This window comes from Cupriavidus sp. OTU4054 (genome assembly GCF_038440175.1).
Lineage (GTDB): Bacteria > Pseudomonadota > Gammaproteobacteria > Burkholderiales > Burkholderiaceae > Cupriavidus > Cupriavidus pauculus_D.
In genome coordinates, this window is sequence record NZ_JASATF010000014.1 from 112,415 (window position 1) to 167,240 (window position 54,826).

A 54,826-nucleotide genomic window follows, 5' to 3' on the forward strand; every position below is an offset into this window, starting at 1 on the left:
ACTCTTGACCGGCGCGCGCGCCTTGAGGCCGCCGATATTGTCGAAGTCGGCCCGCACGCGGTAGGTCTGCTCGAACGAAAACGAGCTCAGGTTGCCGGCCTTCAGCGCGAGGAACAGCAACGCGGCAAACCCCGCCACCACCAGCAGCCCCACCCAGAAATCGAGGGAATTTTTCTTCATGCGATTGTCTTTTCCATTCTGTTTTTCTGTTCTGTCGGTGCTGCCTCAGCTGAACATCAGCGCAGTCAGCAGGAAGTCCAGCCCGAGCACGGCCAGCGAGGCCAGCACCACGGTCCGCGTGGTGGCGCGTGACACGCCCTCCGGCGTCGGACGTGCCTCGAAGCCCTGGTACAACGCGATAAACGTCACCGCAACGCCAAAAATAAAGCTCTTGATCACGCCATTGAGCACGTCGGCGCGCACATCCACCCCGCCCTGCATCTGCGACCAGAACGCGCCCGAGTCCACGCCGATCAGCTGCACGCCGACGAGGTAGCCGCCGAGAATGCCCACCGCGCTGAAGATCGCCGCGAGAATCGGCATGGCAATCACGCCGGCCCAGAAGCGCGGCGCGATCACGCGCTGCAGCGGGTTCACGGCCATCATCTCCATCGCGGTCAGTTGCTCGCCCGCCTTCATCAGGCCGATCTCGGCGGTCAGCGACGTGCCCGCCCGGCCCGCGAACAGCAGCGCGGACACCACGGGCCCGAGCTCGCGCACGAGCGACAGCGCCACGAGCAGGCCCAGCGCCTGTTCGGAGCCATAGCGATTCAGCGTGTAGTAGCCCTGCAGACCGAGCACGAAGCCGACGAACAGCCCCGATACGGCGATGATCACCAGCGACAGGTTGCCGACGAAGAAGACCTGATCGGTCACGAGCCGCGGACGGCGCAGCAGCGCGGGCGACAGCGCCACCATCGAGGCGAACATCCGCGCGCCATTGCCGATGCCGCTGATGCCGAGCCGCACGAATGCGCCGATGGCGCTGAAGAACGACACGACGGCGTTCATCGTCCACCTCCCCACCGGCCATTGCTCGCCAGGAAATCTTCGGCAAGCGTCGGGCCGCCATAGTGGAACGGCACCGGGCCGTCGGCCTCGGCGTGCACGAACTGATGCACGAACGGATCGGTCGAGGCGCGCAGCGCTTCGGGCTCGCCCTCCGCGGCGATGCGGCCGTTGGCAATGAAATAGACGTAGTCCGCGATCTGGAAGGTCTCCTGCACGTCATGCGACACGATGATCGTGGTCGCGCCGAGCGCATCGTTGAGATTGCGGATCAGGCGTGCCGTCAGGCCCAGCGAGATGGGGTCGAGTCCCGCGAACGGTTCGTCGTACATGAGCAGCGACGGATCGAGCGCGATCGCGCGCGCCAGCGCCACCCGACGGGCCATGCCGCCAGAGATCTGCGCGGGCATGAGGTCGCGCGCGCCGCGCAGGCCCACCGCATTGAGCTTCATCAGCACGAGGTCCCGAATCATCGAGTCGGGCAGATCGGTGTGCTCCCGGAGCGGAAACGCGACGTTGTCGAATACCGACAGATCAGTGAACAGGGCGCCAAACTGGAACAGCATGCCCATCTGCCGTCGCACGGCGTACAGGCCGCGCTGGTCGAGGGCGTCGATGTTCTTGCCCGCGAACGTCACTTGTCCGCGCCGCGGCCGCACCTGTCCGCCGATCAGGCGCAACACGGTGGTCTTGCCGCAGCCGGAACCGCCCATCACGGCAACCACCTTGCCGCGCGGGAAGCGCATGGTCAGGCCCGAAAGAATCGGTTTGTCGCCATCCGCGTACGCGAAGTCGACATCGTCGAGCACGACGATGTCTTCCGCTGCCTGCGCACGGCCAGTCGAAGCCGTGGAGAACGCGGACGGGTCGGAAAGGTCGGGAGTGGTAGCGGTCACATTAACACCGGATTGGACAGGCGGCCATTATAAGGGCTACCACCTAGACGTGCCGGATGCCGTGTGACTGCCGTTACATTTGAAGAAATTGCCAGCTTGGTCAGCGAACTTGCCGCAAATAGCCTGCAACTTTCACGGTTCGCCGCCGTGCGAGGCCTGGCGCAGGATCACCTGCCACTGGATGGACTCCGATCGAATGGCCGTTGCAAACGCCTCGGGGGAGTCGCGCACGGGGGTCAGGCCGGCCGCCATCAGCCGCGCGCGCACCTCGCGCTCGCCCGTGACGCCGTCCAGTTCGTACGCCAGCCGCGCCACGATCGCGCGCGGCGTCTTGGCTGGCGCCATGACCCCGTACCAGGCCGCGGCGGCATAGCCTTCGAGCCCCGCTTCCTGCAGCGTCGGCACCTGCGGCGCCAGCGGCGAGCGCGTCATGCCCGTCACCGCGAGCAGCTTCAGGCCGGCCGGACCGCCGCCAGGCCCGGCATTGCGCAGATGGCTCTGCACCGCCGCAAACGAGCAGAAACAGGCACTGATGCGGCCCGCCAGAATTTCCTGCACGACCGCGTTCTCGCCCTTCGCCGCCACCAGCGGCACGCCGTTGGCCAGGCCACGTACGGCGTATTCGGCATACAGATGCGCGGGACTGCCGGGCTGGCCATAGCCATAGCTGTACGCGGAAGGATTCGACCGCACGGCCGTGTTCCACTGCTGCGGCGTCTGCATCGGCAGGCGGCCGTCGATCACGAGAAACAGCGGCATCGTCGCCACCCGCCCGACCGGCGTGAAGTCGCGCACCACGTCGTAGGGGACGGGCTCGAGTCCGGGCTGGATCAGCATATTGGCCTGATGGAACAGCAGCGTATGGCCGTCGGAACTGGCCTTGGCCACCACATCGCCGGCCGTCGTGCCCGCGGCGCCGGGGCGGTTGTCCACCTCCACGGCCACGCCGAGCCGCGCGGACAGGCGCTCGGCCAGCAGGCGCGCGACCGCGTCCGCCACGCCGCCCGCGGGGAACGGCACGATCAGTCGCATCGCTCGCGCGGGATACGACATGGGCCGGGACGCCATGGCGTCAGACGACTGCGCGCGGGCGGGTGCCGCCAGACTGGCTGTCAGGCTGGCCACCAGCACCATGGCCGCGAGTAATGCCGGGCGCCTTCGAAGGCTAGCCGGCAACTTCGCTCGACCTCGCCAAAGCCGCGACAACGTGCGCACTTCGGGCATCAATTTCCTCCGCGCCGCGGCTGAGCCACGGCATACCGTCGGCTGAAAGGATTGCGAGGTGGTTTCGCGTTGGGTGTTACAGGAATGGAAGCCGTACAGGAAAATTGTACGAACTCGCCCCCGGCGGGCACAGACCACGTAAACCATAGCCGGGTGGACCCCAATGGCTCCTGTGGCGCCCCTGTGGCGCCGCGCGTGGTGGCGCAGGGGACGGCGCGTGCGCGCGGCTCCCTATAATCCACGCATGTCCGAACTCGTACTGCGGCGCATGACTGGCGCCGACCTGGCCGGCGTGATCGCGGTGCAGGCCCAATGCTATGGCGACAGCCTGATCGAATCCGAAGCGGCGCTGGCCAGCCGCATCGCCCTCTCTCCACAAACCTGCTGGATGGCGGCACGCGCCGACGGCGAATGGCTCGGCTACCTGCTCACACATCCGTGGCCGGCGGCCTCGCTTCCGCCATGGGATGGCGTGCTCGCGCGCGGCTGGACCGCGCAGACGCCACTGGTCTGGTTCGTCCACGACATGGCGGTCGCCCCCACGGGGCGCGGCACGGGCGTCGCGATGCGGCTCTACGACGCGGCGCGCGCGGCGGCGGTGGAACAGGGATTGGAGATGTCGCGCCTGATCGCCGTGCAGTCGGCGGCGCCATGGTGGCGCAGGCTTGGGTACGCGCCGGTGGATGCGGAAGCGTCGTACGCGGCCAAACTGGCCGCATATGGCAATACGGCGGTACTCATGGAAAAGCGCCTGTCTCCCGAAGGCGACAGGCGCTTCGATACCACGGCTGCGAATTAACGCGGCAGTTCGGTGTGGCCCATCAGGAAGGCGTCCACCGAGCGCGCGGCCTGGCGGCCTTCGCGGATCGCCCACACCACGAGCGACTGGCCACGGCGCACGTCACCGGCCGCGAACACCTTCGGCACGTTGGTGTAGTACGCGCGATCGCCTTCGGTCGAGGCCTTGGCGTTCTTGCGCGCATCGGTATCGACGCCGAACGCTTCGAGCACCGAACCCACGGGGTTCGTGAAGCCCATCGCCAGCAGCACGAGGTCGGCCGGCAGCACGAACTCGCTGTCGGGCACTTCCTGCATGCGGCCATCCTTCCACTCGACGCGGCAGGCCTTCAGGGCCTTGATCTTGCCGTTCTCGCCGATGAATTCCTTCGTGGCCACGGACCAGTCGCGCGAGCAGCCTTCGTCGTGCGACGACGACGTGCGCAGCTTGATCGGCCAGTACGGCCACACCAGCGGCTTGTTCTCTTCTTCCGGCGGCTGCGGCAGCAGTTCGAACTGCGTCACGGACGCGGCGCCATGGCGGTTCGACGTACCCACGCAGTCGGAGCCCGTATCGCCGCCACCGATCACGATCACGTGCTTGCCTTCGGCGCGGATGTCGTTCAGGCCATCGCCCGCGACTTCCTTGTTCTGCGGAATCAGGAACTCCAGCGCATAGTGCACGCCATCCAGCTCGCGGCCCGGCGCCGGCAGATCGCGCGGCACTTCGGAGCCGCCGGCCAGCACCACGGCGTCGAACTGGTCCATCAGCGCCTGCGCGCTGACCGTCTCGCGGGCGTAGTTCTTGATGCCGGCCGGCAGCGCGCCGTCGGTCACCATCACGCCGGCACGGAAGGTCACGCCTTCGGCCTGCATCTGCTCGATGCGGCGGTCGATCAGCGTCTTCTCCATCTTGAAGTCGGGAATGCCGTAACGCAGCAGGCCGCCGATGCGGTCGTTCTTCTCGAACACGGTCACATCGTGGCCGGCGCGTGCCAGCTGCTGCGCGGCAGCCAGGCCCGCGGGGCCCGAACCCACCACGGCGACGGTCTTGCCGGTCTTGTGCTTCGGCACATGCGGCGCCACCCAGCCTTCTTCCCAGGCCTTGTCGATGATCGCGTGTTCGATCGACTTGATGCCCACCGGCAGTTCGTTGATGCCGAGCGTGCAGGCGGCCTCGCACGGTGCCGGGCAGATGCGGCCCGTGAACTCGGGGAAGTTGTTCGTCTGGTGCAGCACCTCGATCGCCGACTTCCAGTCCTGGCGATACACGAGGTCGTTGAAGTCGGGAATGATGTTGTTGACCGGGCAGCCGTTGTTGCAGAACGGAATGCCGCAGTCCATGCAGCGCGCACCCTGGATCTTCGCTTCGCTGTCCGACAGCGCGAACACGAATTCCTTGTAGTGCTTCACGCGCTTGACTACGGTCTCGTAGCCTTCGTTCTGGCGCGGAAATTCGAGAAAGCCAGTCGCCTTACCCATGTTGCGTCCTTGGTCTTGCTGCGCGAGGCCGGCTAGCGGACCGGCCTCGCTGTGAGGTCATCTTGTATGCGCCGCGGGCCCTGAACGGTGCCGCGGCGCGTTTCTGGTGTGGCCTGTGACGAAGCGTCAGGCTGCCACGGGCTCGCGATCGGCGTCGCGCGCGGCCTGTTCCTTCTCGAACATCTCGCCCAGCGCGCGCTTGTACTCGGTCGGGAAGACCTTGACGAACTTGCGGCGTGCCGTCGCCCAGTCGGAGAGCAGTGCCTTCGCGCGCTCGGAACCGGTGTAGCGGAAATGCTGCTCGATCAGGTTCTTCAGGATCGTCTCGTCCAGCACGCGCTCGCCGTCCACCTTGTGCCATTGCGCCTTCGGCTGGCCCTTCTCCTGATCGGCCCCGGCCAGCACGGCCTCGAGCGCGACCATCGACGTGTTGCAGCGCTTGTCGAACAGGCCGTCCTCGTCGTAGACGTAAGCGACGCCGCCCGACATGCCGGCCGCGAAGTTACGGCCCGTGCCGCCCAGCACGACGATCGTGCCGCCGGTCATGTACTCGCAACCGTGATCGCCGGTACCTTCTACGACGGCCACCGCGCCCGAGTTACGCACGGCGAAACGCTCGCCGGCCACGCCGTTGAAGAACGCCTCGCCCGCAATCGCGCCGTACAGCACCGTGTTGCCCACGATGATGTTGCGCGTGGGGTCGCCGCGGAACTCGTGCGGCGTGCGCACGATCACGCGGCCGCCCGACAGGCCCTTGCCCACGTAGTCGTTGCCGTCGCCGACCAGGTCCAGCGTGATGCCGTGCGCGAGGAACGCGCCGAACGACTGACCCGCCGTGCCCTGCAGCTGGATGTGGATCGTGTCGTCAGGCAGGCCTTCGTGGCCGTACTGCTTGGCCACCACGCCCGACAGCATCGCGCCGACGGTACGGTTCACGTTCTTGACGGGCTGGATGAACGACACGCGTTCGCCCTTGTCGATCGCGGGACGGGCCTTGGCGATCAGCACGTGGTCCAGCGCCTTGCCGGCTTCCACCGACAGGCCGTGGTCCTGCGTGTCCGTATGGAAACGCGGCACGTCGGCGGCGATCGGCGCCTGGTAGAAGATGCGGCCGAAGTCCAGGCCGCGCGCCTTCCAGTGCTCGATGCCGGCACGCGTGTCGAGCAGGTCGGCGCGGCCGATCAGCTCGTCGAACGTGCGAATGCCCAGTTGCGCCATGATCTCGCGCGCTTCTTCCGCAACGAAGAAGAAGAAGTTGACGACATGCTCGGGCTTGCCCTGGAATTTCTTGCGCAGCGCCGGATCCTGCGTGGCCACGCCCACCGGGCAGGTGTTCAGATGGCACTTGCGCATCATGATGCAGCCCTCGGCGACCAGCGGTGCCGTGGCAAAGCCGAACTCGTCCGCGCCAAGCAATGCGCCGATGACGATGTCGCGGCCCGTCTTCATCTGGCCGTCGGCCTGCACGCGGATGCGGTTGCGCAGACCGTTGAGCATCAGCGTCTGCTGCGTCTCGGCCAGGCCCAGTTCCCACGGCGTACCGGCATGCTTGATCGACGACCACGGCGATGCGCCGGTGCCGCCGTCATGGCCGGCGATCACGACGTGATCGGCCTTGGCCTTGGCAACGCCCGCGGCAATCGTACCCACGCCCACTTCGGACACGAGCTTCACCGAGATATCCGACACCGGGTTGACGTTCTTCAGGTCGTGGATCAGCTGTGCCAGATCCTCGATCGAGTAGATGTCATGGTGCGGCGGCGGCGAGATCAGGCCCACGCCCGGCACCGAGCAACGCAGCTTGCCGATGTAGTCGGACACCTTGTGGCCCGGCAGCTGGCCGCCTTCGCCCGGCTTGGCGCCCTGCGCCATCTTGATCTGGATCTGGTCGGCCGATGCCAGGTATTCGGCGGTCACGCCGAAACGGCCCGACGCCACCTGCTTGATCTTCGAGCGCAGCGAATCGCCGGCCTGCAGTTGCAGGTCGCGTTCGATCACGTTGTCGCCGAGCAGGCCCTTGAGCGTCTCGCCCTGCTTGATGGGAATGCCGCGCAGTTCGTTGCGATAGCGCTTCTCGTCCTCGCCGCCCTCGCCCGTGTTCGACTTGCCGCCGATGCGGTTCATCGCCACGGCCAGCGTGGTGTGGGCTTCGGTCGAGATCGAGCCGAGCGACATCGCGCCCGTGGCAAAACGCTTGACGATCTCCTTGGCCGGCTCCACTTCCTCGAGCGGAATCGCGCGCGCCGGGTCCACCTTGAACTCGAACAGGCCGCGCAGCGTCATGTGGCGACGGCTCTGGTCGTTGATGATGTTCGCGTATTCCTTGTACGTCTGGTACGCGCCCTTGCCGTCGTCGGCACGCACCGAGTGCTGGAGCTTGGCCACCGAATCCGGGGTCCACATATGCTCCTCGCCACGGACGCGATAGGCGTATTCGCCGCCAGTGTCGAGCATGCTCTCGAGCACGGGGTTGTTGCCGAACGCGTCGCGATGCAGACGCAGCGCCTCCTCGGCCACCTCGAAGATGCCGATGCCTTCCACGTTCGACGGCGTGCCGTGGAAATACTTCTGCACGAGCTCGCGCGACAGGCCGATGGCTTCGAAGATCTGGGCGCCCGTGTACGACATGTACGTGGAGATGCCCATCTTCGACATGACCTTGTACAGGCCCTTGCCGATCGCCTTGACGAAGTTCTTCACGGCCTTGTCCGAGGACAGGTCGCCCGACAGGCCCGAAGCCATGTCGGCCAGCGTTTCCATCGCGAGGTACGGGTGCACGGCTTCCGCGCCGTAGCCGGCCAGCAGCGCGAAGTGGTGCACTTCGCGGGCCGAACCGGTTTCGACGACCAGGCCCGTCGACGTGCGCAGGCCCTTCTCCACCAGATGGTGGTGGACGGCCGACGTGGCCAGCAGCGCGGGAATCGCCACCTGGCCGTCATCGACGCGGCGGTCGGTCACGATCAGGATGTTGTAGCCCGAGCGCACGGCATCCACGGCCTCGGCGCACAGCGACGCGAGGCGCGCCTCGATGCCTTCCTTGCCCCACTGGACCGGATAGCAGATGTTGAGCTCGTACGAACGGAACTTGCCGCCCGTGTAGTGCTCGATGTTGCGGATCTTCGCGATGTCCTTGAAGTCCAGCACGGGCTGGGACACTTCGAGGCGCATCGGCGGGTTGATGTTGTTCAGCTCGAGCAGGTTCGGCTTCGGGCCGATGAACGACACCAGCGACATGACCATGTTTTCGCGGATCGGATCGATCGGCGGGTTGGTCACCTGCGCGAACAGCTGCTTGAAGTAGTGGTACAGCGTCTTGTTCTTCGACGACAGCACGGCCAGGGGCGAGTCGTTGCCCATCGAGCCCGTGGCTTCCTCGCCCGCGATGGCCATCGGCGCCATCAGGAACTTGACGTCTTCCTGCGTGTAGCCGAACGCCTGCTGGCGGTCGAGCAGACGCGCCACCGGCTTCTTCTCGGCGGCCACGTCCTCGGCCTTCGCGTCGATCTCGTCGAGCTTGATCCGCACGGCGTCGATCCAGCTCTTGTACGGCTTGGCGTTGGCGAGGTTGTCCTTCAGTTCCTTGTCGTCGATGATGCGGCCCTGTTCCATGTCGATCAGGAACATCTTGCCCGGCTGCAGGCGCCACTTCTGCACCACGCGCGACTCGGGGAACGGCAGCACGCCGGCTTCCGACGCGAGCACGACGATATCGTCCTCGGTCACGTAGAAACGCGCGGGACGCAGGCCGTTACGGTCGAGCGTCGCGCCGATCTGGCGGCCGTCGGTGAAGCAGATGGCGGCGGGGCCGTCCCACGGCTCCATCATCGCGGCGTGGTACTCGTAGAACGCGCGGCGGTTGTCGTCCATCAGCGTGTGCTGTTCCCACGCTTCCGGAATCATCATCATCATCGCGTGGACGAGCGGATAGCCGGCCATCGTCAGCAGCTCGAGGCAGTTGTCGAACGATGCGGTATCCGACTGGCCCGGATAGATCAGCGGCCACAGCTTCGGCAGATCGTCGCCGAGCACCGGCGAGGAGATCGCGCCGGTACGCGCGTTGATCCAGTTGACGTTGCCCTTCACCGTGTTGATTTCGCCGTTGTGGGCGACCATGCGGTAAGGGTGGGCCAGCTCCCATGCGGGGAACGTGTTCGTGGAGAAGCGCTGGTGCACGAGCGCCAGCGCCGACACAGTGCGCGAGTCCTGCAGGTCCAGGTAGTACTCGCCGACCTGGTTCGCCAGCAGCAGGCCCTTGTAGACCACCGTGCGCGCCGACATCGACGGCACGAAGTATTCCTTGCCGTGCTTGAGCTTGAGCGCCTGGATCGCGTGGCTCGCGGTCTTGCGGATCACGTACAGCTTACGTTCCAGCGCGTCCGTGGTCATGATGTCGCGGCCGCGACCGATGAAGATCTGGCGGATCACGGGTTCCGTCTTGCGGACCGTCGGCGACATCGGCATGTTGCAGTCGACCGGCACATCGCGCCAGCCCAGCACGACCTGGCCTTCCAGGCGGACCGTGCGCTCGAGCTCCTGCTCGCAGGCCAGGCGGGAGGCGTGTTCCTTCGGCAGGAAGATCATGCCGACGCCGTATTCGCCGTTGGGCGGCAGCGTCACGCCCTGCTTGGCCATCTCTTCGCGATAGAACTGGTCCGGAATCTGGATCAGGATGCCCGCGCCGTCGCCCATCAGCGGGTCCGCGCCGACGGCGCCCCGGTGGTCGAGGTTCTCGAGGATCTTCAGGCCCTGGCTGACGATCTCGTGGGTCTTCTTGCCCTTGATATGCGCGACCATGCCGACGCCGCAGGCGTCCTTTTCGTTGGTCGGGTCATAGAGGCCCTGTGCCTGCGGAAGCCCGCTGGACTCGACTTCGATGGGCAGGTCGGTGGTGTGTTGCGTTTGGTCCACGGGCAGTAATCCGGTGAAGGCCGCGCTATCAGCAGGGGACCGTAGGGCTCGGCTGTCGCATCGCTTGTCAGGGAAGATCGCTCTTCAGGGCAGATGTCGGGACAGCGGTACCGCTGCGGCGTACACAAGCGTGACGCGCCGCACAATGAAATGTGGGTGGAGCAACTATATGAGAATCCCGAATGACTCGCAAAACTTATTAAATGGGGTCAGAACATAATTAAATCTGCACCATTTTTTACGGTCATTTTAATGGGGACATATTACTCGGCATCCACTTCTGCACCGACTTGCGCCACAGCACGCCTGGGCCTTCCCTTCGGCAGCGGGTGCACGCGGCGCGTCCCCTGCCGCCCCAGCTGGGCCAGAAATGCCTCGTCGCCCAACGGCCATCCACTATGGGCATGCTGCTGCAGCGTCGCGAGGGTCTTGCCGGACAGGCCTTCCGCGGTTAGCGTGCGGTAATTCGATTGGCGTTCGAACGGGGTATTGCCTAAGGCCCAGTAAAGAGAGTGATCGCTCACCAGTGGACTGGCCTCGATCCCCGCGTGGTGACGGTAGCTGCTCCACCGGTCGAGTTCGGGCGATGCGCACTCGCCGGCACGGACCGCGTTGCTTTCCGCGTAGAGCATGGCCGGGAGCAGCCAGGCCTCGGGGTCGAGCACCGCGGAGCGAAAGCGCCCTTCCCACAGCGTGCCGGTCCGCGACGCCACGCGGTTGAAGTACCGCGCATAGCGGCGGCCCACGGCCTGCATCACGAGGCTCAGCGCGTCCGGCCCCTTCGGCGTGGCGACCAGATGGACGTGGTTCGGGCGCAGGGCATAGGCGTGCACGGCCAGATCGTGCTCGCGCGCGGCCATGCGCAGGCAGTCGAGGTACTCGGCGTAGTCGTCGGGCCCCTGGAAAATGGGCTGGCGGTTGTTGCCACGCTGCAACACGTGGGCGGGAAGACCGGTCGGGGAGAGTCGGGGTAAGCGGGCCATCGGGCGGCATCAGCGGATTGGATCGCGAATGCCGCCATGATAGCCGTTCCCGCGGCTTATCCGTCCCCATTTTTTTGGGAACGGTGGGCGGCTAGTCGCTCTCGCTGACCGCGAAGATACGGCGGTGCTCGCGAATCGCGTACCGGTCCGTCATGCCGGCGATGTAGTGCGCGATCAGCCGCGGCTGATCGCCGCCGTGGCCGGCCTGGTACTGCGGCGGCAGCAGGCGCGCATCGGCCATGAATGCCGAGAACAGGTCCGACACGATGCGCTGCGCCTTCGCGGACATCCGCATCACGAGGTAATGCCGGTACAGGTGCCGGAACAGGAAGCGCTTGAGCGTGGCCGCTTCCTCGTGGACCTTCGGGCTGAACGCGACCAGCGTGCCGGCCGCGCGCACGGCGTCGATCGACTTCACGTTCGCGGCCGCGATGTTCTGCGTCGTGGTCTCGATCAGATCGACGATCAGCGTATTGATCATGCGCCGGACCGTCTCGTTGATCGCGCGGCGGCCATTGATCCCGGGGAAGGCCTTGGCCACCTCGGCGCGGTGGCGCGCCCACATCGGGACTTCATCGAGCTGGTCGAGCGTCAGCAACCCCGACCGCAGGCCATCGTCGATATCGTGGTTGTTGTACGCGATCTCGTCGGCAAGGTTGGCCAGCTGCGCCTCGAGCGAGGGCTGCGCGCCCTCCAGGAAGCGCCGGCCCAGCTCCCCGAGCGCCGCCGCGTTGACGCGCGAGCAATGCTTGAGAATGCCTTCGCGCGTCTCGAACGTGAGGTTCAGGCCGTTGAAGCCGCCGTAGCGCTCCTCCAGTTCATCGACGACGAGCAGGCTCTGCAGGTTGTGCTCGAACCCGCCATGGTTCTTCATGCAGGTATTGAGCGCGTCCTGCCCCGCATGGCCGAAAGGGGTGTGGCCAAGGTCGTGGGCCAGCGAGATCCCCTCGACGAGGTCCTCGTTGAGCCGCAGGTTACGGGCGATGGAACGCGCGATTTGCGCCACCTCGAGGCTATGCGTGAGCCGCGTGCGGAACAGGTCGCCCTCGTGATTGACGAAGACCTGCGTCTTGTATTCGAGCCGCCGGAACGCCGTGCTGTGGATCACGCGGTCGCGATCGCGCTGGAACTCGCTGCGCGACGACGATGCGGCTTCCGCGTGCACCCGGCCGCGCGACTGCGCGGAGCGGGCGGCGTAGGGGGCGAGGTGGGATTCGAAATCGGTCATGCGGCAATCCGTGAGTCCAACATGGGGTCGGCGTTTGGGTTGCGAGGCATGGCCGTTCGGTCAGGCGACCGGCGCCTCGGTCGGGGGTTTCAACACCGCGTGACGCAGCGTGTCGCGCAGGTCCGGGTCCGGCACGGTGGTGATGAACGCCTCGCCCAGCTTCCGCAGCAGGATGAACTTGATGCTGCCGGCCTCGGCCTTCTTGTCCACCTTCATCAGTTCGATATAGCGATCGACGCCGAGGTCCGGCGCCACCACGGGCAGCATCGCCTTCTGCGTCAGCGTGCGGATGCGCGCCAGCGTTTCCACGTCGATAAAGCCGAGGCGGTGCGACAGATCGGCCGCCATCACCATGCCGCAGCCGACGGCCTCGCCGTGCAGCCACTCGCCGTACCCCATGCCCGCTTCGATCGCATGGCCGAACGTATGGCCGAAGTTCAGAATCGCGCGCAGGCCGCCTTCGCGCTCGTCCTGGGCCACCACGGACGCCTTGATCTCGCAGGAGCGGCGCACGGCCTCGGCCATGCGGTCCGTATCGCACGCGTTCAGCGCGTCGATATGCGTGGCGATCCATTCGAAGTACTCGGCATCGGCGATCGCACCGTGCTTGATGACCTCGGCCATGCCGGCCGCCAGTTCGCGCGGCGGCAGCGTGCGCAGCGCGTCGATATCGGCAATGACCGCGTTCGGCTGGTGGAACGCACCGATCATGTTCTTGCCGAGCGGATGGTTGATGCCCGTCTTGCCGCCCACCGACGAGTCCACCTGCGCCAGCAGCGTGGTCGGCATCTGCACGAACGGCACACCGCGCATATAGGAGGCCGCGGCAAACCCGGTCATGTCGCCCACCACACCGCCGCCCAGCGCGACCAGCGTGGTCTTGCGGTCCGCCCCGGCGCGCAGCAGCGCGTCGAAGATCAGATTCAGCGTATCCCACTGCTTGAAACGCTCGCCATCGGGCAGCGTCACCACGCGCACGGTCTTGCCGAGCGACGTCAGCGCGGCCTCCACGCGCGCGGCGTAGAGCGGGCCCACCGTCTCGTTGGTGACGATGACCGCGTGCTGGCCGCGGATATGCGGCGCCAGCAGGTCGGCACGGCCAAGCAGGCCGCCGCCGATATGGATCGGGTAACTGCGCGCCCCGAGGTCGACTTCAAGCGTAATCATGTGTGGGAACCCTGCACCGGTTCGTTCTCCGCGTCCTCGGATATCGCCGCGCGCGGAAACACGTAGCCGGCCATTTCAAGTTGCATGAGAACCATATTAGCAAGCTGCGCCACGGACGGCTTGCCGGTTTCGATAATGAAGTCCGCCACCTCGCGGTAGAGCGGGTCGCGCTCGGCGAACAGGGCCTCCAGCCGGGCCTTCGGATTCTCGGTCTGGAGCAGCGGACGGTTGCGGTCGTGCCGCGTACGCAGCCACAGGTCGTGCGGGCTCGCGCGCAGGTACACCACCGTGCCGTTGGCCTTCAGCGCGGCCCGGTTGGCCGGGCGCAGCACCGCGCCACCGCCCGTTGCCAGCACGATGCCCTGCCGGCTCGTCAGCTCGGCAATCGCCTGTTCCTCGCGATCGCGGAAGCCCGCCTCTCCCTCGCACTCGAAAATCACCGGAATCTTCACGCCGCAGCGCGCTTCGAGTTCGTGGTCGGAATCGAAGAACGGGTAATCGAGGCGCCGGGCCACGGTGCGGCCGACGGTCGTCTTGCCGGCGCCCATCAGGCCGACAAAATAGAGGTTCGGAGCTGCTGTCACTGTCTTTGAGAAGGCAAGTAAGCTTTGCCTCACATATAAAAAAGGCCGCGTCGATGTGACGCGGCCTGCCAGTCTACTGCATCCCACGGGTGCGGCGCACCCGCGGCGTCATTTCAGCGACACATTGTCGTTCAGGATACGCGGGGTCAGGAACACCAGCAGTTCCGTGCGATCGTCCTGCTTCGAGTTGTCGCGGAACAGGTAGCCCAGCACAGGGATGTCGCCAAGCAGCGGCACCTTGTTCGAGTTGTTCTTCAGCGTCTGCTGATAGATACCCCCGATAACCACCGTGCCGCCGTTCTCGACCAGCACCTGCGTCTGCACGTGCTTGGTGTCGATGGCGAAACCGACCGGCGTCTGGATGCCCGGGCTGTCCTTGTTCACGTCCACTTCCAGCATCACGTTGCCTTCCGGCGTGATCTGGGGCGTCACCTCGAGCTTCAGGTTGGCCTTCTTGAAGCTGACCGCGGTCGCGCCGCTCGACGTCGATTGCTGGTACGGGAACTCGGTACCCTGCTCGATCAGCGCCTTCACGTTGTTGGCCGTGACCACGCGCGGGCTCGAGATGATCTTGCCCTTGCCGTCCGCTTCCAGCGCGGACAGTTCCAGCGCCAGGAACCGGCCCGCACCCGCGTTGAACAGGCTCACCGCCACGGACGCCGGGTTGATCGTGTTGATCGCGGCCGCCGGCAGGCTCACCGCCGGGCCGTTGTCCCACGTCGCGTCCTGCGTCACCGGACTCACCACGTTGGTGTACGAATTGCCGTAGCCCGCGCCGCTGCGCTGCGAGGCAAAGCCGAGCTTCACGCCGAGGTTGCGGCTGAACGTGTCCGACGCCTCGACGATGCGCGCCTCGATGATGACCTGGCGTACCGGAATGTCGATCTTCAGCAGGAACGACTGCACTTCCTCGAGCTTGCTGCCGATGTCCGACACGAACAGCTGGTTCGTACGCGGGTCCGCGGTGAGCGAGCCACGCTTGGACAGGATACGGTTTGCCGCCGCTCCGCCCACGCCACCCACGGCCGGTGCCGCGCCACCACCGGCACCACCCGTCGGGGCGATACCCAGCAGCATGCGGCGCACGTCGTCGGCGCGCTGGTAGTTCAGCTGGAACACCTGGCTGCGAATCGGCTCCAGTTCCACGATCTGCGCGCGCGCCTCGAGCTCGGCCTTTTCCTTCTCGGCCAGTTCGTTCTTCGGGGCGACCCACAGCACGTTGCCACTGCGGCGCGAAGCCAGGCCCTTGGCATCGAGCACGATCTGCAGCGCCTGATCCCACGGCACATCCTTGAGGCGCAGCGTCAGGTTGCCCTGCACCGATTCGCTCGTGATGATGTTGAGGCCCGTGAAGTCCGCGAACACCTGCAGCAGCGAACGGATGTCGATGTTCTGGAAGTTCAGCGACATGCGCTCGCCCCGGAAGCCCTGCCCCGAGATCAGCTTGTTGGGGTCTTCCTTGACCGGACGCACCTCGACCACGAACTGCGTGTCGGTCTGGTACGAACTGTATTCCCAGTTGCCACGCGGCTCGATCGTCAGACGCGCGTTCCCGGTCGTATCGGTCGCGCGCATCGACTGCACGGGCGAGCCGAAGTCGCTCACGTCGAAGCGGCGGCGCAGATCCGCGGGCAGCGTCGTGCCGAGGAAGTCCACCACGAGGTTCTGGCCCTGCTGCGCGATATTGATGCCCGAATCGCGCGACGACAGATCCACCACCACGCGGCCGGCATTGTCGGTACCGCGGCGGAAGTCGATGTTGCGCACGCTCGGCCGCGACGATGCCGCGGCAGCGGCTGCCGTGGCGCTCGGCGCGAACGTCGGTGCCGCCGGCTTGGTGGCCTGCGACGCGTTCTCGATCAGCACCACGAACTGGTTGCCGCGAATCTCGGTGCGGTACGGCGCGGTGCGCACGAGATCCAGCACCACGCGGGTACGGTTCCCGATCTGCATCACGTTGGCGCCCTTGAGCACCTTGCCCGCGTAGTCATACTGCGCGCGGCCCGGCGCAAAGCCGGTGTCCATCAGGTCGATGGCGATACGCGCGGGATTCTGCGTCGTGAAGTCCGCCGGCTTCTCGCGCGGCGGCGTCTGCAGGTCCACCGTGAATACGGTCTGTTCGCCAATCACGTTGGCGTCCACCTGCTTGACCTGGTTTGTCTGAGCCCATGCGGCCGGGGTGGCCAGCACGAGCGCCATCGCTGCGGCGCCCGCGAGCGCACGATACCAACGTGACGTGTTCATGCGGACCCCTCCAGCTTCAGGCTGGTCATTTTCTCTTTCCAATCTGTGACCCCTTCCCGAACCAATTCGCGCAACACGATCTCCTGATCGCTGATGCGGACCACCCGGCCATAGTTCTGGCCGAGATACTGACCCACCTTGACGTGGTGGATCTTGTTATCTACGCGTACGACACCGTAGGTCTCGCCGTTCTTTCTCATCATGCCGAGCATCTTGAAGTTCTCCAGCGGATAGTCTTCAAGCGGCTCGTGTCGCCGGCCGGCCTCCGGCGACTCGGACATCGTCTTGTTCAGCTCACCGATCTTCGTCTGCGCGAAGGGCTCCGGTGCACTGCGGCCGCCGTACTCGCGCGGCACGTAGGGCGTTACGTCGGGCAACGGCTCGGGCGGCGGCACCTTCGCCGCACGCGTCGCTGCCATCCAGTGCTGCAGTTCCTCTTCCTGGCCGCCCCCGCAGCCTCCCAACGCGACAACGGTCATCGTGGCAAGCACGGCCAGCGCAAGCGCACGGCGCGCGCCCGGACCCTCGCGATCGATCGCCCCGCTCATTTGGCACCTCCGGCCTTGCCGCCCTTCTTGTTCTTGGCCGCGGCATCCGCGGCGGCGCGTCGCTGCGCGGCCTGCTCGTCCGGATCGAGCGCGCGATATGCCATCGCGATCGCTTCCATCGAGAGCACGCCGTCCTTGCCCATCGCGAGGTTGAGCCCGCGCATCGACACGATCCGCGACATGGCGGCGACGTCGGCGTTGAACTGCGCGATGTCGTGATAGCGGCCCGTGACCTTGAGGTTGACCGGAATCTCCGCGTAGTACGGCTTGACCGTCGCCGCCTGCGGCTTGAACAGTTCGAACTGCAGCCCACGCGCCACGCCCGCATGGTTCACGTCGGCGAGCAGCGCGTCCATCTCGGTCTTGTTCGGCAACTGCCGTTCCGCCAGCGCCACGCGCTTCTCGACCTCGACCTTCTGCTCGCGCAGCGCGGCGAGGTTTGCAACCTGTGCCACCTTGCTCTTGTAGGCATCGCGCAATTGCTGCTGCTCCGCCTGCTTGCGCTCGAGCTCGTCGGACTTGTCGCTCCAGTAGAACTGCCAGCCGAGCGCGAGCACCAGCACCGCCGCGAGAATCGAGAAGACGATACGCGGCGCGGTCGGCCAGGTCTCGGGTTCGTTGAGGTTCAGGCCGCGGAACTGCGTCGAGAGGTCCGTCAGCGAGAGATTCAGATTCGGATTGAATGCCATGATCAGACCTTCCCGCCCTTCGCGCCTGCGGCGCCGGCACCGGTTGCCGCCCCGCCCTTCTTGTCCGCCGGCGCCTCGGGCGCGCGATAGGAGAAGCGCATGGAGAAGTCGAACAGCCGGCGTTGCTCGCGCAGGTTGTTCGTCATCGTCACGGCCTTCGACTCGCCGAGTTCGGCGCGGTCGAGCCAGCCCACGAGGCTCAGGTTGCGAAGCAGCTCGGAGATGCGCTCGTTCGACTGGGCAACGCCCGTCATGACGAAGCTGTCGCCGGTCTGCTTGAGCGTGGACAGGTAGACGCCCTCCGGCACCTGGCGCACGAGTTCCTCGAGCAGCTGCACGGGCAGATTGCGCTGGGCCTGCAGGCTCTCGATCGCGCGCTGGCGGTCCAGCAGCGATTCGATATCCTTCTTCAGCGTGTTGACCTCGCTGATCTGGACATCCATCTTCGCGTTGGCCGACTTCAGCTGCTCGTTGAGCGCCACCTCGGCATCGATGCGATGGTCGATATACAGGCCGCCGATCAGCACGACGAGCGCGCCGGCACCCGCCGCGCCGCCCAGCATCGTGTAGACCTTCTTGCGCCGGGCCGCCTTGCGTGCTTCGTGATACGGCAGCAGGTTGACCGACGGGATCGTGTTCGTGGACATGCTTCGCCCCCCGGTTGGGTTATTGCAGCCCGCGCAACGCCAGTCCCGCGCTGACGATATAGGCCGGCAGGTCGCGCTGGAGATAGCGCTCGTTGACCTTGCCCGCGGTCGTCATGTTGGCGAAAGGATTGGCCAGCGTGGTCGTGATCTGCGTTTGCTGCTGGATGGCGGCCTGCACGCCGAACAGCGACGCATGGCCGCCCGACAGCAGGATCTCGTCGACCCGGCCGAGGCTCGAACTCGCGATGAAATTGCCGATGGCGCCCTGCACCTCCATCGCCAGCGCCTCGAGCGAGGGCTTGAGCAACTGGGCGCGCCAGGCTTCCGGCAGCGTGTTCTTGCGCTTCTTGATCTCCGCCTTGAGCGCGTCGAGCGTGAACATGCGCGCCGCGCTCTGCGTAAGCTGATCGCCGTAACTGTTGAGCGGCTGCTCGTACAGCTCTTTCCAACCCTGATAGAAGATGGCCTTGGAGCGGCTGCCGCCGAGGTGCACCACGGCAATGACGGGCAGGTCCTTGGCATCGGCCTCGGTCAGCGTCTCGGACACGCCGAGCATCTGCACGATGGAGCGCTGTACGGCGTACTCCTCGACATCCATGACCTGCGGCTTCAGGCCCGCCATCTCGGCGGCCGTCACACGCTCCTGCACGCGGTCGCTGTTGGCCGCCGTCACGCGGACGCCGATGCCACCCTCGGTTTCGTTCGGACCGATGACCGCGAAGTCGAAATTGACCGCCTGCGATGGCGGATAGAGGCGATGCGCCTCCGATTCGACCTGCGAATAGAGTTCGTCCTCGGACAGGTTGTCCGGAAGACTGACCGTCTGCGATTCGGTCAGCATGGACGGCACGCCGAGGACCACGTCCTTGGTACGGATACCGGCCTTGCCGAGCGCGCGCTTGAGCGCGATGCCGACAGCCTCGATATTGATGACGTTGCCATCGGCAACGGCATTGCGGTCCAGCAATTCACTGGCGCATTTTTCCAGCCGGTAGTCGTTCCTGCCCGCACCAACGGACAGCTCGACAACCTTGACGCTGGACGACCCAATATCCACGCCGACCGTAGTCCGGCGCAGAAGACCCGACAAGATGCCCCGTCGCAAGGTGACCCCCTGACATTGAACTCGCACCCGGCATGAATGCTCTAATAGTGCGATTCTGTTTCTTGGATGAAACGTTTCTCTTTATGTTGCTGGATTCTCACAAAAAGCCGGGGCGGTGGCAATGTGGCCGTTTCAACACGCTTTCTTTTTGTGAACGCGCCTGCGAAAGCGTTGCCAAAATCCGACGCTCCCCCAGCCTCCCCTCGCCATCGTGGTGACGCCAGGTGTCCACCCCCAACGTGACATCAATCGCGTTACATGCAGATCTCAGCGGCATTACATCTTGTAACAGCGCGATAGCGCCTTTTGCCGCACCGCTTGGCGGATTGCAGCCATCCGCAACGATATAATCCGGGCACTCAGATCAAGTAGACCCTCCATGGCCACAGCACAACAGAAGCCGTCCCTTCCCGTTCGCCGCCCACTCTGGGTGCGCGCGATGTTCTGGTTGGTCGGACTGTTCGTCGCGGGAATCGTCACGGTCGCGCTGCTGGTCGGCTATGCGCTGCTGGTTGCCGAGCCGAACCTTCCGTCGCTCGACACCATCACCGATTACCGCCCCAAGATCCCGCTGCGTATCTACACGTCCGATAACGTGCTGATCGGGGAGTTCGGCGAGGAGCGCCGCAACTTCGTGCCGATCGGCGAGATCCCGGACGTCATGAAGAAGGCCGTGCTCGCGATCGAAGACGATCGTTTCTACGAGCATGGCGGCGTGGACTTCGTGGGCGTGCTGCGGGCCGGCCTGGCCAACCTGCGCGGCGGGCTGTCGCAGGGCGCGTCGACCATCACGATGCAGGTGGCGCGCAACTTCTTCCTCTCGAGCGAGAAGACGTACACGCGCAAGATCTACGAGATGCTGCTCGCCTACAAGATCGAGGCGAACCTCACGAAGGACCAGATCCTCGAGGTGTACATGAACCAGATTTATCTGGGTCAGCGCGCCTACGGTTTCGCGAGCGCCGCGCGCGTGTACTTCGGCAAGTCGATCAAGGACGTCTCGCCGGCCGAGGCCGCCATGCTGGCCGGCCTGCCCAAGGCGCCGTCGGCCTACAACCCCGTGGTCAACCCGCGCCGCGCCAAGGTTCGCCAGGAATACATCCTCCAGCGCATGCGCGACCTGGGCTACATCACGCCCGAGCAGTACGACCAGGCCGTGCGGGAAGACCTCAAGGTGCGCAGTGAAGGCAACGAGTTCTCGACGCACGCCGAATACGTGGCCGAAATCGTGCGCCAGCTGATGTACGCGCAGTACCGCGAGGAAACGTACACGCGCGGCCTCACGGTCTACACCACGCTGGCCAAGCCCGATCAGGACGCCGCGTACGATGCCGTGCGCGCGAACATCATGGCCTACGAGCGCCGCCACGGTTATCGCGGCCCGGAAGCATTCATCGATCTGCCGTCGGGCGCGGCCGAGCGCGAGCAGGCCATCGACGACGCGCTGGTCGAGCACCCGGGCAGCGACGACATGCGCTCCGCCGTGGTGACGAGCGTGACCGCCAAGCGCGTGGAAGCCACGCTGCTGTCGGGCGAGGTCGCCACGATCGAAGGCCAGGCGCTGCGCTTTATCGCGCCGTCCCTCGCGAGCAACGCGCAGCCGAAGGTCCGCATCCGGCCAGGCGCGATCATCCGCGTGACGCAGGACGAGAAGGACAAGTCGTGGGCGGTGACCCAGCTGCCCGAGGTCTCGGCCGCGTTCGTCTCGATGAGCCCCGAAGATGGCCAGATCCGCGCCATGGTCGGCGGCTTCGACTTCAACCGGAACAAGTTCAACCACGTGACGCAGGCCTGGCGGCAGCCGGGTTCGAGCTTCAAGCCGTTTATCTATTCGGCCGCGCTCGAGAAGGGGTTCTCGCCAGCGACCGTGATCAACGACGCACCGCTGACGATCGGTCCGGATACGGGCGGCCAGGTGTGGGAGCCGAAGAATTACGACGGCAAGTTCGAGGGCCCGATGACGATGCGCCGCGCGCTCGCCAAGTCCAAGAACCTCGTGTCCGTCCGCATTCTTCGCGCCATCGGCACGCAGTACGCGCAGGACTACATCACGCGCTTCGGCTTCGAGGCGGACAAGCATCCGGCCTACCTGCCGATGGCGCTCGGCGCCGGCAACGTGACGCCGCTGCAGATGGCGGGCGCTTACTCGGTGTTCGCCAACGGCGGCTACCGCGTCAATCCGTACCTGATCCAGCGTGTCGTCGACTCGCGCGGCAAGGTGCTCTCGGAGACGCAGCCGCAGCGCGCGGGCCAGGACGCCGTGCGCGTGCTCGACGCCCGTACCGCGTTTATCGCCGACAGCATGCTGCGTGAAGTGGTGCGCTCGGGCACCGCGAATCCGGCCAAGCAGCGTCTGGGCCGCAACGACCTCGCCGGGAAGACCGGCACGACCAACGACTCGGTCGATGCATGGTTCGCGGGCTATACGCCGAAGCTGGTGGGCATTGCATGGATGGGCTACGACCAGCCCAAGAGCCTGGGCGCGCGCGAAACCGGTGGCGGCCTCGCGCTGCCGATCTGGACCAGCTACATGAGCAAGGTGCTCAAGGGCGTCCCCGAGTCCCCGGACCGCCAGCCGCCGGAAGGCGTGGTCATGGTCGCGGGCGACTGGACCTTCGAAGAGAACGCGGGCGGCGCCGGCGTGGCATCGGTCGGCCTGGGCGATCCGTGGCCGGGCAAACCCGACGACAGCGGCCAGCATGCGCCGTCGCCGGAAGCCGATTCCGAGAAGCGCAAGATCCTGGAAATGTTCGGCGGCGCCTGACGTCCGGGGATACGCGAGGTACCGAAGTTGAAGGGGCACAGGCCCCTTCAACCCCTCCACCCTTCAGGCCTTCAACCCTTCAGCACGATGTCCGCACCGGCCTGCTGGCTCATATAGCCGGACAGCGCCGCATACAGCTCCCCACCGCCCCGCGTATCCATCCACCTGGCACCGTCGTGCCGGAAGTGGAAGCCACCGGCCCGCGCGGCCACCCAAAGCTCCTGCATCGGCGCCTGGCTGTTGACGATGATCTTGGTGCCGTCCTCGAACTCCAGCTCCATCACGTTGCCGGTACGGTTGATCTCGACATCCGCGTCGGCCGCATCGGCGGCGGCTTCGATCGCGGCCTCCAGACGGTCCAGCTCGGCCGTGGCCAGCGTCAGGAACTCGGTTTCACTCAGGGGGGGCATGCTAAACTCCAAGGCCGCCGGACGCACGCGCCCGGCGCGATTGATTTCAGGGTGCGACGATCGGAATTCCGCGGGCCGCCGTTCATCGGTTCAGCGGCACGACGGTATGGCGGCACAGCCATGCAGCCGGTCGTCCTCCCCCTAGCCATCCAGACCATGAAGGACATTCCGATGCTGCGCCAGATTCCGATGCCGCGCCGTGCGATTGTATCGGCGTTTGCAGCCGGCCTCGCGATGACCCTCGCCGGCTGCGGCATTCGCGGGCCGTTGTATATGCCGACGATTCCGCCCGCCCCCACCGCGCCGACCGTCCCCGACAGCGGGCTCGGCAACCCGAACACGCCCATGCCGGCAACCACGTCGATGCCGGCCGACGCGGCTGCCCAGAACGCCGCCGGCACGCCAAGCCGCCCGGCATCCGCCCCCAACGCACGCTGAACATGACCGCATTCTTCCATCGCCAGAACGGCGCGCTCGCCGTCGAGCAGGTACCGCTCGCCCGCATTGCCGCCGAATTTGGTACGCCGACCTACGTCTACTCGCGCGCCGCGCTGACCACCGCCTACGAGGCCTACGCCGCCGCCTGCAAGGGCCGGCGCGCGCATGTGCAGTACGCGATGAAGGCCAACTCGAACCTCGCGGTGCTGCAGGTGTTCGCGAAGCTCGGCGCGGGATTCGACATCGTGTCGGGCGGTGAACTGCTGCGCGTGCTGGCCGCCGGCGGCGACCCGCGCAAGGTCGTGTTCTCCGGCGTCGGCAAGACCGAAGCGGAAATGGAACTGGCGCTGTCGCACGACGTGCGCGGCTTCAACGTCGAATCGATCCCCGAACTGGACCGCCTCAACGCCGTGGCCGGCCGCGTGGGCAAGCGCGCGCGCGTGTCGCTGCGCATCAACCCGGACGTGGACGCCAAGACGCACCCGTATATCTCCACGGGCCTCAAGGGCAACAAGTTCGGCGTCGCGTTCGAGGACGTCATGCAGACGTACCGCGCGGCGGCCGCACTGCCGAATCTGGCCGTGACCGGCATCGACTGCCATATCGGTTCGCAGATCACGGAAGTCTCCCCGTACCTGGAAGCGCTGGACAAGGTGCTGGACGTCGTGGAAGCGCTTGCGCGCGAGGGTATCGACCTCGAACACATCGATGTAGGCGGCGGCCTCGGCATTACGTACGACGACGAAACCCCGCCGGACATCACGGGCTTCGCCACCACGCTGCTCGAGCGCGTCGCCGCGCGCGGCCATGGCCATCGCGAAGTCCTCTTCGAACCGGGCCGCTCGCTGGTGGGCAACGCGGGCGCGCTGCTGACCACGGTCGAATTCCTGAAGCCGGGCGCGAGCAAGAACTTCTGCATCGTGGACGCGGCGATGAACGATCTGGCCCGCCCCGCCATGTACGAGGCGTACCACCGCATCGAGGCCGTCACGCCGCGCACCGACCATGCCGTGACCTACGACATCGTGGGTCCGGTCTGCGAATCGGGTGACTGGCTCGGCCGCGACCGCGCGCTGGCCGTGCAGCCCGGCGACCTGCTCGCCGTGATGTCAGCGGGTGCCTATGGGTTCGTAATGAGCTCGAACTACAACACGCGCGGCCGCGCGGCCGAAGTGCTCGTCGATGGCGACGCCGTGCACCTGGTCCGCGATCGCGAGCGCCCCGAAGACCTGTTCCGCAACGAGCATCTGCTCAAGGGCTGATCAGGCGCCGACCGCCGTGCGCCTGCGCACCGCCCACCAGGCGCGCAGGCCCAGCAGCACGAACACGACGGCCGCGTAGATCGATACTTCGCTGAAGTCGTTCTTGCCGGCCTTGTGCCACCAGTAGTGCAGGATGGCCAGCACGGCGACCGCATAGATCGCTTTGTGCAGCACCTGCCAGCGCTTGCCTCCCAGGCGCTTCACCATCGCGTTCGTCGACGTCAGCGCGAGCGGAATCATCAGCACGAACGCCGCAAATCCCACCGTGATAAACGGGCGCTTGGCCACGTCCTCGATCATGTACGCCACGTCGAAACCGCGATCGACGGCGAGCCACAACAGGAAATGCTGGAGGCCGTAGAAGAACGTGAACAGCCCCAGCAGCCGGCGCAAGCGGATCAGCCAGTTCCAGCCCGTCAGCCGCCGCAGCGGCGTCACGGCCAGCGTCACGCACAGCAGCACCAGCGTCCACGTGCCCGTGGAGCGCGTGACGAACTCGAGCGGATTGGCGCCGAACTGCGCGGTCGCTCCCAGGAACATCAGCCGCGCAAACGGCAGCAGCGCGAGGAGCCACACCACGGCCTTGACCGCGCGAAGCCGCCCGGGCGAAAGCATCGACAGCGAGCCGCCCGAAGCTTTACCACCCGCTGTCCCACGCCGGGGGGGTGCGCCCGTCGGGGCGCCGGCATTGTCTGCAATCACGTCCCGCTCCCGCGCCATCAGAAGAATTTCTTGAGGTCCATGCCCGCGTACAACGGCGCCACCTGCTGGCCGTAGCCATTGAACGGCAGCGTCTTGCGCTTGGGCGCGAACAGCGCGGCAAACCCGCCCGATCCCTTGTCCTCGCCGATCCGGCGTTCGGTCGCCTGGCTCCAGCGCGGATGATCGACATCGGGATTCACGTTCGAGTAGAACCCGTACTCGCTCGGCGCGGCCAGGTTCCAGCTCGTGGGCGGCTGCTTGTCCACGAAGCGGATCTTCACGATCGACTTCGCGCTCTTGAATCCGTACTTCCATGGCAGCACCATGCGCACCGGCGCGCCGTTCTGATTCGGCAGCACCTCGCCATAAAGACCGAACGTCAGCAGGGCCAGCGGATGCATGGCCTCGTCCATGCGCAGTCCCTCGCTGTACGGCCAGTCCAGTACCGGACTGCCGAGGCCGGGCATCTGCTTCTTGTCGGCCAGCGTGATGAACTGCACGAACTTGGCACCGGGCTGCGGCTCCACGCGCCGGATCAGCTCCGACAGCGAGTAGCCGATCCACGGAATCACCATCGACCAGCCTTCCACGCAGCGCATGCGGTACACACGCTCCTCGAGCGGCGCGAGCTTGAGCAGCTCGTCGAGGTCATACACCTTGGGCTGCTTCACGAGCCCTTCCACCGACACCTGCCAGGGCCGCGGCCGCAGCGTGCCCGCGTAACGCGCGGGATCGGACTTGTCCGTCCCGAATTCGTAGAAGTTGTTGTACGTGGTCGCGTCGTCGTAGGGCGTCACCTTCTCGGTGATCGCATACGCGGTGTTCGGCTTCGCCGCGAGTTTGGCACCGTGCGGCTGCGCGGCGTGCGCCTGCCGCATCGCCCATGGCGAGAGCGTGGCGCCAGCGGCTCCCGCAGCGGCCAGCATCAACAACCGGCGGCGCGATTCGAATACTTCGCGCGGCGTAATTTCCGATGCGGCGACATCATCGCCACGGAGCCATTTGGGGGAAGGAATCAGCATTTCAGAATCACCTCGGTTCGGCCATGACGGGCAGGCCGGAGCGTACCCATTGCAGCGTTGGACTTTCCGCTTCGTCGGTTGGTGCGGGCAATCCTGACAACAATTTTGTATTCCACTGTGTCGCCGTCGCCGCCTTGAACGGTCATGCCGAGGGGATGCGAAACAGAAGGGTCCGTGCAAGACCCGCGGTCGGGTCCTGCACGGCGCCAGTGGGACGGATTACGGCTTGGCGACGTGCCACACGTTGTTCAGGTTGTCGCCGGTCTTGTCGCCGGGCTTGGCGTCCTTGGCAAAGCGGTACAGCGGGCTGCCCTTGTAGGCCCACTGGCGCGTGCCGTCGTCGCGCGTGATGATCGAGTAGCTGCCCGTCGAGCTCGTGCCCGGGCTGGCCAGCAGCGGCGGCCAGTTGGTGGCGCACGTGGCATTGCAGACGCTCTTGCCGCTGCCATTGGTATCGCGGTCGAACGTGTACAGCGTCAGCCCCTGCGGATCGGTCAGAACGCCGTCGGTCACCTTGACGGTCGGCGGCATGTTGCCGCCCGAACCCATGCCGCCCATGCCCGAGCAGGCGCCGAGCAGAATCGAGGCGGATGCCAGCGCGATGGTGGCCGGACGGAACAACGGACGGAACTTGGTGTGCAATGCCATGGTGAGTTCTCCTTCTCGTTTTGGGACGCCGAGGGTCGGCGCCCGGTTCTCTCAGTAAACAACGGATGTGACGCGTTTATTCCGGCAGAGTGCGACTTTTTTCGCCTGAAATGAAAAACCCGTCACGAAATGCGACGGGCTCTTCATATTTCAGGGTGCGAAGCGGCTCAAAGCTCACCGTAGCTATGCAGCCCCGACAGGAACATGTTCACGCCGAGGAACGCGAAGGTGGTGACCAGCAGGCCCACCAGCGCCCACCAGGCCGCCATCGTGCCGCGCAGCCCCTTCATGAGGCGCATGTGCAGCCAGGCCGCGTAGTTGAGCCAGACGATCAGGGCCCAGGTCTCCTTCGGATCCCAGCTCCAGTAACCGCCCCAGGCTTCCGCGGCCCACAGCGCACCGAGGATCGTCGCGATCGTGAAGAACGCGAAACCCACGGCAATCGCCTTGTACATGACGTCGTCGAGCAGTTCGAGCGACGGCAGGCGTTCGGCGAGGATGCCGCGTTGCTTGAGCAGATAGGCGACCGCGACCATCGCCGCGAGCGAGAACGTGCCGTAGCCGATGAAGTTCGCGGGCACGTGGATCTTCATCCACCAGCTTTGCAGCGCGGGGACCAGCGGCTGAATCTCCTGCGCATTGCGGCTCACCGTGTACCAGAGCAGGAAGCCGACCGCGGCGGACACCACGAGCATCACGAACGGCCCGAGCGCGCGCGTCGCGTAACGGCGTTCGTAGTAGAGGTAGAACAGCGACGTGATCAGCGTGAACAGCACGAACACTTCGTACAGGTTCGAGATCGGAATATGGCCGATATCGGTGCCGATCAGATAGGACTCGTACCAGCGCACGAGCAGACCCGTGAAGCCCAGGACCACCGCGGCCCAGCAGAGCTTGCTGCCGATGCTGTAGCCGGTCTCGGCACGCGTGGCCAGCCCGACCCAGTAGAACAGCGTGGACAGGAACACGAGCGCGCTCATCCACAGGATCGCGGACTGGCTCGACAGGAAGTACTTGAGGAAGAAGGCCTGCTCGGCGCGCGCGAGGTCGCCGTGATACAGCTGGATCGCGCCGATCGACAGCACGGCCAGCCCCGCCATCAGCGGCCGCACGGCTTTCCAGTGCCAGCCCAGCAGCGCGAACGTCGGCACCGCGCCGATCAGGATCGCCTTGTCGTAGACGTTCATCCACTGGCCGTACTCCATCAGCGCCACGCCGGCACCGACGGTCAGCAGCAGCGCGTAGACCCAGTCGATCCACGACAGGCGGCGCAAAAACGAAGGTTCGAGATACGCCTCGTCGGCGTGGGCGGCCGGAGGCGACGACGGTGCCTGCGCTTGTGCGCGCAGTCCGTGCGTGGCGGGGTTCACATTGGAAGACATGGCATTCCTGCTCTTGTGGTTCGTGTCGCTTCGTATTCGACGTACGAAGCCGTTTTACGATAACAATGGCACGTCCACATCATGGCGCGTGGATGTTGCGGATACCCGTCTCACGCGTGGCCCGACTTGCCCTCCGTCGGGTCGGCGCCGGCCGCGCGGCCGACGTCGTCGCGCAGTGCGGCAAACTCCCGCTCGAAATCGAGGGTCCGGCGTTGTGTGGACATCGCCATCAGTACCTCGCTGCCGTGACCTTCGTGCTTATCCTTGACCCAGATCCATACGCGGCGCTCACGGATGTAGAACATCGCAAAAACGCCAAGTACGAGCAGCAAGCACCCAAGATACACGATGTTTTTGCCCGGCGCACGCGTCATCTGGAACACGCTCGCGCGCACTTGCTCGAAATCATCCAGTTGCAGAAAAACCGGTGCGGCGTAGAAAAAACTGTCCGACAGCGAGTTGACCGCTTGTTGCAGAAACGCACTGCTCTTCGCGTCGTTGGCCACGGCCGGCGCCTTGTCCTTCTCGCGCGACAGCTGCCACAGCTCCCACATGCTGCCATTGAGAATGCGCAGCAGCACATCGGCGGCCTTCTGCTGCTCGGCGGGGGGCACGGTCTTCTCGAGGAACGCGGCAATCGCCGTGAAGCCTCCGGGCGGCGCGTCCTTCTGCGCGCGCGCAGCCCCTGCGAACAGGTCCATCGCACGCAGCGAGCTCTCGGCCAGCTGGGCGCGCAGCGTCTCCTTGCCCTCGCCCGGCATGGAGATCGCGGCAAACCGGCGCGCGGCCTCGCCACGCATCGCGCGATCCTGCAGCGCGGCGCGCAGTCGCATCCAGTCCGTCACCGAACGCTGGTCGTCCGCCGGAATACGCAGGTAGCGGAACGGCTCGTCCGGCGCCTCGCGCATGCCCGCCAGGAACACGAGCTGCCCGTCCAGTTCCACGGGCACCATGTAGTTGTTGAACTCGCGCGCCTGGCCGTTACGGTCGCGCAGCTTGTACTGCACGGAGGGACCGACGTTGCGGAACTCTTTTTCCTTGTCCAGGTTGGCCGCGGAGCCGAGGTGCTTCTCCAGCGTCGCGCCCATGGACTTGCGCGCCACGCCGCGCGCATCGGGCTTGCCCGACGCGTCGGTCACGTTCTCCACGTTCATCAGGCGGAAGTCGCTGAACTCGACCGTCAGGCTCTCATCGTCGGCGCCCGTGCCGGTGCCCGTCAGCGTGGCGCTGCCACCGATGGCGCCGGAAAGCGCGAACGTCGAGCCCGAGGTGCCGCTCATCGGATAGCCGACGAACTTGAGCTTCGAACCGCCATCCTCGAAGCTCGACTGATAGATCGCGATGCCATCGACGATCAGCGGCTCGTTCACCTTGATCGTCGCCTCGGTCTGCTTGCCCGTCGCGCGGTCCGTCACGACCACGTCCGACGCAAACAGCTTGGGCATGCCCGTCGAGTAGAAATCGACCGTGAACTTCTTGAGCGTCAGCGTGAACGGCAGGTCCTGCACCAGGGCGCCATCGGCGATATTGAGAATCGCGGTCGATACCGTCGCGCCCTCGGGCACGAAGGCGTTCCCACGGAAACCCGGATTGTTCGGCGACAGCCGGTGTTGCGGCGGCACGTCGGTGATCACCGCATTCCCGCTGATCGGCGTCTTGCCGCCAAACCACATCTGCGCGCGGATCAGCATGTCGCCATCGAGCAGGCCGCCGATGCAGATCACGACGATCGCCGTGTGCGCGAGGATATAGCCGAGCTTGTTGAATGCGCCCGCCTTGGCGGCCAGCAGCGTGGCGCCCTCGTGCTCCACCGGCTTGATCCGGTAACCGCGGTTCCGCAGCAGCGCGCCCAGTCGTGCGACCGCATCGGCGCGCGCCATGCCGCCCTCGAACTCGCCGCGGTGATGGAACGCGCGCAGGCTGCGCTCCCGCACGTGGTCCTTCCATGACCGCATGTCGGCAATCATGCGCGGGCCGTTTCGTGCAATGCACAACGACGTCGACACCACGAGGAACGCCAGGATCAGCAGGAACCACCACGAGCTATATACCTTCTGCAGCGACAGCGCATGGAACAGATCGGCCCAGAACGGACCGAACTGGTTCACGTAGTTCGGGTACGGCTCGTTCTGCTTGAGCACGGTACCGATCACACTCGCGATGGCGATGACCGTCAGCAGCGTGATCGCAAAGCGCATCGAGGACAACAGCTCGACGGTGTCGCGCAGCACGCGATGGGAGGTCTTCAGGTGCAGGCCCGAAGTGGAAGCGGTCGACATGAACGGTAACGCCGAGGCAAATCAGCTGTTGCGTGGGGTAAAAAATAAAAGAGGGTGGACCTGCTTTGCAAGCAGGCCACCCTCTTCGATTACTGGCAGGACGCCGGGTTTCATCGACCGGCGTCCGGCATGGAGAAATCAGCGCACGCCGGCCACGTAGTCGGCAACGGCCTTGATCTCGGCGTCCGACATGCGCGCGGCGACGGTGCTCATCACCGAGTTGTTCTTGCGGGTGCCCTGGCGGAATGCGATCAGCTGTGCCTCCGTATACTCGGCAAACTGGCCGCCGATACGCGGATACTGCGCCGGAATCCCCGCGCCCGTCGGTCCGTGGCAGGCCGCGCAGGCCGGCACGCCCTTCGCCGCGATCCCGGCACGATAGATCTTCTGGCCGGCTTCGATCGTATCCTTGCTCTTCGCCGTGGCCGGCTTCAGTTGCTGCTTGGCGAGGTAGGCGCCGATATCACGCATTTCCTGATCGGTCAGCACCGAGGCGTACGGCGTCATGATCGCGTTGTTGCGCGTCTTGGCCTTGAAGTCTTCGAGTTGCTTGTGCACGTACTCGGCCTGCTGGCCGGCGAGCTTGGGATTGGCGGCCGCGCCGCTGTTGCCCGCCGCGCCGTGGCAGCTCAGGCACGCGGGAACATTGCGATCGGGAGCGCCTTGCGAATACAGCGTTTCGCCCTTGGCAGGATCGGCCTTTGCGGGGGCCTGTTCTGCGGCGGTAGCCATTCCCGTCATGGTCAGCGCAGGGACAGCGAGCGCCATGACAGCCAGAATTTTCGCAATGCGGTTCATTCGCACACCTTGTCAGAATTGTTATAAATACCGAATGCAAGGTCGGCCGACCCGGAGCCCTGACGGTGGGAACGCCGCGGGCAACGGACTGTGCAAGCATTCGATGCGACAAATGGATGTCACACGTCACCCGCTCAGGAGACCGTAAACCGGCGTATTGTACAATAAATCGCTTTCCGGATTGACGGCTGCACGCCACTGTGACGAGATGCCGCAACGTGCCCCCAACCCTGCCTGACGATCCGCTCGTCAGTCCCCGTCACCCGACGCTCCCGCCTTCACTCTTTCGCATGTCGCTTCTACACCAGGCCCGCTTCTTCATTACCGTCAACCACCTGCGCGACCTGCCCGCCACGGCTGTCCCCGAGGTGGCCTTCGCCGGCCGTTCCAACGCCGGCAAATCGACGGCCATCAACATCCTCTGCAACCAGAAGCGGCTCGCCTTCTCGTCGCGCACGCCGGGCCGCACGCAGCACATCAACTTCTTCTCGGTGGCCCCGGTCAAGGCGCCGGACCCGCTCGCCTTCCTCGTCGACCTCCCCGGCTACGGCTACGCGGAGGTCTCGGGCACGGCCAAGTATCACTGGCAGGGTCTGCTCAGCGACTACGTGCAGACGCGCACGCAGCTGTCGGGCCTGGTGCTGATGATGGACGCGCGCCGTCCGTTCACGGATCTCGATTGCCAGATGGTGGAGTGGTTCCTGCCGACGGGCCGGCCGATTCACGTCCTGCTGACCAAGGCGGACAAGCTGACCAACAGCGAGAACGCGCTGGCGCTGCGTGAAACGCGCAAGGTGCTCGCCGGTTATGCGGAACAGCTCGAAACGCCGGTGCCGATGACCGCGCAGTTGTTTTCGAGCATCAAGCGCCGTGGCATCGAGGAAGCGCAACGCGTGATCGCGGGCTGGCTCGCGTTGCCGGAAGCGCTAGCGTCGGCGTCGGAAGGCACATCGGAGGCGACATCGGATGGCTCGCCGGAAGCGGATGGCGCAGAGCCGGTCGCAACGGAACCGGTCGCGGCAAAGCCCGCGACGAGGGCCGCGGCAAAAAACCCCGCGAAAACGCCCGCAAAGGCCCCTGCGAAAAAAGCCCCCAAGCACCGCGTCCCCAAAGCGCTGCGCCCGAAGATCGCCCAGCCATCGAAAGCCAAATCGAAGGTTTGACCGAAGGCCTGAAGCACGCGCAAAAAAAGCCCCGTTGCGTGGCAACGGGGACCAACTTCCCGCCGGTTGGGGCGGGTACCCGCTCAGGGAGGAGTAGCGGGGGACACCGCGCCGCACGAAGCAACACAGAGTGTCCGCGAGTATGATAGCGGGCACGCACAAAAGTTTAGTTTTTCTTTCAACGCGATCTGACGCACTGCAACGGGATGCGTGCCGCGCAGTAGTTGCGTCACCTCCAGCGTCAACATGATCGCGCCGCCTCCCCCGGAACTGCACATGTCCACGTTTCCCGAATATCGTCCCCGCCGCATGCGCCGCGACGATTTCTCGCGCCGCATGATGCGCGAAAACCGCCTGTCCCCCGACAACTTCATCTACCCGGTCTTTATTCTCGAAGGCCAGAACCAGCGTCAGACCGTCGCGTCGATGCCTGGCGTGGAGCGCGTCTCGGTAGACCTGCTGCTGCCCATCGCCGAAGACTGCGTGAAGCTCGGCATACCCGTCATCGCGCTGTTCCCGGTGATCGACCCGTCGCTGAAGACGCCCGACGGTATCGAGGCCACCCGGGCCGAAGGCCTCGTGCCGCGCGCGGTGCGCGCGCTCAAGGACCGCTTCCCCGAACTCGGCATCCTCACCGACGTGGCGCTCGATCCGTACACGAGCCACGGCCAGGACGGCGTGCTCGATGACAACGGCTACGTGATCAACGACATCACGGTCGAGATCCTCGTCAAACAGGCGCTGGCGCAGGCCGAAGCGGGCGTCGATATCGTCGCCCCGTCGGACATGATGGATGGCCGGATCGGCGCGGTCCGTGCCGCGCTCGAAGAGAACAGCCACATCCACACGCGCATCATGGCGTACTCGGCCAAGTACGCGTCCGCGTTCTACGGCCCGTTCCGCGATGCCGTGGGCTCGGCCGCGAATCTGGGCAAGAGCAACAAGATGACGTACCAGATGGATCCGGCCAACACCGACGAGGCCCTGCGCGAAGTGGCGCAGGACATCATGGAAGGCGCGGACATGGTCATGGTCAAGCCCGGCATGCCGTACCTCGATATCGTGCGCCGCGTGAAGGACGAGTTCCGCTTTCCGACCTACGTGTATCAGGTCAGCGGCGAGTACGCGATGCTCAAGGCCGCGGCTCAGAACGGCTGGCTCGATCACGACAAGGTCATGATGGAATCGCTGCTCGCCTTCCGCCGTGCGGGGGCCGACGGCATCCTTACGTACTTCGCGCGCGACGCCGCGCGTCTGCTGCGGGACTGATCGCCGCCGATGCAACTGCTCGGGTTCTCGGCCAGCCAGGTCCATCCGCTGGCCACCCTCGAGGCGGCGCGCGAGTTTCTCGCCGGCAACGCCGCGGCGCGCTTCGTCTGGGCGGACTTCGACACCGAAGAGGTCGCGCCCGCACCGTCCGCGTGGCGCGACAGCCTGACACCGCTGACCGGCGCGCCCGTCCTCGACCTGCATCTGGTGGATGCCACCAATCCCTCGCATCCGTCGTTCTTCGACACGACGAATGCGTACGACATGGTGATCTTCCGCAAGCTCACGTTCGAGACGAGCCGCCTGTTCGCGGAGGCGGACGCGGCACACGCGGCATCCGCGCCGGCGCCGTCAGGTGTACCCGTCTCGGCGCAAAAGCCCGCGCGCAAGTATCCGCCGGGATTCCTGCCCGCCCTCGCGCGCATCGACACGCAACCGGTCACGTTCTTCGTCTTCGACACGGTGCTCGTCACCGTGCGGCCGGGCCCGTCGCGCACGCTGGATCAGGTACGCCAGCGTCTGCTCGATCTCTGCCAGGCCCCGCGCCCTGCGGGCGCCTCCGGCACGAACGGGCAGGCCGCGCTCGTACACGGCGTCCGTCCGCCCACGCGACCCGAGGACCTGATGCTGCGGCTTCTCAACGCGATGGTGGATCGCTACCTCGAACTCCGCTCGCCGCTCACGCGCCAGCTCGACCGCTGGCAGCGCGCGCTGCTGAGCGCGCGACGCAGTTTCTCGAGCTGGGAGGGCCTGCTCGACGCGCGCATCCAGCTGCGGCGGCTCGAACACCTGAGCGAGGAACAGCGCGATGCGCTGCAGGAATTCCGCGACAGTCTGCTCGACAATCGCTACAGCAGTGAGGAAGACGGTGCGCCGCGGCCGACCGCGGCCAGCCGCGACGAGGTGCTGCTGGTCCGGCTGACCGATCTGATGGAGCATATCCAGCGCGTGCTGGCCCATGCAAGGCGGCTCGAGGACTCGATCGAGTCGGCCGTGCAGATTCACTTCTCGGCCGTCGCGCATCGGACCAACCGCACGATGCGCACGCTGACGATCCTCACGGCGTTGTTTATGCCGCTGACGCTGATCACGGGGATCTTCGGCATGAACTTCGATCGCATGCCGTGGCTGCACGCGCCCGAAGGATTCTGGTGGTCGATCGGCCTGATGGGCGGCGTGGTGGCCGCCATCGGCGCGCTCTGGGCACTCGGCCGCTGGCTCGACCGCTAGCGCGCCGCGACGCTGGACGTCCCGAACGCGCGCTCGAGGCTGTCGAGGAACCGATCGGCCGACTGATAGCCGATCACGCGCACGGGCCGCTCCTTGCCATCGGCACCGAAGAGGATGATCCCCGGCGGCCCGAACAGGCCAAAGCGCTTCAGCAGCGCGCGATCGTCGGCATTGTTGGCCGTGACGTCGGCCTGCAGCAAGGTCAGCTGCGCCATGCGCGCGCCGACCTTCGCATCGGAGAACGTGAACTTCTCCATCTCCTTGCAGCTCACGCACCAGTCCGCGTAGAAATCGAGCATGACCGGCCGGCCCGCCGCCGCGGCGGCCGCCACGCGCGCATCGAGGTCCGCCACGGTGCGAATGCGTTCGAAGCGCATCGCTTCCTTCTCCCCTGCGCCACTGGCGCCGCCCGACGCGCCATTGAAGCTCAGATGCGACAGCGGCTGCAACGGATCGCGCCCGCCGGACGCGAGCCCCACCAGCACGATCGCGCCGGCCAGTGCCGCCAGCAGGCCCAGCCCCTTGCCCAGCCGCGCCAGACCGCGTGCATCGGCGCCAAGCGCATCGAACGCGCCCAGATACACGGCGCCCACGAGCAGAAGCGCCGCCCACGCGACCATCACGATCCATGCGGGCAGCACCGGCGTCACCATCCAGATCGCCACGCCGATCAGCAGAAAGCCGAAGAAGCGCTTGGTCGCCTCCATCCAGCGGCCCGCGCGCGGCAGCAGATTGCCCGCCCCCACCCCCACCAGCACGAGCGGCACGCCCATGCCGATGGCCATGGCAAACAGCGCGCTGCCGCCCGTCACCGCATCGCCGGTCTGCGCGATATACGCGAGCGCGCCCGCGAGCGGCGCCGTGACGCACGGCCCGACGATCAGCGCCGAGATCGCCCCCATGACCGCGGCGCCGGCGATCTGCCCGCCCTGCCGCTTGTTCGACGACTCGGTCAGCCGCGTCTGCCAGCGCTGCGGCAGCTGGAGTTCGTAGACGCCGAACATCGACAGTGCAAGCGCGATCATCAGCACCGCGAAGGCGCCGAGCACCCATGGCGTCTGCAGCGCCGCGGCCAGCCCCTCGCCAATCATCCCCGCGGCCACGCCGATCGCGGTGTACACGACGGCCATGCCGAGCACATAGGCCAGCGACACGGTCAGCGCGCGGCCGCGCGTGACATGCTCGCCCACCACGATCGACGACAGGATCGGCACCATTGGCAGCACGCAGGGCGTGAAGGTCAGCAGCAGCCCGAGCCCGAAGAACAGCGCGACGATCACGCCGAGGTTGCGGCTGGCCAGCGCGCGCGCGATGCGGTCGCCGTCCTCGGCCACCGCCGCATTAGCGGCCTGCGAGGGCGCGGGGGATACCGCCGCCCCCGCCGAGGTAGCGCTCGATGGGGGGCTCGAGGTGGCACCCGATGTGCCGGCGGGCGCGCGATCGCCAAACAGGTTCGCCAGCGGCGCCCCGCCCACCCGGAACACATGCTCCTGCGGCGGATAGCACAGCCCCTTGTCCGCGCAGCCCTGCGATGTCACGGTCAGCGCCCATTTGCCGTCGGGCGGCCCGGCCTCCACGGGCACGCGAATCGTTACGCTGCCGCGGTAGGTCTCCATGTCCTTGTTGAAGGTCTCGTCGAACTTGACCTTGCCCGCCGGGAATTCCGGCGCACCAAGCTTCACCGACGCGGGCTGCGCCGCGAACGCAAAGCGCTCCCGGTAGAGGTAGTACCCATCGGCCACGTCGAAGCGCACCTCGATGGTCCGGTCGTCGAGCTGGCGCGCGGCAAATCGAAACGCCTGTTCGGGAGGCAGAAAGTCGTCCTCGGACGCCGCTCGCGCGGCACCCTGCAGCCCGAGCATGCCAAGCAGCACGAGCAGCAACGCCGCCGCAAACTGTCGCCAACCGAATCCCGCCTGCACCCGCATACCTTCGATTCCTGTTCTGTGTTGGGCCCGAAAACAAAAGAGCCAGGCAAAAGCCTGGCTCGATTGTAAGCGTTGCGTGCGAACCCGTCGTGAGACAGGCTGCCGCAGGTCCGATACCTTATTCCGCAGCTTCTTCAGCCGGGGCTTCGGTGATTTCCGGACGGTCGACCAGTTCGACCAGCGCCATCGGCGCGTTGTCGCCCTGACGGAAACCGAACTTCAGGATGCGGGTGTAGCCGCCCGGACGTGCGTTGTAACGCGGGCCCAGTTCCGTGAACAGCTTGGTCACGATGTCGCGATCGCGCAGGCGGGCAAACGCCAGGCGACGGTTCGCCACGGTGTCCTTCTTGGCCAGCGTGATGAGGGGCTCGACGACCTTGCGCAGTTCCTTGGCCTTCGGCAGGGTGGTCTTGATCAGCTCGTGTTGGAACAGCGAGTTGGACATGTTGCGCAGCATCGCGAGACGGTGCGACGAGGTGCGGTTCAGCTTCCGCAAACCATGACGGTGACGCATGATGATTCCTTTCGATAACAGTGTTTGACCAGCTCTTCTATCGCCACGCCGTCAACGATTCGACGGACATTGGCGCGGGCCGGTAGTGCTTCCGAGCCGTCAGCACCATGCTGGCGGCAACTCGACAGGCAGGGCCACGTTGCCGCGGCCCTGCCATGCCAATTACTTCTCCAGGCCTGCGGGCGGCCAGTTCTCGAGCTTCATGCCGAGCGTCAGGCCACGGGAGGCGAGGACTTCCTTGATCTCGTTGAGCGACTTGCGACCCAGGTTCGGGGTCTTGAGCAGTTCGTTCTCGGTACGCTGGATCAGGTCGCCGATGTAGTAGATGTTCTCGGCCTTCAGGCAGTTGGCCGAGCGCACCGTCAGCTCGAGGTCGTCGACCGGGCGCAGCAGGATCGGATCGATCTGCGGCGTACGGCTCGAAGCGGCTTCAGCGGCCGACTCGGTGCCTTCCAGCGCGGCGAACACGGACAGCTGATCGACCAGGATGCGAGCCGACTGGCGAATCGCTTCCTCGGGCGAGATCACGCCGTCGGTTTCGATGTTCATCACGAGCTTGTCGAGGTCGGTACGCTGTTCCACACGGGCGGATTCCACGGCGTACGACACGCGGCGGACCGGCGAGAACGATGCGTCCAGCACGATGCGGCCGATGACCTTGCCCGCTTCGTCGCCGAACTTGCGCACGTTGCCCGGCACGTAGCCGCGGCCTTGCTCGACCTTGATCTGCATGTCCAGCTTGCCGCCGGCAGACAGATGCGCGATCACGTGATTCGGGTTGATGATCTCGACGTCGTGCGGCAGCTCGATATCGGCAGCCGTGACCACGCCTTCGCCATCCTTGCGCAGCGACACCGTGACTTCGTCGCGGTTGTGCAGCTTGAACACGACACCCTTCAGGTTCAGCAGCAGGTTGACCACGTCTTCCTGCACACCGTCGATGGTGGAATACTCGTGCACCACTCCAGCGATCGTGACCTCGGTCGGCGCGTAGCCGACCATCGACGACAGCAGCACGCGACGCAGCGCGTTACCGAGCGTATGGCCGTAGCCGCGCTCGAACGGCTCCATCACGACCTTGGCGTGATGGTCGCCAAGCGGTTCGACGGCGATGATTTTTGGCTTGAGGAGTGCTGTTTGCATTAGGTTGTCCTTTTCAATACCCTCGGCTCGTTACACCGATAAGGCTGACGTTTGGAACCTGAAAAAACCCATCGCATGATGGGCAATAAGCCCGACCGCGCGTAGTGCGCGTCGGGCTGATAACGAGGCGTTGCGGGAGACGCAAGCGCGGGAACCGTTCGCGGATCGATTGGCTCGATTAACGCGAATACAATTCGACGATCAGGCTCTCGTTGATGTCGCCGGAGATGTCGGCGCGATCCGGGGCTTGCTTGAAGGTGCCTTCAAACTTCTTGGAATCGACGGCCACCCAGGTCGGGAAACCCGACTGCTCGGCCAGCGACAGCGCTTCGGCGATACGAACCTGCTTGCGCGACTGCTCACGCACGGTCACCACGTCACCCGACTTGATCTGGGCCGACGGCACGTTCAGTGCAATGCCGTTCACCAGGATCGCCTTGTGCGAAACCAGCTGACGCGCTTCAGCGCGGGTCGAGCCGAAACCCATGCGATACACGACGTTGTCGAGACGCGATTCCAGCAGACGCAGCAGGTTTTCGCCGGTATTGCCCTTGATACGGTCGGCTTCAGCGAAGTAGCGGCGGAACTGACGCTCGAGCACGCCATAGATACGCTTGACCTTCTGCTTTTCGCGCAACTGGTTGCCGTAGTCCGACGTACGGGCACCCGAGGTGCGGCCGTGTTGACCGGGCTTGCTGTCCAGCTTGCACTTGTCAGCCAGCGAGCGACGGGCGCTCTTCAGGAACAGATCGGTGCCTTCGCGGCGGGAAAGTTTGGCCTTCGGGCCGGTATAACGTGCCACTTTATCTTCCTTTGATCGATCGCGACGCCGCCTCGGTCAGCGCCGACAAATCGGTACGCTCCGGGCACGCCGCGAGTCCGTCAGCAAATCTGACGGACGGTGGGCTTATTGGCATCCGTGGCGCCGAAACACCGCGGAGTAACGCAAAAGCATAAGACGCAAAACGAAAACCTGCCGCAACAGGTTGCAGCAGGTCAACGCGCGATACTACCACATCAATGAAACATCGGCATCGCGCCATTTATGTCGGCACGATGACGAGGTCTGCTGTCGATGCTTAGATACGACGACGCTTCGGCGGACGGCAGCCGTTGTGCGGCACCGGCGTCACGTCTTCGATCACGGCGATCTTGATGCCCAGCGCGTTCAGCGCGCGGACAGCCGATTCGCGGCCAGGACCGGGGCCCTTGATGCGCACTTCCAGGTTCTTGATGCCCTGGTCCTGCGCCACGCGGCCGGCGTTCTCGGCAGCAACCTGGGCAGCGAACGGGGTCGACTTGCGCGAACCCTTGAAGCCCTGGCCACCGGCGGTCGCCCACGACAGGGCGTTGCCCTGACGGTCGGTGATCGTGATGATGGTGTTGTTGAACGAAGCGTGAACGTGCGCAATGCCGTCGGCAACGTTCTTCTTGACCTTCTTACGCGCGCGCTGGGCGGCGTTGTTCGGACCTTTTGCCATGTGTCTGTTCCTATGCCTTCGGCTTTACTTCTTCAGAGCCACGCCGGCCTTACGCGGACCCTTGCGGGTGCGGGCGTTCGTGCGGGTACGCTGGCCGCGGAGCGGCAGACCCTTGCGGTGGCGGACGCCACGATAGCAACCAAGGTCCATCAGACGCTTGATGTTCATCGTGTTTTCGCGGCGCAGGTCACCCTCAACCGTAACCTTGCCCACTTCGTCACGAAGCTTTTCCAGGTCGGCGTCGGTCAGATCCTTGACCTTCTTGTCAAACGGAACACCGGTGGCCTCGCAAATCTTGCGAGCGCGCGAGCGACCGACACCGAAAATGGCCGTCAGACCGATCTCGGTATGCTTGTGGTTGGGGATGTTAACCCCTGCGATACGTGCCATTCGTCAATCCTCTTTCCGATTAGCCTTGGCGTTGCTTGTGGCGCGGATCCGACGAGCAGATCACACGCACCACACCGTTGCGCTTGATGATTTTGCAGTTGCGGCAAATGCGCTTCACAGAAGCCAGCACTTTCATGATTTTCCTCTTCCTTCAATTCCTGTTCGCTTCACTTCGTCCGGAAGACGATGCGCGCGCGTGACAGATCATATGGCGTCAATTCTACGGTCACCTTGTCACCCGGAAGAATCCGGATGTAGTTCATTCGCATCTTGCCGGAGATGTGGCCCAGCACTACGTGGCCATTTTCGAGCTTGACGCGGAACGTCGCGTTGGGGAGATTTTCCAGGACCTCCCCTTGCATCTGGATGACGTCGTCTTTTGCCATACCTAGAGCCTGGTCCAACCCCGCTTTATCGCAAGGTCAGGTTACCCTTGAAATTCGCCTTCTTCAGCAGGGACTCATACTGCTGCGACATGACGTACGACTGCACTTGCGCCATGAAGTCCATCGTGACGACCACGATGATCAGCAGTGAGGTTCCGCCGAAATAGAACGGAACGTTCCAGCGCAGCACCAGGAATTCAGGCAGCAGGCAGACCAGCGTGATGTAGATCGCGCCAGCCAGCGTCAATCGCACCAGAATCTTGTCGATGTAGCGCGTCGTCTGCTCGCCCGGACGAATACCCGGAATGAAGGCACCGCTTTTCTTCAGGTTGTCTGCAACTTCCCGGCTGTTGTACACCAGGGCCGTATAGAAGAAGCAGAAGAAAATAATCGCAGCCGCATACAGCAGGATGTACACGGGCTGACCCGGCGACAGCGTGGCGGCGAGGTCCTTGATGAACCGGCCAACCGAGCCTGTCGAGTCAGACGTGAACCACCCCGCGATCGTCGCCGGGAACAGAATGATCGACGACGCGAAGATCGGCGGAATCACCCCGGCCATGTTCAGCTTCAGCGGCAGGTGCGACGACTGACCGCCGTACACCTTGTTGCCGACCTGACGCTTGGCATAGTTCACGAGGATCTTGCGCTGACCGCGTTCGACAAACACCACGGCGAAGGTCACACCCACAATGATCGCCACGATCAGGATCGCCGCGATGATGCTCATGGAACCCGTACGGACCAGTTCGAACAGTCCGCCGATCGCGTTGGGCAAGCCCGCGGCGATACCACCGAAGATGATGATCGAAATCCCGTTGCCCAGTCCGCGTTCGGTGATCTGCTCACCGAGCCACATCAGGAACATCGTGCCGGTCACCAGCGTAATCACCGCCGTAGCCCGGAACATCAGGCCCGGATCGATGACCAGACCCGGCTGCGACTCCAGCGCGACTGCGATCGACAGCGCCTGGAAGGTGGCCAGAACCACCGTGCCGTAGCGCGTGTACTGCGTGATCTTCCTCTGGCCCGCCTGCCCTTCCTTCTTCAACGACTCCAGCTGCGGCAGCACGATCGTCAGCAACTGCATGATGATCGACGCCGAGATGTACGGCATGATGCCGAGCGCGAAGACGGTGAAGCGCGACAGCGCACCGCCCGAGAACAGGTTGAACATCCCGAGGATGCCACCCGACTGACTCTGGAAAAGCTTCGCGAGCTGATCCGGATCGATTCCCGGCACCGGAATATGCGCACCGATGCGGTAGACGATCAGGGCCAGCACCAGGAACATCAGACGGCGCTTTAGATCGCCGTACTTCGCGGTGTTCCTGGCTTGCGTGCTTGCGTTAGGTTTCGCCGTGGCCAAACGATGCTCCGACTATGACTCGCGTCCTGCTGCGATGGCTGCTGGTAATTACTCGGCGATCTGGCCGCCAGCGGCTTCGATCGCGGCCTTGGCACCAGCGGTGGCGCCCAGACCCTTGATCGTGACCTTGCGGGTCAGCTCACCAGCCTTGATCACCTTCGCGGTCTTGACCAGTTCGCCAACGAGGCCGGCCTGCTTCAGGACCAGAAGGTCCACTTCAGCAGCTTCCAGGCGCTCGATGTCGCGCAGGGTCACTTCGGCGGTGAACGCCTTCGTCAGCGAGGTGAAACCACGCTTCGGCAGACGACGATACAGCGGCATTTGACCGCCTTCGAAACCCACCTTGTGGAAGCCGCCCGAACGCGACTTCTGACCCTTGTGACCACGACCGGCGGTCTTGCCCAGGCCGGAGCCGATACCGCGGCCGACGCGACGCTTGGCGTGCTTCGAACCGGCGGCCGGTTTCAGGTTGTTCAGTTGCATGTTGCTCTCCGAGTTCCCGGTATCAGGCCAGAACCTTGACCAGGTACGAGACCTTGTTGATCATGCCGCGCACGGCGGGCGTGTCCTGCAGTTCCGACACCGAGTTGATTCGGCGCAGGCCCAGGCCACGGACGGTGGCGCGATGATCCTCGCGCGTGCCGATCAGGCTGCGCACGAGTTGCACTTTTACGGTTTTCTGCGACATGTCGTTCACCTTAACCGAGGATGTCTTCGACCGACTTGCCACGCTTCGCAGCGATCTCGCTCGGCGTGCTCATCTTCTGCAGGCCGTCGAGAGTGGCGCGAACCATGTTGTACGGGTTCGTCGAGCCGTGGGACTTGGTAACGACGTTCGTCACGCCCATTACTTCGAAGATGGCGCGCATCGGGCCGCCGGCGATCACGCCGGTACCTTCCTTCGCGGGCATCATCAGCACCTTGGCGGCGCCATGCTTGCCAACCACTTCGTGTTGGAGCGTGCCGTTCTTCAGCGAAACCTTGACCATCTTGCGACGGGCTTCGTCCATCGCCTTCTGCACGGCCACGGGCACTTCCTTCGCCTTGCCCTTGCCCATGCCGATGCGGCCATCGCCATCACCAACCACGGTCAGCGCGGCGAAACCGAGGATACGGCCGCCCTTCACCACCTTGGTGACGCGGTTGACCGAGATCATCTTCTCGCGGAGGCCGTCGTCGCGTTCGTCCTGCTGGACTTTTGCTTGCATCTTTGCCATGACGTATCTCTCTCTCGCTTAGAACTTGAGGCCGGCTTCGCGGGCAGCGTCAGCCAGGGCCTTCACGCGGCCGTGGAAACGGAAACCGCCGCGATCGAACGCAACGACTTCCACGCCAGCTGCCTTCGCCTTCTCGGCGACGCGCTTGCCAACCACGGTGGCGGCGGCGACGGTAGCACCGCTGCCGGTCAGTTCCTTGCGCACTTCTGCTTCGGCCGTCGAAGCCGACGCCACCACTTGGGTGCCGCACGGCGAGTAGACCTGAGCGTAGATATGCGAATTCGTACGGAACACGGTCAGACGATTGACTTTCATCTCCGCGATCTTGGCGCGGGTCTGACGTGCACGGCGCAAACGAGCGTCTTTCTTGTTCATCATTGCACCCCTTACTTCTTCTTGGTTTCCTTCAGGATGACGCGCTCGTCGGCGTAGCGAACACCCTTGCCCTTGTAGGGCTCAGGCGGACGGTACGCGCGGACTTCCGCGGCAACCTGACCGACTTTCTGCTTGTCCGCACCCTTGATGATGATCTCGGTCTGCGTCGGCGTTTCCGCCTTCACGCCGGCCGGCATCTCATGGATCACGTCGTGCGAGAAACCAAGCTGGAGCTTCAGCGCGGTGCCTTGGAGCTGGGCACGATAGCCCACGCCTACCAGGGTCAGCTTGCGCTCGAAACCGGTGGTCACGCCCTTGACCATGTTTGCCGCCAGGGCGCGCATGGTGCCTTGCAGGGCGTTAGCTTCACGCGACTCATCTGCCGGAGCAAACGTCAGCGTGTCGTTTTCGACATTGGCCTTCACCAGGCCATGAATCGGTTGCGACAGCGTACCGAGCGGGCCCTTCACGGAGAGCACGCCGCCTGCCACATTCACTTCCGCGCCTTTCGGCAGCGCGATGGGAGCCTTACCTACACGGGACATGGTTCCTCCTTAAGCGACGTAGCAAAGAACTTCGCCGCCCACGCCGGTGGCACGTGCCTTGCGGTCGGTCATCAGACCCTTGGGGGTCGAGATGATCGCTACGCCGAGGCCGTTCATCACCTGGGGAATGTCGGTACGGCCCTTGTACACGCGCAGACCGGGCTTCGACACGCGTTCGATGCGCTCGATAACCGGACGGCCGGCGTAGTACTTGAGACCGATGGTCAGTTGTGCCTTGCCGCCATCTTCCTGGACGGCGAAGTCATCGATATAGCCTTCGTCCTTCAGGACCTTGGCGATCGCTGCTTTCAGCTTCGACGAGGGCATGACAACGGACGCCTTCTGCACGCCTTGAGCGTTGCGGATGCGCGTCAGCATATCGGCGATCGGATCGCTCATGCTCATACTGTTTCTCCTGTAGCCTGTGCGTAATTACCAGCTGGCTTTCGTCAGACCCGGGATTTCGCCCTTGAAGGCGATTTCGCGGATCTTGTTACGCGCCAGGCCAAACTTGCGGAAGGTGCCGCGGGGACGACCGGTGATCGCGCAACGGTTGCGCTGACGGGTCGGGTTCGCGTTGCGCGGGAGCTGTTGCAGCTCGAGACGCGCCAGATAACGCTCTTCTTCCGACTTTTCTTGGTCGTCGATGATGGCCTTGAGGGCAGCGCGCTTCGGGGCGAACTTCGCCACGAGCTTTGCGCGCTTCTTCTCACGTTCAATCAGAGCCAGTTTAGCCACGGTTACCCCTTAATTACGGAACGGGAACTTGAACGCACCGAGAAGCGCCTTGGCTTCTTCGTCGTTCTTCGCCGTCGTCGTGATGCTGATGTTCAGACCACGCAGTGCGTCGATCTTGTCGTACTCGATTTCGGGGAAAATGATCTGCTCTTTCACACCGATGTTGTAGTTGCCACGACCGTCGAACGAACGGCCCGACACACCACGGAAGTCACGCACACGCGGCAGTGCCACGGTCACGAAACGATCGAGGAATTCGAACATGCGCTCACCGCGCAGGGTCACCATCGCACCGATGGGGTAGCCCTGGCGAATCTTGAAGCCGGCGATAGCCTTCTTGGCCTTCGTCACCACGGGCTTCTGACCAGCGATCTTCGTCAGGTCGCCGACTGCCAGTTCAATGACCTTCTTGTCATTGATGGCTTCGCCAAGACCCATGTTCAGGGTGATCTTGGTGATGCGCGGCACTTCCATGACCGACTTGTAGCCGAATTGCTCGATCAGCTTCGGTACAACCTTCTCTTTGTAAAACTCTTGCAGACGTGCTGCCATGCTCAACTCCTATCCGTGCCCAGAATCAAGCGGCGACGACGGCGCCAGTGGTCTTCAGGAAGCGCACGCGCTTACCGTCTTCCACCTTGAAGCCGACGCGCGACGGCTTGCCATTGGCATCCACGAGCGCAACGTTGGAAATATGCAGCGGCATGACCTTGTCGACCACGCCACCAGTGGTGCCCAGCATCGGGTTCGGGCGAGCGTGCTTCTTCGCGACGTTCACGCCTTCCACGGCGATCTTCTCGCCGAGAACGGCTTGCACGGTACCGCGCTTGCCCTTGTCCTTGCCAGTCAGCACGATGACTTCATCGCCCTTGCGAATCTTGTTCATGGCGGCTCCTTACAGCACTTCCGGCGCGAGCGACACGATCTTCATGAAGCGCTCGGTACGGAGTTCACGAGTCACCGGCCCGAAGATGCGGGTGCCGATCGGCTCGAGCTTGTTGTTCAGCAGGACGGCGGCGTTGCCGTCGAACTTGACGAGCGAACCGTCCGCGCGACGCACGCCCTTGGCGGTGCGCACGACAACGGCGTTGTAGATGTCGCCCTTCTTCACGCGACCGCGCGGCGCTGCGTCCTTCACGGTCACCTTGATGATGTCGCCCACGCTCGCATAGCGGCGCTTGGACCCACCCAGCACTTTGATGCACAGCACTTCGCGCGCACCAGTGTTATCGGCCACTTCGAGCCGGCTTTCTGTCTGAATCATGGTGTTATCTTCCCAACTTAATCCGTCAGGCGAGCCTGTCGGTCAGTCTTGGTCCCGTCGGTCCAAGGCTTTGCGCCAGAACCGCTTGGGTTGATCAACTTTGAAGTCGGTAGTCACCAGACAACGAGAGCCGCGGAACTGCTACGGCAACATCATCTGGGCGGGGTTCGCCTTACAGGCCTGTCCGGTTGGTACTGCTAAGACGGGCGCAATAAAGCGGAAGTCCAGGATTATAGCAACATAACCCTGGACCTTGCAAGTCAACTTGAGAACGTTGTTCTTAGATGACGCGCGCCGCTTCTACCAGCCGGGAAACCACCCAGGACTTGGTCCGCGAGAGCGGACGCGTTTCCTGGATTTCGACCTTGTCGCCTTCCTTGTACTGGTTGGCTTCGTCGTGTGCGTGGTACTTCTTCGAACGCAGCACGTACTTGCCATACAGCGGATGCTTGACGCGGTTTTCGATCAAGACCGTTACGGTCTTGTCCATCTTGTCGCTCACAACCCGGCCAACCAGCGTGCGGCGAAGCGACGATTCCGTTTTTGCAGTTTCAGTCATTTCGAGCTTGCCTTCTCATTCAGCACGGTTTGCACCCGCGCGATGTCCTTGCGCACCTTCTTCAGCTGGCTGGTGTTCTGCAGCTGTTGGGTGGCCTTTTGCATGCGCAGGCTAAATTGGGCCTTCAGCAGCTCGGAGAGCTCCTGGTTCAGCCCGGCGGCGTCCTTGCCGCGAAGTTCGGATGCTTTCATCCCTGCTCTCCTTACGTCCCGACCTGACGCACAACGAAGTTCGTGGCGATCGGCAGCTTGGCGGCGGCAAGGCGGAACGCCTCACGTGCCAGCTCTTCACTCACGCCATCCATTTCGTACAGCATCTTGCCCGGCTGAATCTCAGCCACGTAGTACTCCGGATTGCCCTTACCGTTACCCATACGGACTTCAGCGGGCTTCTTCGAAATCGGCTTGTCCGGGAAAATCCGGATCCAGATGCGGCCGCCACGCTTGATGTGACGGGTCATCGCACGACGGGCCGATTCGATCTGGCGCGCGGTCAGACGACCACGGCCCATGGCCTTCAGGCCGAATTCGCCGAAAGACACGGCGTTACCACGGGTAGCCTTACCCGTGTTGCGGCCTTTCTGCTCCTTGCGATACTTTCTGCGCTTGGGTTGCAGCATCGTTATTCTCCACTCTTCGCATCTGCGCCCGGCGCAGCGCGGCGACCGGCACCACCACCGGCGCCACCGCGACGGTTGCCCGACGGACGGCCACCTTCGCCTTCGCGGCGACGGCCTTCCGGACGGGCCGGGCGACGGCGACGTTCGTCTTGCGGCTCTTCCACCACGGGCGCGTCATTGCGGCCCAGGTGATCCCCCTTGTAGACCCACACCTTGACACCGATGATGCCGTAGGTGGTTTCTGCTTCGGAGAAGCCGTAGTCGATGTCGGCACGCAGGGTGTGCAGGGGCACACGACCTTCGCGGTACCACTCGGTACGGGCGATTTCGATGCCGTTCAGACGACCCGAGCTCATGATCTTGATACCTTGAGCACCGAGGCGCATCGCGTTCTGCATCGCGCGCTTCATGGCGCGACGGAACATGATACGGCGCTCGAGCTGCTGGGTGATCGAGTCGGCAATCAGCTGCGCATCGGTTTCCGGCTTGCGGATTTCTTCGATGTTCACGTGCACGGGCACACCCATGCGACGTTGCAGCTCGGCCTTGAGCAGTTCGATGTCCTCGCCCTTCTTGCCGATCACCACGCCCGGACGCGAGCTGTAAATGGTGAGACGTGCATTGCGGGCGGGGCGCTCGATCACGACGCGGCCAACCGATGCGTTCTTGAGCTTCTTCTTCAGGAAGTCACGAACTTCGATGTCTTCTTTCAGCATGCCGGCGAACTTCGTGTTGTTGGCGTACCAACGCGAAGCCCAGTTACGGCTGACGGCCAGACGGAAGCCAGTCGGATGAATCTTCTGTCCCATCGTGACTCCTTAGTTGCCGAGCGTCACAGTGATGTGACAGGTTTGTTTCTCGATGCGGTTGCCGCGGCCCTTTGCCCGTGCCGTGAAACGCTTGAGCGAGGTGGCCTTGTCGACGAAGATCGATTTGACCTTCAGCTCGTCGATGTCGGCGCCTTCGTTGTGCTCGGCGTTGGCGATGGCCGATTCGACCACCTTCTTCACAATACCGGCGGCCTTCTTCGGGCTGAACGTCAGGACGTTGAGCGCGCGCTCGATCGGCAGACCACGGATCTGGTCAGCGACCAGACGCGTTTTCTGGGCGGAGATGCGGGCACCGCGATGAATCGCTTTCACTTCCATGATGGCACCTTACCTCTTCGCTTTCTTGTCAGCCGCGTGGCCCTTGAACGTACGCGTGAGCGCAAATTCGCCGAGCTTGTGGCCAACCATGTTTTCCGTGACATACACCGGCACGTGTTGACGGCCGTTGTGCACGGCGATCGTCAGACCGATGAAGTCCGGCATGATGGTCGAGCGGCGCGACCATGTCTTGATGGGCTTCTTGTCCTTGCCGCTGACTGCAGCTTCCACCTTCTTCAGCAGGTGGGCGTCGCAGAACGGACCCTTTTTTGCGGAACGAGTCATATCTTTAGCTCCTACCTACCGATTAACGCTTGTGGCGCTTCTGCACGATCATGCTGGCAGTGCGCTTGTTGCTGCGGGTACGGTAGCCCTTGGTCGGGGTACCCCACGGCGAGACCGGATCGCGACCGGCGGCAGTACGACCCTCACCACCACCGTGCGGGTGGTCGACCGGGTTCATCACCACACCGCGGACGGTCGGGCGAATACCGCGCCAGCGCGTTGCACCGGCCTTGCCGATAACACGCAGGCTGTGCTCTTCGTTGCCCACTTCACCGATGGTGGCGCGGCATTCGATATGCACGCGGCGCACTTCACCGGAGCGCAGACGCACCTGGGCGTACACGCCTTCGCGGGCCAGCAGCACGGCGGAACCGCCAGCAGCGCGTGCGACTTGCGCACCCTTGCCCGGCAGGATTTCGACGTTGTTGATCGTGGTACCGACCGGAATGTTGCGGATCGGCAGGTTGTTACCGGCCTTGATCGGCGCTTCCGAACCGTTCAGCAGCGATTGACCGGCAACCATGCCCTTGGTGGCGATGATGTAGCGGCGCTCACCGTCGGCGAACAGCACCAGCGCGATGTTCGCGCTGCGGTTCGGATCGTATTCCAGGCGCTCGACCTTGGCGGGGATACCGTCCTTGTCGTTGCGCTTGAAGTCGACCACACGGTAGTGGTGCTTGTGACCACCGCCCTTGTGACGGGTGGTGATGTGGCCGTTGTTGTTACGACCCGACTTCTGGAATTGCTTTTCCAGCAGCGGAGCGTGCGGCGCGCCCTTGTGAAGGTCCTTGTTGACGACCTTCACCATGGTGCGACGACCCGGCGACGTCGGCTTGGTCTTGACGAGTGCCATGATTACTTGGCCTCCGCTTCAAAATTGATTTCCTGACCCGGCTTCAGCGAAACGTAGGCCTTCTTCACGTGGTTACGACGACCCATGAAGCGACCGAAACGCTTTTGCTTGCCCTTCTGGTTCAGGATCTGAACGGACTGCACCTCGACCTTGAACAGCAGTTCGACGGCGGCCTTCACTTCGAGCTTGTTAGCATCGCGGGCCACTTCGAACACAACCTGCTCATTCTTGTCGGCGACCAGGGTTGCCTTTTCGGAAACCACCGGCGCGAGCAGCACCTGCATCAAACGATGATCGTTCTTGGCTACTTGCGTCATTTGAGCAACTCCTCGATCTGCGCGACAGCCGCCTTGGTCACGAGCACCTTCTTGTAGTGCACGAGCGAGAGCGGATCTGCCTGGCGCGGCTCGACAACTGCCACGTGCGGCAGGTTGCGCGAAGCCAGGTAGAGGTTTTCGTCGAGGCTGTCGGTGATGATCAGCACCGAGTCCAGGCCCATGGCCTTGAACTTGTCGGCCAAGAGCTTGGTCTTGGGCGCGTCGACCGTGAAACCGTCCACGACGTTGATACGACCTTCACGTGCGAGCTGCGAGTAAATCGAGCGCATACCGGCACGGAACATCTTCTTGTTGACCTTCTGGCTGAAGTTCTCTTCCGGCGAATTCGGGAAGATACGGCCGCCCCCGCGCCACAGCGGCGAGGAAGACATACCGGCACGAGCACGGCCCGTACCCTTCTGGCGCCACGGCTTCTTGGTCGTGTGCTTGACCTCTTCACGATCCTTCTGCTTACGGTTACCGCTACGCGCGTTAGCCTGGTAAGCAACCACGATCTGGTGAACGAGGGCTTCGTTGTAGTCACGGCCGAACACTTCCGGCGAGGCGTTCACGCCGGCGCCGATCTGGCCATTGTCCTGGAGGAGCTTGAGTTCCATTGATGCGCTCCTTAAGCTTTGGCTTTGGCCTTGACGGCCGGGGTAACGATGACCTTGCCGCCCTTCGAACCCGGGATGGCACCCTTGACCAGCAGCAGCTTGCGCTCTGCGTCGATCTTGGCGATCTCGAGGTTTTGGACGGTGCGGGTGACGTCACCCAGGTGGCCCGTCATGCGCTTGCCGGGGAACACACGGCCCGGATCCTGCGCCATACCGATGGAACCCGGCACGTTGTGCGAACGCGAGTTACCGTGGGTGGCACGACCCGACGCAAAGTGGTAGCGCTTGATGGTACCGGCGTAGCCCTTACCGATGCTCACGCCTTGAACGTCGATCTTCTGACCGACTTCGAAGAGGTCGACCGACAGCGCGGCGCCGGCTTGCAGCTCGGCAGCCTTTGCGGCATCGATACGGAACTCTTTGATGACTTCACCGGCTTCGACACCGGCTTTGGCGAGGTGACCCGCCAGCGGCTTGGTGACACGGCTTGCGCGTCGGCTGCCGAAGGTGACTTGAACCGCGGTATAACCGTCGGTCTCGTCCGTCTTGATTTGCGTCACGCGGTTGTCGCCGACCTCGACCACGGTAACGGGAATCGAATCACCGTCGTCCGTGAAAATACGGGTCATGCCAACCTTGCGACCTACAAGGCCAAGGCTCATGGTTTGCTCCATTCCCAGCTGCGATTGGCCGGGGCTGATTGATACACGAAAACTGTGTGAGCGGGTTGCGCGAAGAAGATTGCGCACGGCCAAAATGGCCACCCACTACCCGAAGAAACGGGTAGCCGTACACTATATCTCAGTACTTTGGAAAGAACAACAACCACCTCGCATATTTCTAGATGATCGTGTGTGTACGGTGCGCGTAGACGACGTGAATGCGACACGTTTGCGGCGCGGGGGATACTTTGAGCGCTTCCGAAAGCAAAACGGCGGACCGAAGTCCGCCGTTCCGAGCCGATCACAGGCGGCTGGCGCCGCCTGGGTTCATGCTTACACCTTGATTTCGACGTCCACGCCAGCCGGCAGGTCGAGCTTCATCAGCGCGTCCACGGTCTTGTCGGTCGGATCGACGATATCCATCAGACGCTGGTGCGTGCGGATCTCGAACTGATCGCGGCTGGTCTTGTTGACGTGCGGCGAACGCAGGATGTCGAAGCGCTGGATGCGGGTCGGCAGGGGCACGGGACCCTTGACGATCGCGCCGGTGCGCTTGGCGGTATCCACGATTTCGGCGGCCGACTGGTCGATCAGGCGATAGTCGAAAGCCTTCAGGCGGATACGGATCTTCTGGTTCTGCATGATTGTTCCTTAAAGAGCGATGGGCCAGCGGCCCGGGATAAAGGGGTCATGCCCGAAGGCACGCCCCGAAAGGATGCTTAGTCGAGGATCTTTGCCACGACGCCGGCGCCGACGGTACGGCCACCTTCGCGGATAGCGAAGCGCAGACCTTCTTCCATGGCGATCGGGGCGATCAGCTTGACCGTGATCGACACGTTGTCACCCGGCATGACCATTTCCTTGTCCTTCGGCAGCTCGATCGAGCCGGTCACGTCGGTCGTACGGAAGTAGAACTGCGGGCGGTAGTTGTTGAAGAACGGCGTGTGACGGCCACCTTCGTCCTTCGACAGAATGTAGACCTCACCCGTGAAGTGCGTGTGCGGCTTGATCGAGCCCGGCTTGCACAGAACTTGACCACGCTCCACGTCTTCGCGCTTCGTGCCGCGCAGCAGCAGACCCACGTTGTCGCCAGCCTGACCCTGGTCCAGCAGCTTGCGGAACATTTCCACGCCCGTGCAGGTCGTCTTCACCGTCGGGCGGATACCCACGATTTCGATTTCTTCGCCGACCTTCACCACGCCGCGCTCGATACGACCCGTCACCACGGTACCGCGGCCCGAGATCGAGAACACGTCTTCCACCGGCATCAGGAACGTACCGTCAACCGCGCGCTCCGGCGTCGGGATGTACGTGTCCAGCGCGTCGGCCAGGTTCATGATCGCCACTTCGCCCAGCTCGCCCTTGTCGCCTTCCAGCGCCAGCTTGGCCGAACCCTTGATGATCGGCGTGTCGTCGCCCGGGAAGTCGTACTTCGACAGCAGCTCGCGCACTTCCATTTCCACCAGCTCGAGCAGCTCGGCGTCGTCCACCATGTCGCACTTGTTCAGGAACACGATGATGTACGGCACACCAACCTGGCGCGCCAGCAGGATGTGCTCGCGCGTCTGCGGCATCGGGCCGTCAGCGGCCGAGCACACCAGGATCGCGCCGTCCATCTGCGCCGCACCCGTGATCATGTTCTTCACATAGTCAGCGTGGCCCGGGCAGTCAACGTGGGCGTAGTGGCGGTTCGCCGTTTCGTACTCCACGTGCGCCGTGTTGATCGTGATACCACGTGCCTTCTCTTCCGGCGCCGCGTCGATTTCGTCGTACTTCTTTGCCGAGCCGCCGAACTTCGAAGCCAGCACCGTGGCGATTGCCGCCGTCAGCGTCGTCTTGCCATGGTCAACGTGACCAATCGTGCCAACGTTCACGTGCGGCTTGGTCCGTTCGAACTTTTCCTTTGCCATTTTTCAGCTCCTAATGGAATGCAGTCTGATTCAATTCATTGCGCCGCCACGCGGATCGCGCGTGGCGGCGAAGCTTTTATTGCTTGGCCTTGGCCGACATCACGGCTTCGGCAATGTTCTTCGGTGCTTCAGCGTAGTGCTTGAATTCCATGGTGTACGTGGCGCGGCCTTGCGTGGCCGAGCGCAGCGACGTGGAATAACCGAACATTTCCGACAGGGGGACTTCGGCCTTGATGATCTTGCCGCCGCCAACCATGTCGTCCATGCCCTGCACGATGCCGCGGCGGGACGACAGATCGCCCATCACGGTACCCGTGTAGTCTTCCGGCGTTTCCACTTCCACGGCCATCATCGGCTCGAGCAGCACCGGGCTGGCCTTGCGCATGGCTTCCTTGAAAGCCATCGAGCCGGCCATGCGGAACGCGTTTTCGTTCGAGTCCACGTCGTGGTACGAACCGAACGTCAGCGTGACCTTCACGTCCACCACCGGGAAGCCGGCGAGGATACCGGACGGCAGCGTGTCCACGATACCCTTTTCGACCGCGGGGATGTATTCGCGAGGAATCACACCGCCCTTGATCGCGTCGATGAACTCGAAGCCCTTGCCTTGCTCCTGCGGTTCCAGCGTGATCACGGCGTGACCGTACTGGCCACGGCCGCCCGACTGCTTGACGAACTTGCCCTCGACGCCTTCCGCGGTCTTGCGGATGGTTTCGCGGTAAGCCACCTGCGGCGCGCCGATGTTGGCTTCCACGCCGAATTCGCGCTTCATGCGGTCGACCAGAATTTCGAGGTGGAGCTCGCCCATGCCCGAAATGATGGTCTGGCCCGATTCTTCATCGGTACGCACGCGGAACGAAGGATCTTCGGCAGCCAGGCGGTTCAGGGCGATACCCATCTTTTCCTGGTCGGCCTTGGTCTTCGGCTCGACGGCCTGCGAGATCACGGGCTCCGGGAAGATCATGCGCTCGAGCACGATCGGTGCAGCCGGATCGCACAGCGTATCGCCGGTGGTCGCGTCCTTCAGGCCCACGGCCGCGGCGATGTCGCCGGCCAGCACTTCCTTGATTTCTTCGCGCTGGTTGGCGTGCATCTGCAGAATACGGCCCAGACGCTCCTTCTTCTGCTTCACCGGGTTGTACACGGTGTCGCCCGAATTGATCTTGCCCGAGTAGACGCGGAAGAAGATCAGCTGGCCCACGAACGGGTCCGTCATGATCTTGAATGCCAGCGCCGAGAACTTCTCGCCGTCGTCGGCCTTGCGCTCGAGCTTCTTCTCGTCGTCGTTCTCGTCCACGCCCTTGACCGGCGGGATATCGACCGGCGAAGGCAGGAAGTCGATCACGGCGTCGAGCATACGCTGCACGCCCTTGTTCTTGAACGCGGTGCCGCACAGCATCGGCTGGATTTCGCAGGCGATGGTACGGTCGCGCAGTGCCTTGACGATCTCGGCACGGGTCAGCTCTTCGCCGCCCAGGTACTTTTCCATCAGCTCTTCGCTGGCTTCGGCGGCGGACTCGACCATCTTCTCGCGCCATTCGTCAGCGGTAGCCTTCAGTTCGGCCGGGATGTCCTGGTACTCGAACTTCACGCCCTGGCTGGCTTCGTCCCAGATGATCGCCTTCATTTCCAGCAGATCGACGACGCCC

The 54,826-nt window shown here is 64.3% G+C and carries 61 protein-coding genes (2 of these 61 cut by a window edge); 7 read left to right on the plus strand and 54 right to left on the minus strand.

Going from position 1 to position 54,826, the window contains the following annotated elements; genetic code table 11:
- The 4 genes from mlaD to AAHB16_RS17820 form a co-directional block, all read right to left on the minus strand.
- Positions 1 to 180, minus strand: partial view of an outer membrane lipid asymmetry maintenance protein MlaD gene (gene mlaD / locus AAHB16_RS17805; RefSeq protein WP_150373540.1) — the start only. 372 nt of this gene lie to the left of the window's left edge; the window shows 180 of its 552 coding nt (coding positions 1-180); its start codon is at positions 178 to 180; its stop codon lies off the left edge, out of view.
- A 45-nt stretch (positions 181 to 225) separates the two neighbouring features.
- Entirely contained in the window at positions 226 to 1,011 is a 786-nt protein-coding gene (mlaE, locus tag AAHB16_RS17810) for a lipid asymmetry maintenance ABC transporter permease subunit MlaE (RefSeq protein ID WP_150373539.1), read from the minus strand.
- Positions 1,008 to 1,823, minus strand: coding sequence for an ABC transporter ATP-binding protein (locus AAHB16_RS17815; protein ID WP_446718107.1), 816 nt, complete (start codon positions 1,821 to 1,823; stop codon positions 1,008 to 1,010). Before AAHB16_RS17815 ends, mlaE begins: the two co-directional genes overlap by 4 nt.
- Before the next feature lie 213 nt (positions 1,824 to 2,036).
- Positions 2,037 to 3,128, minus strand: a complete 1,092-nt coding sequence (locus AAHB16_RS17820; RefSeq protein ID WP_342051602.1) for a Bug family tripartite tricarboxylate transporter substrate binding protein — start codon at positions 3,126 to 3,128, stop codon at positions 2,037 to 2,039.
- 244 nt (positions 3,129 to 3,372) lie between these two features.
- Between AAHB16_RS17820 and AAHB16_RS17825 the strand changes: the two genes are divergently transcribed.
- Entirely contained in the window at positions 3,373 to 3,927 is a 555-nt protein-coding gene (locus tag AAHB16_RS17825) for a GNAT family N-acetyltransferase (protein ID WP_150373537.1), read from the plus strand.
- Here the strand turns inward: AAHB16_RS17825 and AAHB16_RS17830 are convergent.
- From AAHB16_RS17830 to pilM, 11 genes are all read right to left on the minus strand, one after another.
- On the minus strand, positions 3,924 to 5,387 hold the full coding sequence (locus AAHB16_RS17830) for a glutamate synthase subunit beta (RefSeq protein WP_150373536.1): 1,464 nt from the start codon (positions 5,385 to 5,387) through the stop codon (positions 3,924 to 3,926). The genes AAHB16_RS17825 and AAHB16_RS17830 overlap by 4 nt on opposite strands.
- A gap of 126 nt (positions 5,388 to 5,513) precedes the next feature.
- A complete protein-coding gene (locus tag AAHB16_RS17835) occupies positions 5,514 to 10,181 on the minus strand; it encodes a glutamate synthase-related protein (RefSeq protein WP_223851536.1) in 4,668 nt (1,555 codons plus the stop codon).
- A gap of 377 nt (positions 10,182 to 10,558) precedes the next feature.
- Positions 10,559 to 11,278, minus strand: a complete 720-nt coding sequence (locus AAHB16_RS17840) for a transposase (protein ID WP_150373535.1) — start codon at positions 11,276 to 11,278, stop codon at positions 10,559 to 10,561.
- Positions 11,279 to 11,369: 91 nt separating this feature from the next.
- Positions 11,370 to 12,506: a deoxyguanosinetriphosphate triphosphohydrolase gene (locus AAHB16_RS17845; RefSeq protein WP_150373534.1), complete on the minus strand. Its 1,137-nt coding sequence runs from the start codon at positions 12,504 to 12,506 to the stop codon at positions 11,370 to 11,372.
- A gap of 60 nt (positions 12,507 to 12,566) precedes the next feature.
- Positions 12,567 to 13,673, minus strand: coding sequence for a 3-dehydroquinate synthase (gene aroB / locus AAHB16_RS17850; RefSeq protein ID WP_150373533.1), 1,107 nt, complete (start codon positions 13,671 to 13,673; stop codon positions 12,567 to 12,569).
- The gene (locus AAHB16_RS17855; RefSeq protein ID WP_150373532.1) at positions 13,670 to 14,257 is read right to left on the minus strand and encodes a shikimate kinase; all 588 of its coding nucleotides are present in this window, start codon (positions 14,255 to 14,257) and stop codon (positions 13,670 to 13,672) included. The genes aroB and AAHB16_RS17855 overlap by 4 nt, the downstream gene beginning before the upstream one ends.
- 108 nt (positions 14,258 to 14,365) lie before the next feature.
- The gene (gene pilQ / locus AAHB16_RS17860; RefSeq protein WP_150373531.1) at positions 14,366 to 16,501 is read right to left on the minus strand and encodes a type IV pilus secretin PilQ; all 2,136 of its coding nucleotides are present in this window, start codon (positions 16,499 to 16,501) and stop codon (positions 14,366 to 14,368) included.
- Positions 16,498 to 16,980, minus strand: coding sequence for a pilus assembly protein PilP (locus tag AAHB16_RS17865; protein WP_342051614.1), 483 nt, complete (start codon positions 16,978 to 16,980; stop codon positions 16,498 to 16,500). The genes pilQ and AAHB16_RS17865 overlap by 4 nt, the downstream gene beginning before the upstream one ends.
- A gap of 65 nt (positions 16,981 to 17,045) precedes the next feature.
- Positions 17,046 to 17,738, minus strand: coding sequence for a type 4a pilus biogenesis protein PilO (locus AAHB16_RS17870; RefSeq protein WP_150373530.1), 693 nt, complete (start codon positions 17,736 to 17,738; stop codon positions 17,046 to 17,048).
- A 2-nt stretch (positions 17,739 to 17,740) separates the two neighbouring features.
- Positions 17,741 to 18,385, minus strand: coding sequence for a PilN domain-containing protein (locus AAHB16_RS17875; RefSeq protein WP_342051603.1), 645 nt, complete (start codon positions 18,383 to 18,385; stop codon positions 17,741 to 17,743).
- A gap of 19 nt (positions 18,386 to 18,404) precedes the next feature.
- Positions 18,405 to 19,475, minus strand: coding sequence for a type IV pilus assembly protein PilM (gene pilM / locus AAHB16_RS17880; protein ID WP_191002161.1), 1,071 nt, complete (start codon positions 19,473 to 19,475; stop codon positions 18,405 to 18,407).
- Between the two features lie 394 nt (positions 19,476 to 19,869).
- On the opposite strand from pilM, the gene AAHB16_RS17885 reads away from it, so the two are divergent.
- On the plus strand, positions 19,870 to 22,254 hold the full coding sequence (locus AAHB16_RS17885; RefSeq protein WP_150373528.1) for a penicillin-binding protein 1A: 2,385 nt from the start codon (positions 19,870 to 19,872) through the stop codon (positions 22,252 to 22,254).
- A gap of 71 nt (positions 22,255 to 22,325) precedes the next feature.
- On the opposite strand, the gene cyaY is transcribed toward AAHB16_RS17885, so the two are convergent.
- Positions 22,326 to 22,664, minus strand: a complete 339-nt coding sequence (cyaY, locus tag AAHB16_RS17890) for an iron donor protein CyaY (protein WP_342051604.1) — start codon at positions 22,662 to 22,664, stop codon at positions 22,326 to 22,328.
- Between the two features lie 120 nt (positions 22,665 to 22,784).
- On the opposite strand from cyaY, the gene lptM reads away from it, so the two are divergent.
- Together lptM and lysA are read left to right on the plus strand one after the other, a co-directional pair.
- The gene (lptM, locus tag AAHB16_RS17895) at positions 22,785 to 23,102 is read left to right on the plus strand and encodes an LPS translocon maturation chaperone LptM (protein WP_342051605.1); all 318 of its coding nucleotides are present in this window, start codon (positions 22,785 to 22,787) and stop codon (positions 23,100 to 23,102) included.
- 2 nt (positions 23,103 to 23,104) lie between these two features.
- On the plus strand, positions 23,105 to 24,364 hold the full coding sequence (gene lysA, locus AAHB16_RS17900; RefSeq protein ID WP_150373526.1) for a diaminopimelate decarboxylase: 1,260 nt from the start codon (positions 23,105 to 23,107) through the stop codon (positions 24,362 to 24,364).
- On the opposite strand, the gene msrQ is transcribed toward lysA, so the two are convergent.
- The 6 genes from msrQ to AAHB16_RS17930 form a co-directional block, all read right to left on the minus strand.
- Positions 24,365 to 25,084: a protein-methionine-sulfoxide reductase heme-binding subunit MsrQ gene (gene msrQ / locus AAHB16_RS17905; protein ID WP_446718106.1), complete on the minus strand. Its 720-nt coding sequence runs from the start codon at positions 25,082 to 25,084 to the stop codon at positions 24,365 to 24,367.
- A complete protein-coding gene (gene msrP / locus AAHB16_RS17910; RefSeq protein WP_150373524.1) occupies positions 25,084 to 26,088 on the minus strand; it encodes a protein-methionine-sulfoxide reductase catalytic subunit MsrP in 1,005 nt (334 codons plus the stop codon). Before msrP ends, msrQ begins: the two co-directional genes overlap by 1 nt.
- Positions 26,089 to 26,307: 219 nt before the next feature.
- Entirely contained in the window at positions 26,308 to 26,736 is a 429-nt protein-coding gene (locus AAHB16_RS17915) for a COG4315 family predicted lipoprotein (RefSeq protein ID WP_150373523.1), read from the minus strand.
- Between the two features lie 167 nt (positions 26,737 to 26,903).
- Positions 26,904 to 28,118 carry a c-type cytochrome biogenesis protein CcsB gene (ccsB, locus tag AAHB16_RS17920; protein ID WP_150373522.1) on the minus strand — a complete coding sequence of 405 codons (1,215 nt, stop codon included), beginning with the start codon at positions 28,116 to 28,118 and terminating at the stop codon, positions 26,904 to 26,906.
- 110 nt (positions 28,119 to 28,228) lie between these two features.
- The gene (locus AAHB16_RS17925) at positions 28,229 to 30,397 is read right to left on the minus strand and encodes a cytochrome c biogenesis protein ResB (RefSeq protein WP_342051606.1); all 2,169 of its coding nucleotides are present in this window, start codon (positions 30,395 to 30,397) and stop codon (positions 28,229 to 28,231) included.
- 138 nt (positions 30,398 to 30,535) lie between these two features.
- Positions 30,536 to 31,195: a c-type cytochrome gene (locus AAHB16_RS17930; RefSeq protein ID WP_150373520.1), complete on the minus strand. Its 660-nt coding sequence runs from the start codon at positions 31,193 to 31,195 to the stop codon at positions 30,536 to 30,538.
- 290 nt (positions 31,196 to 31,485) lie between these two features.
- On the opposite strand from AAHB16_RS17930, the gene yihA reads away from it, so the two are divergent.
- The 3 genes from yihA to AAHB16_RS17945 all read left to right on the plus strand — a co-directional run bounded on the left by yihA (position 31,486) and on the right by AAHB16_RS17945 (position 34,857).
- The gene (yihA, locus tag AAHB16_RS17935; protein ID WP_342051607.1) at positions 31,486 to 32,358 is read left to right on the plus strand and encodes a ribosome biogenesis GTP-binding protein YihA/YsxC; all 873 of its coding nucleotides are present in this window, start codon (positions 31,486 to 31,488) and stop codon (positions 32,356 to 32,358) included.
- Positions 32,359 to 32,634: 276 nt separating this feature from the next.
- Positions 32,635 to 33,627: a porphobilinogen synthase gene (gene hemB, locus AAHB16_RS17940; protein WP_150373519.1), complete on the plus strand. Its 993-nt coding sequence runs from the start codon at positions 32,635 to 32,637 to the stop codon at positions 33,625 to 33,627.
- A gap of 9 nt (positions 33,628 to 33,636) precedes the next feature.
- On the plus strand, positions 33,637 to 34,857 hold the full coding sequence (locus tag AAHB16_RS17945; protein WP_342051608.1) for a magnesium transporter CorA family protein: 1,221 nt from the start codon (positions 33,637 to 33,639) through the stop codon (positions 34,855 to 34,857).
- On the opposite strand, the gene dsbD is transcribed toward AAHB16_RS17945, so the two are convergent.
- From dsbD to fusA, 32 genes are all read right to left on the minus strand, one after another.
- The gene (dsbD, locus tag AAHB16_RS17950; protein WP_342051609.1) at positions 34,854 to 36,785 is read right to left on the minus strand and encodes a protein-disulfide reductase DsbD; all 1,932 of its coding nucleotides are present in this window, start codon (positions 36,783 to 36,785) and stop codon (positions 34,854 to 34,856) included. The genes AAHB16_RS17945 and dsbD overlap by 4 nt on opposite strands.
- A 118-nt stretch (positions 36,786 to 36,903) precedes the next feature.
- Complete coding sequence (gene rplQ, locus AAHB16_RS17955; RefSeq protein WP_029043791.1) at positions 36,904 to 37,299, minus strand: 50S ribosomal protein L17; 396 nt, start codon at positions 37,297 to 37,299, stop codon at positions 36,904 to 36,906.
- Between the two features lie 162 nt (positions 37,300 to 37,461).
- Positions 37,462 to 38,442: a DNA-directed RNA polymerase subunit alpha gene (locus tag AAHB16_RS17960; RefSeq protein ID WP_109585098.1), complete on the minus strand. Its 981-nt coding sequence runs from the start codon at positions 38,440 to 38,442 to the stop codon at positions 37,462 to 37,464.
- Positions 38,443 to 38,620: 178 nt separating this feature from the next.
- Positions 38,621 to 39,244 carry a 30S ribosomal protein S4 gene (gene rpsD, locus AAHB16_RS17965; RefSeq protein ID WP_150373516.1) on the minus strand — a complete coding sequence of 208 codons (624 nt, stop codon included), beginning with the start codon at positions 39,242 to 39,244 and terminating at the stop codon, positions 38,621 to 38,623.
- A 277-nt stretch (positions 39,245 to 39,521) separates the two neighbouring features.
- Entirely contained in the window at positions 39,522 to 39,923 is a 402-nt protein-coding gene (gene rpsK, locus AAHB16_RS17970; protein ID WP_008642963.1) for a 30S ribosomal protein S11, read from the minus strand.
- Positions 39,924 to 39,947: 24 nt separating this feature from the next.
- Positions 39,948 to 40,313, minus strand: a complete 366-nt coding sequence (rpsM, locus tag AAHB16_RS17975) for a 30S ribosomal protein S13 (RefSeq protein WP_150373515.1) — start codon at positions 40,311 to 40,313, stop codon at positions 39,948 to 39,950.
- Positions 40,314 to 40,332: 19 nt separating this feature from the next.
- Positions 40,333 to 40,449 (minus strand): 50S ribosomal protein L36, encoded by a 117-nt coding sequence (rpmJ, locus tag AAHB16_RS17980; RefSeq protein ID WP_008642959.1) that lies wholly within the window; start codon positions 40,447 to 40,449, stop codon positions 40,333 to 40,335.
- A 31-nt stretch (positions 40,450 to 40,480) separates the two neighbouring features.
- On the minus strand, positions 40,481 to 40,699 hold the full coding sequence (gene infA, locus AAHB16_RS17985; protein WP_010812378.1) for a translation initiation factor IF-1: 219 nt from the start codon (positions 40,697 to 40,699) through the stop codon (positions 40,481 to 40,483).
- 25 nt (positions 40,700 to 40,724) lie between these two features.
- Entirely contained in the window at positions 40,725 to 42,068 is a 1,344-nt protein-coding gene (secY, locus tag AAHB16_RS17990; RefSeq protein ID WP_150373514.1) for a preprotein translocase subunit SecY, read from the minus strand.
- 48 nt (positions 42,069 to 42,116) lie between these two features.
- Complete coding sequence (gene rplO, locus AAHB16_RS17995) at positions 42,117 to 42,551, minus strand: 50S ribosomal protein L15 (RefSeq protein WP_109585094.1); 435 nt, start codon at positions 42,549 to 42,551, stop codon at positions 42,117 to 42,119.
- 22 nt (positions 42,552 to 42,573) lie between these two features.
- Complete coding sequence (rpmD, locus tag AAHB16_RS18000; RefSeq protein ID WP_010812381.1) at positions 42,574 to 42,756, minus strand: 50S ribosomal protein L30; 183 nt, start codon at positions 42,754 to 42,756, stop codon at positions 42,574 to 42,576.
- A 10-nt stretch (positions 42,757 to 42,766) separates the two neighbouring features.
- Positions 42,767 to 43,285, minus strand: coding sequence for a 30S ribosomal protein S5 (gene rpsE / locus AAHB16_RS18005; RefSeq protein WP_011299302.1), 519 nt, complete (start codon positions 43,283 to 43,285; stop codon positions 42,767 to 42,769).
- 18 nt (positions 43,286 to 43,303) lie between these two features.
- Positions 43,304 to 43,660 carry a 50S ribosomal protein L18 gene (gene rplR, locus AAHB16_RS18010; RefSeq protein ID WP_109585218.1) on the minus strand — a complete coding sequence of 119 codons (357 nt, stop codon included), beginning with the start codon at positions 43,658 to 43,660 and terminating at the stop codon, positions 43,304 to 43,306.
- Positions 43,661 to 43,671: 11 nt separating this feature from the next.
- Complete coding sequence (gene rplF / locus AAHB16_RS18015) at positions 43,672 to 44,205, minus strand: 50S ribosomal protein L6 (RefSeq protein ID WP_109585092.1); 534 nt, start codon at positions 44,203 to 44,205, stop codon at positions 43,672 to 43,674.
- A 9-nt stretch (positions 44,206 to 44,214) separates the two neighbouring features.
- The gene (gene rpsH / locus AAHB16_RS18020) at positions 44,215 to 44,610 is read right to left on the minus strand and encodes a 30S ribosomal protein S8 (protein ID WP_109585091.1); all 396 of its coding nucleotides are present in this window, start codon (positions 44,608 to 44,610) and stop codon (positions 44,215 to 44,217) included.
- Positions 44,611 to 44,637: 27 nt separating this feature from the next.
- On the minus strand, positions 44,638 to 44,943 hold the full coding sequence (gene rpsN, locus AAHB16_RS18025) for a 30S ribosomal protein S14 (protein WP_109585090.1): 306 nt from the start codon (positions 44,941 to 44,943) through the stop codon (positions 44,638 to 44,640).
- 9 nt (positions 44,944 to 44,952) lie between these two features.
- Positions 44,953 to 45,495, minus strand: a complete 543-nt coding sequence (rplE, locus tag AAHB16_RS18030; RefSeq protein WP_109585089.1) for a 50S ribosomal protein L5 — start codon at positions 45,493 to 45,495, stop codon at positions 44,953 to 44,955.
- Between the two features lie 25 nt (positions 45,496 to 45,520).
- The gene (gene rplX / locus AAHB16_RS18035; RefSeq protein ID WP_150373513.1) at positions 45,521 to 45,829 is read right to left on the minus strand and encodes a 50S ribosomal protein L24; all 309 of its coding nucleotides are present in this window, start codon (positions 45,827 to 45,829) and stop codon (positions 45,521 to 45,523) included.
- Between the two features lie 9 nt (positions 45,830 to 45,838).
- A complete protein-coding gene (gene rplN, locus AAHB16_RS18040) occupies positions 45,839 to 46,207 on the minus strand; it encodes a 50S ribosomal protein L14 (protein WP_006576237.1) in 369 nt (122 codons plus the stop codon).
- Between the two features lie 280 nt (positions 46,208 to 46,487).
- Positions 46,488 to 46,766 (minus strand): 30S ribosomal protein S17, encoded by a 279-nt coding sequence (rpsQ, locus tag AAHB16_RS18045; protein WP_150373512.1) that lies wholly within the window; start codon positions 46,764 to 46,766, stop codon positions 46,488 to 46,490.
- The gene (rpmC, locus tag AAHB16_RS18050) at positions 46,763 to 46,957 is read right to left on the minus strand and encodes a 50S ribosomal protein L29 (protein ID WP_109585086.1); all 195 of its coding nucleotides are present in this window, start codon (positions 46,955 to 46,957) and stop codon (positions 46,763 to 46,765) included. Before rpmC ends, rpsQ begins: the two co-directional genes overlap by 4 nt.
- 11 nt (positions 46,958 to 46,968) lie before the next feature.
- Complete coding sequence (gene rplP, locus AAHB16_RS18055) at positions 46,969 to 47,385, minus strand: 50S ribosomal protein L16 (protein WP_006576240.1); 417 nt, start codon at positions 47,383 to 47,385, stop codon at positions 46,969 to 46,971.
- 2 nt (positions 47,386 to 47,387) lie between these two features.
- Positions 47,388 to 48,194, minus strand: coding sequence for a 30S ribosomal protein S3 (rpsC, locus tag AAHB16_RS18060; protein ID WP_150373511.1), 807 nt, complete (start codon positions 48,192 to 48,194; stop codon positions 47,388 to 47,390).
- Between the two features lie 9 nt (positions 48,195 to 48,203).
- A complete protein-coding gene (rplV, locus tag AAHB16_RS18065) occupies positions 48,204 to 48,533 on the minus strand; it encodes a 50S ribosomal protein L22 (RefSeq protein ID WP_010812393.1) in 330 nt (109 codons plus the stop codon).
- Positions 48,534 to 48,542: 9 nt separating this feature from the next.
- Positions 48,543 to 48,818, minus strand: coding sequence for a 30S ribosomal protein S19 (rpsS, locus tag AAHB16_RS18070; protein WP_109585084.1), 276 nt, complete (start codon positions 48,816 to 48,818; stop codon positions 48,543 to 48,545).
- Between the two features lie 22 nt (positions 48,819 to 48,840).
- Positions 48,841 to 49,671: a 50S ribosomal protein L2 gene (gene rplB, locus AAHB16_RS18075; protein ID WP_150373510.1), complete on the minus strand. Its 831-nt coding sequence runs from the start codon at positions 49,669 to 49,671 to the stop codon at positions 48,841 to 48,843.
- 2 nt (positions 49,672 to 49,673) lie between these two features.
- A complete protein-coding gene (gene rplW / locus AAHB16_RS18080; RefSeq protein ID WP_109585082.1) occupies positions 49,674 to 49,988 on the minus strand; it encodes a 50S ribosomal protein L23 in 315 nt (104 codons plus the stop codon).
- Entirely contained in the window at positions 49,985 to 50,605 is a 621-nt protein-coding gene (gene rplD / locus AAHB16_RS18085) for a 50S ribosomal protein L4 (RefSeq protein ID WP_150373509.1), read from the minus strand. The genes rplW and rplD overlap by 4 nt, the downstream gene beginning before the upstream one ends.
- 11 nt (positions 50,606 to 50,616) lie before the next feature.
- Positions 50,617 to 51,267 (minus strand): 50S ribosomal protein L3, encoded by a 651-nt coding sequence (rplC, locus tag AAHB16_RS18090; RefSeq protein WP_115955550.1) that lies wholly within the window; start codon positions 51,265 to 51,267, stop codon positions 50,617 to 50,619.
- Between the two features lie 333 nt (positions 51,268 to 51,600).
- Complete coding sequence (gene rpsJ, locus AAHB16_RS18095) at positions 51,601 to 51,909, minus strand: 30S ribosomal protein S10 (protein ID WP_006160488.1); 309 nt, start codon at positions 51,907 to 51,909, stop codon at positions 51,601 to 51,603.
- 77 nt (positions 51,910 to 51,986) lie between these two features.
- Complete coding sequence (gene tuf, locus AAHB16_RS18100; protein ID WP_150373502.1) at positions 51,987 to 53,177, minus strand: elongation factor Tu; 1,191 nt, start codon at positions 53,175 to 53,177, stop codon at positions 51,987 to 51,989.
- A gap of 76 nt (positions 53,178 to 53,253) precedes the next feature.
- A protein-coding gene (gene fusA / locus AAHB16_RS18105) for an elongation factor G (protein WP_150373508.1) crosses the window boundary here: on the minus strand, positions 53,254 to 54,826 show its 3' portion. The gene runs 539 nt beyond the window's last position; 1,573 of the gene's 2,112 nt are visible here — the last part of the coding sequence; the start codon falls outside the window, past its right edge; its stop codon occupies positions 53,254 to 53,256.

What these genes read in the sequence shown, in the direction of transcription:
- mlaE (WP_150373539.1), bottom strand. Translation starts at nt 1,011, where the DNA reads ATGAACGCCGTCGTGTCGTTCTTCAGCGCCATCGGCGCATTCGTGCGG.
- AAHB16_RS17820 (WP_342051602.1), bottom strand. Translation starts at nt 3,128, where the DNA reads ATGCCCGAAGTGCGCACGTTGTCGCGGCTTTGGCGAGGTCGAGCGAAG.
- AAHB16_RS17825 (WP_150373537.1), top strand. Translation starts at nt 3,373, where the DNA reads ATGTCCGAACTCGTACTGCGGCGCATGACTGGCGCCGACCTGGCCGGC.
- AAHB16_RS17830 (WP_150373536.1), bottom strand. Translation starts at nt 5,387, where the DNA reads ATGGGTAAGGCGACTGGCTTTCTCGAATTTCCGCGCCAGAACGAAGGC.
- AAHB16_RS17835 (WP_223851536.1), bottom strand. Translation starts at nt 10,181, where the DNA reads ATGGTCGCGCATATCAAGGGCAAGAAGACCCACGAGATCGTCAGCCAG.
- AAHB16_RS17840 (WP_150373535.1), bottom strand. Translation starts at nt 11,278, where the DNA reads ATGGCCCGCTTACCCCGACTCTCCCCGACCGGTCTTCCCGCCCACGTG.
- AAHB16_RS17845 (WP_150373534.1), bottom strand. Translation starts at nt 12,506, where the DNA reads ATGACCGATTTCGAATCCCACCTCGCCCCCTACGCCGCCCGCTCCGCG.
- aroB (WP_150373533.1), bottom strand. Translation starts at nt 13,673, where the DNA reads ATGATTACGCTTGAAGTCGACCTCGGGGCGCGCAGTTACCCGATCCAT.
- pilQ (WP_150373531.1), bottom strand. Translation starts at nt 16,501, where the DNA reads ATGAACACGTCACGTTGGTATCGTGCGCTCGCGGGCGCCGCAGCGATG.
- AAHB16_RS17865 (WP_342051614.1), bottom strand. Translation starts at nt 16,980, where the DNA reads ATGACCGTTGTCGCGTTGGGAGGCTGCGGGGGCGGCCAGGAAGAGGAA.
- AAHB16_RS17870 (WP_150373530.1), bottom strand. Translation starts at nt 17,738, where the DNA reads ATGGCATTCAATCCGAATCTGAATCTCTCGCTGACGGACCTCTCGACG.
- AAHB16_RS17875 (WP_342051603.1), bottom strand. Translation starts at nt 18,385, where the DNA reads ATGTCCACGAACACGATCCCGTCGGTCAACCTGCTGCCGTATCACGAA.
- AAHB16_RS17885 (WP_150373528.1), top strand. Translation starts at nt 19,870, where the DNA reads ATGGCCACAGCACAACAGAAGCCGTCCCTTCCCGTTCGCCGCCCACTC.
- cyaY (WP_342051604.1), bottom strand. Translation starts at nt 22,664, where the DNA reads ATGCCCCCCCTGAGTGAAACCGAGTTCCTGACGCTGGCCACGGCCGAG.
- lptM (WP_342051605.1), top strand. Translation starts at nt 22,785, where the DNA reads ATGCAGCCGGTCGTCCTCCCCCTAGCCATCCAGACCATGAAGGACATT.
- lysA (WP_150373526.1), top strand. Translation starts at nt 23,105, where the DNA reads ATGACCGCATTCTTCCATCGCCAGAACGGCGCGCTCGCCGTCGAGCAG.
- msrQ (WP_446718106.1), bottom strand. Translation starts at nt 25,084, where the DNA reads ATGGCGCGGGAGCGGGACGTGATTGCAGACAATGCCGGCGCCCCGACG.
- msrP (WP_150373524.1), bottom strand. Translation starts at nt 26,088, where the DNA reads ATGCTGATTCCTTCCCCCAAATGGCTCCGTGGCGATGATGTCGCCGCA.
- AAHB16_RS17915 (WP_150373523.1), bottom strand. Translation starts at nt 26,736, where the DNA reads ATGGCATTGCACACCAAGTTCCGTCCGTTGTTCCGTCCGGCCACCATC.
- ccsB (WP_150373522.1), bottom strand. Translation starts at nt 28,118, where the DNA reads ATGTCTTCCAATGTGAACCCCGCCACGCACGGACTGCGCGCACAAGCG.
- AAHB16_RS17925 (WP_342051606.1), bottom strand. Translation starts at nt 30,397, where the DNA reads ATGTCGACCGCTTCCACTTCGGGCCTGCACCTGAAGACCTCCCATCGC.
- AAHB16_RS17930 (WP_150373520.1), bottom strand. Translation starts at nt 31,195, where the DNA reads ATGAACCGCATTGCGAAAATTCTGGCTGTCATGGCGCTCGCTGTCCCT.
- yihA (WP_342051607.1), top strand. Translation starts at nt 31,486, where the DNA reads ATGTCGCTTCTACACCAGGCCCGCTTCTTCATTACCGTCAACCACCTG.
- hemB (WP_150373519.1), top strand. Translation starts at nt 32,635, where the DNA reads ATGTCCACGTTTCCCGAATATCGTCCCCGCCGCATGCGCCGCGACGAT.
- AAHB16_RS17945 (WP_342051608.1), top strand. Translation starts at nt 33,637, where the DNA reads ATGCAACTGCTCGGGTTCTCGGCCAGCCAGGTCCATCCGCTGGCCACC.
- dsbD (WP_342051609.1), bottom strand. Translation starts at nt 36,785, where the DNA reads ATGCGGGTGCAGGCGGGATTCGGTTGGCGACAGTTTGCGGCGGCGTTG.
- rplQ (WP_029043791.1), bottom strand. Translation starts at nt 37,299, where the DNA reads ATGCGTCACCGTCATGGTTTGCGGAAGCTGAACCGCACCTCGTCGCAC.
- AAHB16_RS17960 (WP_109585098.1), bottom strand. Translation starts at nt 38,442, where the DNA reads ATGCAAACAGCACTCCTCAAGCCAAAAATCATCGCCGTCGAACCGCTT.
- rpsK (WP_008642963.1), bottom strand. Translation starts at nt 39,923, where the DNA reads ATGGCAAAAGGTCCGAACAACGCCGCCCAGCGCGCGCGTAAGAAGGTC.
- rpsM (WP_150373515.1), bottom strand. Translation starts at nt 40,313, where the DNA reads ATGGCACGTATCGCAGGGGTTAACATCCCCAACCACAAGCATACCGAG.
- rpmJ (WP_008642959.1), bottom strand. Translation starts at nt 40,449, where the DNA reads ATGAAAGTGCTGGCTTCTGTGAAGCGCATTTGCCGCAACTGCAAAATC.
- infA (WP_010812378.1), bottom strand. Translation starts at nt 40,699, where the DNA reads ATGGCAAAAGACGACGTCATCCAGATGCAAGGGGAGGTCCTGGAAAAT.
- rplO (WP_109585094.1), bottom strand. Translation starts at nt 42,551, where the DNA reads ATGCAACTGAACAACCTGAAACCGGCCGCCGGTTCGAAGCACGCCAAG.
- rpmD (WP_010812381.1), bottom strand. Translation starts at nt 42,756, where the DNA reads ATGTCGCAGAAAACCGTAAAAGTGCAACTCGTGCGCAGCCTGATCGGC.
- rpsE (WP_011299302.1), bottom strand. Translation starts at nt 43,285, where the DNA reads ATGGCAAAGATGCAAGCAAAAGTCCAGCAGGACGAACGCGACGACGGC.
- rplR (WP_109585218.1), bottom strand. Translation starts at nt 43,660, where the DNA reads ATGAACAAGAAAGACGCTCGTTTGCGCCGTGCACGTCAGACCCGCGCC.
- rplF (WP_109585092.1), bottom strand. Translation starts at nt 44,205, where the DNA reads ATGTCCCGTGTAGGTAAGGCTCCCATCGCGCTGCCGAAAGGCGCGGAA.
- rpsH (WP_109585091.1), bottom strand. Translation starts at nt 44,610, where the DNA reads ATGAGCATGAGCGATCCGATCGCCGATATGCTGACGCGCATCCGCAAC.
- rplE (WP_109585089.1), bottom strand. Translation starts at nt 45,495, where the DNA reads ATGGCAGCACGTCTGCAAGAGTTTTACAAAGAGAAGGTTGTACCGAAG.
- rplX (WP_150373513.1), bottom strand. Translation starts at nt 45,829, where the DNA reads ATGAACAAGATTCGCAAGGGCGATGAAGTCATCGTGCTGACTGGCAAG.
- rplN (WP_006576237.1), bottom strand. Translation starts at nt 46,207, where the DNA reads ATGATTCAGACAGAAAGCCGGCTCGAAGTGGCCGATAACACTGGTGCG.
- rpsQ (WP_150373512.1), bottom strand. Translation starts at nt 46,766, where the DNA reads ATGACTGAAACTGCAAAAACGGAATCGTCGCTTCGCCGCACGCTGGTT.
- rpmC (WP_109585086.1), bottom strand. Translation starts at nt 46,957, where the DNA reads ATGAAAGCATCCGAACTTCGCGGCAAGGACGCCGCCGGGCTGAACCAG.
- rplP (WP_006576240.1), bottom strand. Translation starts at nt 47,385, where the DNA reads ATGCTGCAACCCAAGCGCAGAAAGTATCGCAAGGAGCAGAAAGGCCGC.
- rpsC (WP_150373511.1), bottom strand. Translation starts at nt 48,194, where the DNA reads ATGGGACAGAAGATTCATCCGACTGGCTTCCGTCTGGCCGTCAGCCGT.
- rplV (WP_010812393.1), bottom strand. Translation starts at nt 48,533, where the DNA reads ATGGAAGTGAAAGCGATTCATCGCGGTGCCCGCATCTCCGCCCAGAAA.
- rpsS (WP_109585084.1), bottom strand. Translation starts at nt 48,818, where the DNA reads ATGACTCGTTCCGCAAAAAAGGGTCCGTTCTGCGACGCCCACCTGCTG.
- rplB (WP_150373510.1), bottom strand. Translation starts at nt 49,671, where the DNA reads ATGGCACTCGTCAAGACCAAGCCGACGTCGCCGGGTCGTCGCACCATG.
- rplW (WP_109585082.1), bottom strand. Translation starts at nt 49,988, where the DNA reads ATGACGCAAGTAGCCAAGAACGATCATCGTTTGATGCAGGTGCTGCTC.
- rplD (WP_150373509.1), bottom strand. Translation starts at nt 50,605, where the DNA reads ATGGAACTCAAGCTCCTCCAGGACAATGGCCAGATCGGCGCCGGCGTG.
- rplC (WP_115955550.1), bottom strand. Translation starts at nt 51,267, where the DNA reads ATGAGCCTTGGCCTTGTAGGTCGCAAGGTTGGCATGACCCGTATTTTC.
- rpsJ (WP_006160488.1), bottom strand. Translation starts at nt 51,909, where the DNA reads ATGCAGAACCAGAAGATCCGTATCCGCCTGAAGGCTTTCGACTATCGC.
- tuf (WP_150373502.1), bottom strand. Translation starts at nt 53,177, where the DNA reads ATGGCAAAGGAAAAGTTCGAACGGACCAAGCCGCACGTGAACGTTGGC.